General features: G+C 70.6%; 44 protein-coding genes, 1 tRNA gene and 3 pseudogenes (2 of these 48 running past the window's edge). 19 read left to right on the top strand and 29 right to left on the bottom strand.

The genetic code is table 11. The annotated features are described in order from the left end of the window. A protein-coding gene (locus tag AN216_RS28620; RefSeq protein ID WP_139140880.1) for a hypothetical protein crosses the window boundary here: on the top strand, positions 1-42 show its 3' end. Its footprint begins 537 nt before the window's first position; the window shows 42 of its 579 coding nt (coding positions 538-579); its start codon lies off the left edge, out of view; the stop codon is at positions 40-42. Positions 43-136: 94 nt separating this feature from the next. On the opposite strand, the gene AN216_RS09695 is transcribed toward AN216_RS28620, so the two are convergent. Both AN216_RS09695 and AN216_RS09690 read right to left on the bottom strand, forming a co-directional pair. Next, positions 137-382 (bottom strand): DUF397 domain-containing protein, encoded by a 246-nt coding sequence (locus tag AN216_RS09695; RefSeq protein WP_070196231.1) that lies wholly within the window; start codon positions 380-382, stop codon positions 137-139. After that, entirely contained in the window at positions 379-1,245 is an 867-nt protein-coding gene (locus AN216_RS09690; RefSeq protein WP_070196230.1) for a helix-turn-helix domain-containing protein, read from the bottom strand. Before AN216_RS09690 ends, AN216_RS09695 begins: the two co-directional genes overlap by 4 nt. 174 nt (positions 1,246-1,419) lie before the next feature. Here AN216_RS09690 and AN216_RS09685 point away from each other — a divergent pair, with 174 nt between their 5' ends. Then, entirely contained in the window at positions 1,420-1,872 is a 453-nt protein-coding gene (locus AN216_RS09685; protein ID WP_070196229.1) for an ATP-binding protein, read from the top strand. Between the two features lie 40 nt (positions 1,873-1,912). Here the strand turns inward: AN216_RS09685 and AN216_RS09680 are convergent, their stop codons facing one another. Further along, positions 1,913-2,815 carry a serine hydrolase gene (locus tag AN216_RS09680; RefSeq protein ID WP_070196305.1) on the bottom strand — a complete coding sequence of 301 codons (903 nt, stop codon included), beginning with the start codon at positions 2,813-2,815 and terminating at the stop codon, positions 1,913-1,915. A gap of 50 nt (positions 2,816-2,865) precedes the next feature. Further along, positions 2,866-3,783, bottom strand: a complete 918-nt coding sequence (locus AN216_RS09675; protein ID WP_070196228.1) for a LysR family transcriptional regulator — start codon at positions 3,781-3,783, stop codon at positions 2,866-2,868. A gap of 163 nt (positions 3,784-3,946) precedes the next feature. On the opposite strand from AN216_RS09675, the gene bla reads away from it, so the two are divergent. Next, on the top strand, positions 3,947-4,873 hold the full coding sequence (bla, locus tag AN216_RS09670; RefSeq protein ID WP_070196227.1) for a class A beta-lactamase: 927 nt from the start codon (positions 3,947-3,949) through the stop codon (positions 4,871-4,873). Positions 4,874-5,017: 144 nt separating this feature from the next. On the opposite strand, the gene AN216_RS09665 is transcribed toward bla, so the two are convergent. The 3 genes from AN216_RS09665 to AN216_RS09655 all read right to left on the bottom strand — a co-directional run bounded on the left by AN216_RS09665 (position 5,018) and on the right by AN216_RS09655 (position 7,889). Beyond that, entirely contained in the window at positions 5,018-5,644 is a 627-nt protein-coding gene (locus tag AN216_RS09665; protein WP_212732691.1) for a DcrB/PsbP domain-containing protein, read from the bottom strand. A 162-nt stretch (positions 5,645-5,806) separates the two neighbouring features. Then, positions 5,807-6,166, bottom strand: coding sequence for a hypothetical protein (locus tag AN216_RS09660; protein ID WP_070196225.1), 360 nt, complete (start codon positions 6,164-6,166; stop codon positions 5,807-5,809). Next, a complete protein-coding gene (locus tag AN216_RS09655; protein WP_070196224.1) occupies positions 6,156-7,889 on the bottom strand; it encodes a hypothetical protein in 1,734 nt (577 codons plus the stop codon). The genes AN216_RS09660 and AN216_RS09655 overlap by 11 nt, the downstream gene beginning before the upstream one ends. A 373-nt stretch (positions 7,890-8,262) precedes the next feature. On the opposite strand from AN216_RS09655, the gene AN216_RS09650 reads away from it, so the two are divergent. After that, positions 8,263-8,670 carry an AAA family ATPase gene (locus AN216_RS09650; protein WP_079166422.1) on the top strand — a complete coding sequence of 136 codons (408 nt, stop codon included), beginning with the start codon at positions 8,263-8,265 and terminating at the stop codon, positions 8,668-8,670. A gap of 257 nt (positions 8,671-8,927) precedes the next feature. On the opposite strand, the gene AN216_RS09645 is transcribed toward AN216_RS09650, so the two are convergent. The 9 genes and pseudogenes from AN216_RS09645 to AN216_RS29130 all read right to left on the bottom strand — a co-directional run bounded on the left by AN216_RS09645 (position 8,928) and on the right by AN216_RS29130 (position 20,328). Further along, positions 8,928-9,434 (bottom strand): hypothetical protein, encoded by a 507-nt coding sequence (locus tag AN216_RS09645; RefSeq protein WP_070196223.1) that lies wholly within the window; start codon positions 9,432-9,434, stop codon positions 8,928-8,930. After that, on the bottom strand, positions 9,434-12,694 hold the full coding sequence (locus AN216_RS09640; RefSeq protein WP_070196222.1) for a LamG domain-containing protein: 3,261 nt from the start codon (positions 12,692-12,694) through the stop codon (positions 9,434-9,436). The genes AN216_RS09645 and AN216_RS09640 overlap by 1 nt, the downstream gene beginning before the upstream one ends. Next, on the bottom strand, positions 12,691-13,692 hold the full coding sequence (locus AN216_RS09635; RefSeq protein WP_070196221.1) for a hypothetical protein: 1,002 nt from the start codon (positions 13,690-13,692) through the stop codon (positions 12,691-12,693). The genes AN216_RS09640 and AN216_RS09635 overlap by 4 nt, the downstream gene beginning before the upstream one ends. Before the next feature lie 298 nt (positions 13,693-13,990). Further along, positions 13,991-14,938: a peptidoglycan-binding protein gene (locus tag AN216_RS09630; protein WP_070196220.1), complete on the bottom strand. Its 948-nt coding sequence runs from the start codon at positions 14,936-14,938 to the stop codon at positions 13,991-13,993. Positions 14,939-15,278: 340 nt separating this feature from the next. Beyond that, a complete protein-coding gene (locus tag AN216_RS09625) occupies positions 15,279-16,721 on the bottom strand; it encodes a lanthionine synthetase C family protein (RefSeq protein WP_070196219.1) in 1,443 nt (480 codons plus the stop codon). Beyond that, positions 16,718-17,662 carry a thiopeptide-type bacteriocin biosynthesis protein gene (locus AN216_RS31010; RefSeq protein WP_244502396.1) on the bottom strand — a complete coding sequence of 315 codons (945 nt, stop codon included), beginning with the start codon at positions 17,660-17,662 and terminating at the stop codon, positions 16,718-16,720. Before AN216_RS31010 ends, AN216_RS09625 begins: the two co-directional genes overlap by 4 nt. Before the next feature lie 147 nt (positions 17,663-17,809). After that, positions 17,810-18,622: pseudogene (locus tag AN216_RS31005) on the bottom strand (lantibiotic dehydratase); the annotation flags it as partial. A gap of 94 nt (positions 18,623-18,716) precedes the next feature. Then, a pseudogene (locus tag AN216_RS31000) lies at positions 18,717-19,994 on the bottom strand (lantibiotic dehydratase family protein); the annotation flags it as partial. Between the two features lie 169 nt (positions 19,995-20,163). Further along, on the bottom strand, positions 20,164-20,328 hold the full coding sequence (locus AN216_RS29130; protein ID WP_170843073.1) for a hypothetical protein: 165 nt from the start codon (positions 20,326-20,328) through the stop codon (positions 20,164-20,166). Between the two features lie 493 nt (positions 20,329-20,821). On the opposite strand from AN216_RS29130, the gene AN216_RS09605 reads away from it, so the two are divergent. Together AN216_RS09605 and AN216_RS28085 are read left to right on the top strand one after the other, a co-directional pair. Next, positions 20,822-22,621 (top strand): thiamine pyrophosphate-requiring protein, encoded by a 1,800-nt coding sequence (locus AN216_RS09605; protein WP_070196215.1) that lies wholly within the window; start codon positions 20,822-20,824, stop codon positions 22,619-22,621. Next, positions 22,618-22,773: a hypothetical protein gene (locus tag AN216_RS28085; protein ID WP_420855702.1), complete on the top strand. Its 156-nt coding sequence runs from the start codon at positions 22,618-22,620 to the stop codon at positions 22,771-22,773. The genes AN216_RS09605 and AN216_RS28085 overlap by 4 nt, the downstream gene beginning before the upstream one ends. Positions 22,774-23,010: 237 nt before the next feature. Here AN216_RS28085 and AN216_RS09600 read toward each other — a convergent pair whose 3' ends face one another. Both AN216_RS09600 and AN216_RS09595 read right to left on the bottom strand, forming a co-directional pair. Further along, the gene (locus tag AN216_RS09600; RefSeq protein ID WP_070196214.1) at positions 23,011-24,525 is read right to left on the bottom strand and encodes a serine/threonine-protein kinase; all 1,515 of its coding nucleotides are present in this window, start codon (positions 24,523-24,525) and stop codon (positions 23,011-23,013) included. Positions 24,526-24,772: 247 nt separating this feature from the next. After that, entirely contained in the window at positions 24,773-25,555 is a 783-nt protein-coding gene (locus AN216_RS09595; RefSeq protein WP_070196213.1) for an aminoglycoside adenylyltransferase family protein, read from the bottom strand. A gap of 145 nt (positions 25,556-25,700) precedes the next feature. Between AN216_RS09595 and AN216_RS30630 the strand changes: the two genes are divergently transcribed. Continuing rightward, positions 25,701-28,682, top strand: a complete 2,982-nt coding sequence (locus AN216_RS30630) for an ATP-binding protein (RefSeq protein WP_070196212.1) — start codon at positions 25,701-25,703, stop codon at positions 28,680-28,682. A 15-nt stretch (positions 28,683-28,697) separates the two neighbouring features. Here AN216_RS30630 and AN216_RS30065 read toward each other — a convergent pair whose 3' ends face one another. After that, entirely contained in the window at positions 28,698-29,330 is a 633-nt protein-coding gene (locus tag AN216_RS30065; protein WP_070196211.1) for a YHS domain protein, read from the bottom strand. A gap of 181 nt (positions 29,331-29,511) precedes the next feature. On the opposite strand from AN216_RS30065, the gene AN216_RS09580 reads away from it, so the two are divergent. The 3 genes from AN216_RS09580 (at position 29,512) to AN216_RS09570 (ending at position 33,244) form a co-directional block, all read left to right on the top strand. Next, the gene (locus AN216_RS09580) at positions 29,512-32,124 is read left to right on the top strand and encodes a polysaccharide lyase family 8 super-sandwich domain-containing protein (protein ID WP_070196210.1); all 2,613 of its coding nucleotides are present in this window, start codon (positions 29,512-29,514) and stop codon (positions 32,122-32,124) included. Positions 32,125-32,360: 236 nt separating this feature from the next. Then, on the top strand, positions 32,361-33,008 hold the full coding sequence (locus tag AN216_RS09575; protein ID WP_070196304.1) for a TNT domain-containing protein: 648 nt from the start codon (positions 32,361-32,363) through the stop codon (positions 33,006-33,008). After that, positions 33,005-33,244 (top strand): hypothetical protein, encoded by a 240-nt coding sequence (locus AN216_RS09570; RefSeq protein WP_070196209.1) that lies wholly within the window; start codon positions 33,005-33,007, stop codon positions 33,242-33,244. The genes AN216_RS09575 and AN216_RS09570 overlap by 4 nt, the downstream gene beginning before the upstream one ends. 101 nt (positions 33,245-33,345) lie before the next feature. Here AN216_RS09570 and AN216_RS29615 read toward each other — a convergent pair whose 3' ends face one another. Then, on the bottom strand, positions 33,346-33,477 hold the full coding sequence (locus AN216_RS29615; protein WP_212732690.1) for a putative transporter small subunit: 132 nt from the start codon (positions 33,475-33,477) through the stop codon (positions 33,346-33,348). Positions 33,478-33,491: 14 nt separating this feature from the next. After that, complete coding sequence (locus AN216_RS09565; protein WP_107401944.1) at positions 33,492-35,243, bottom strand: sodium:solute symporter family protein; 1,752 nt, start codon at positions 35,241-35,243, stop codon at positions 33,492-33,494. Positions 35,244-36,573: 1,330 nt separating this feature from the next. Here AN216_RS09565 and AN216_RS09560 point away from each other — a divergent pair. Next, entirely contained in the window at positions 36,574-37,314 is a 741-nt protein-coding gene (locus AN216_RS09560; RefSeq protein WP_070196207.1) for an HAD family hydrolase, read from the top strand. 114 nt (positions 37,315-37,428) lie between these two features. After that, a complete protein-coding gene (locus tag AN216_RS09555; protein ID WP_244502384.1) occupies positions 37,429-38,082 on the top strand; it encodes a M23 family metallopeptidase in 654 nt (217 codons plus the stop codon). 42 nt (positions 38,083-38,124) lie between these two features. On the opposite strand, the gene AN216_RS09550 is transcribed toward AN216_RS09555, so the two are convergent. Both AN216_RS09550 and AN216_RS09545 read right to left on the bottom strand, forming a co-directional pair. Beyond that, positions 38,125-41,013: an AfsR/SARP family transcriptional regulator gene (locus AN216_RS09550; protein WP_070196206.1), complete on the bottom strand. Its 2,889-nt coding sequence runs from the start codon at positions 41,011-41,013 to the stop codon at positions 38,125-38,127. A 192-nt stretch (positions 41,014-41,205) separates the two neighbouring features. Further along, the gene (locus AN216_RS09545) at positions 41,206-42,732 is read right to left on the bottom strand and encodes an integrin alpha (RefSeq protein ID WP_070196205.1); all 1,527 of its coding nucleotides are present in this window, start codon (positions 42,730-42,732) and stop codon (positions 41,206-41,208) included. A 176-nt stretch (positions 42,733-42,908) separates the two neighbouring features. Here AN216_RS09545 and AN216_RS09540 point away from each other — a divergent pair, with 176 nt between their 5' ends. Further along, a complete protein-coding gene (locus tag AN216_RS09540; protein ID WP_070196204.1) occupies positions 42,909-43,118 on the top strand; it encodes a hypervirulence associated TUDOR domain-containing protein in 210 nt (69 codons plus the stop codon). An 11-nt stretch (positions 43,119-43,129) separates the two neighbouring features. Further along, positions 43,130-43,657: a DUF488 domain-containing protein gene (locus AN216_RS09535; protein ID WP_070196203.1), complete on the top strand. Its 528-nt coding sequence runs from the start codon at positions 43,130-43,132 to the stop codon at positions 43,655-43,657. Between the two features lie 153 nt (positions 43,658-43,810). On the opposite strand, the gene AN216_RS09530 is transcribed toward AN216_RS09535, so the two are convergent. Genes AN216_RS09530 through AN216_RS09520 form a run of 3 tightly spaced genes read right to left on the bottom strand, consistent with a single transcriptional unit; the run spans position 43,811 to position 46,681 of the window. Then, on the bottom strand, positions 43,811-45,304 hold the full coding sequence (locus AN216_RS09530; protein ID WP_079166420.1) for a hypothetical protein: 1,494 nt from the start codon (positions 45,302-45,304) through the stop codon (positions 43,811-43,813). Positions 45,305-45,310: 6 nt separating this feature from the next. Next, positions 45,311-45,823: a hypothetical protein gene (locus tag AN216_RS09525; protein ID WP_070196202.1), complete on the bottom strand. Its 513-nt coding sequence runs from the start codon at positions 45,821-45,823 to the stop codon at positions 45,311-45,313. A 6-nt stretch (positions 45,824-45,829) separates the two neighbouring features. Further along, entirely contained in the window at positions 45,830-46,681 is an 852-nt protein-coding gene (locus tag AN216_RS09520; RefSeq protein ID WP_070196201.1) for a glycoside hydrolase family 16 protein, read from the bottom strand. A gap of 444 nt (positions 46,682-47,125) precedes the next feature. Between AN216_RS09520 and AN216_RS31205 the strand changes: the two are divergent. Continuing rightward, a pseudogene (locus tag AN216_RS31205) lies at positions 47,126-51,129 on the top strand (nSTAND1 domain-containing NTPase). A gap of 36 nt (positions 51,130-51,165) precedes the next feature. Here the strand turns inward: AN216_RS31205 and AN216_RS09505 are convergent. Further along, a complete protein-coding gene (locus tag AN216_RS09505) occupies positions 51,166-52,059 on the bottom strand; it encodes a hypothetical protein (protein WP_070196200.1) in 894 nt (297 codons plus the stop codon). 130 nt (positions 52,060-52,189) lie between these two features. Between AN216_RS09505 and AN216_RS09500 the strand changes: the two genes are divergently transcribed. The 3 genes from AN216_RS09500 (at position 52,190) to AN216_RS09490 (ending at position 55,326) form a co-directional block, all read left to right on the top strand. Continuing rightward, a complete protein-coding gene (locus AN216_RS09500; RefSeq protein ID WP_338059239.1) occupies positions 52,190-53,251 on the top strand; it encodes a polysaccharide deacetylase family protein in 1,062 nt (353 codons plus the stop codon). Positions 53,252-53,520: 269 nt separating this feature from the next. Next, positions 53,521-54,105, top strand: coding sequence for a TetR/AcrR family transcriptional regulator (locus tag AN216_RS09495; protein ID WP_070196199.1), 585 nt, complete (start codon positions 53,521-53,523; stop codon positions 54,103-54,105). 15 nt (positions 54,106-54,120) lie between these two features. Next, the gene (locus tag AN216_RS09490) at positions 54,121-55,326 is read left to right on the top strand and encodes an MFS transporter (RefSeq protein ID WP_070196198.1); all 1,206 of its coding nucleotides are present in this window, start codon (positions 54,121-54,123) and stop codon (positions 55,324-55,326) included. A gap of 392 nt (positions 55,327-55,718) precedes the next feature. Here the strand turns inward: AN216_RS09490 and AN216_RS09485 are convergent. Beyond that, a tRNA-Pro gene (locus AN216_RS09485) sits at positions 55,719-55,792 on the bottom strand. Positions 55,793-55,912: 120 nt separating this feature from the next. Beyond that, positions 55,913-57,136 carry a thiolase family protein gene (locus AN216_RS09480; protein ID WP_070196197.1) on the bottom strand — a complete coding sequence of 408 codons (1,224 nt, stop codon included), beginning with the start codon at positions 57,134-57,136 and terminating at the stop codon, positions 55,913-55,915. 106 nt (positions 57,137-57,242) lie between these two features. On the opposite strand from AN216_RS09480, the gene AN216_RS09475 reads away from it, so the two are divergent. Beyond that, positions 57,243-57,671, top strand: partial view of an NAD-dependent epimerase/dehydratase family protein gene (locus AN216_RS09475; protein ID WP_070196196.1) — the start only. 621 nt of this gene lie beyond the right edge of the window; 429 of the gene's 1,050 nt are visible here — the first part of the coding sequence; it begins with the start codon at positions 57,243-57,245; its stop codon lies off the right edge, out of view.

The following is a 57,671-nucleotide window of genomic DNA, read 5'->3' as shown; positions in this document are numbered from 1 at the left end:
CCGTTGCCGAGTCTGCCTGTATCAGGGCCAATTGAGTCGTAAGCGCGAGTGCAGAACGGGCGCCGGGAGAGGCGTGGTTGGGCGTGTGGGCGCCCCGCACCGGGTGGTCAGGTGCGGGGCGGGTGTCCTCTGCGGGTCAGCCCTGGGTCGCGTACGTGACGAAGTGCGCCCAGGCGGTGGGGGAGAGGGCCATCTGCGGGCCGTCCTTGTCCTTGGAGTCTCGGACGTGAACCGTGCCGGGGCAGGAGGCGACCTCTACGCAACTGTCACCAGAGCTGCCGCTGTAGCTGGACTTGTACCAGGAGAGAGTCACCTCCACGCAGTCGTCGCCAGAGCTGCCGCTGTAGCTGCTCTTGAACCAGGCCAGTTGTGTGCTGCTCATGCTTCTCCTCGCATCCGCTGCAGCAGGCTCAGGGAGTCTTCCAGGGAGAGAGCCTGTGACCGCATCCTGGCATAGCGCATCTGGAGCATGCTCACCACTTTCGGCTCGTGGATGAACTGGCCGCTCTCCTGCCCTTCGCAGTACCCGAACCACTTGTTGTCCGGAGTCTCCAGTAGCTGCATCGGGCCGTCCAGTCCCGCATGGCTTCCCCGGGCTTGCGGCATGACCTGGACTTCGATGTTTCGCTTCTCTGCCAGGTCGAGGATGTTGTCGATCAACGTGCGCGTCGCAGCCACGCCACCGGTTCGCCGCAGGAGCACATGCTCCTCCATGATGAAGCTGTACGCGGTGTTTGGACGCTCCCGCAACAGATGCTGACGTTCGGTTCGGGCACTGAGCCTGGCCTCAAGCTCCTCGTCCCCCAGTGGGGGAAGTCGGTCGGCGAACAGGGTTCGCGCGTACGCCTCCGTCTGCAACAACCCCGGCACGAGCCGGCATTCGTACGTGTTGAGGCTGATCGCCTCCGCCTCCAGCTTCGCCCACTGGCGGAACCAACTGGCCAGTCCCGGTTGCCGCGAGAGGTGCCGGGCAGCGCCCCGTAGCGCACCGAAGCCGTCCAGCGCCGCCTCCGCCCGCTCCACGAAGTCGTGTGGCGGGAAACGTCGGCCCTGCTCGATGGAGGCGACCGTCGGCACCGAGTACCGCACCTGGGGCGCGAAGGACTCCTGCGTCAGTCCGGCCCGTTTCCGGAACGCCTTGACGACCTCGCCGAAGGCCCGGAGGCTGTCGGAGGTTTCCGGTTCGCCTCCGCCGGCTCCGTCCTCGCTGCCCGCGCAGCCCAACTCGCCCACGTGTTCCGTCATCCCGGCCGCCTCTCCCGTACGTGCTCACGTGTCCGGACTCGTACACAAACCCCTCGCACCGCTCCATGGTCACGGATGGTGAGCGGTACGGTCCACGTTCCGTGCCAGTACGCTGACTCCGCGTACGACGCGCTGAGCTGGTGAGGCGCCCGTATACAGCGCCACGGTGCGGGGATGACACGACCGACCCTCCCTCAACGACCCGTCACCGTACGTGTGTTCACCCAGCGCTTCAGCGCCACACCACTCGGCGCACGCCTCGCTCGACACCTGGCGCTGCACCAACTGCACGTCTGGGGCGTCCCGTACGGCAGCGGCCCCTCGGACACCGCCGCGCTGCTCGTCGCCGAGCTGGCCACCAACGCCGCCACGCACGGGCGCGTCCCCGGCCGGGACTTCGAGCTGCGGCTCGTCCTCGGCGGTACGCCCCGCGTGCTGCGGATCGAGGTATCCGACAGCCGCGCGGAACGTAGACCACCTCAGCCCGGTGAGGTCACACCGCCGTCGCCGGGCTCCGACACAGGTCGTGGCCTGCTGTTGGTGGAGGCTCTTGCGGACCGGTGGCAGGTGCTGGACCGGGAGCCGGTCGGCAAGACCGTGCGCGCCGAAATGGGCCTGTCACGCTGACCGCGCAGGAGGAACCCCAACCCCCTGGCCCGGGCGCGCCTCAAGGGTGCCGCAGCTGGTCCCGTAGCGTACGGGCGACCTGGGCCATCAGGGCGTCCGCGCCCGGCTGGTTGCTCGCCCGGACCTGCGACTCGGTGAGGACGGCAACGGCGAAGGACTGGCCGTCTGCGTGTTCCACCACCCCCACCTCGTGGCGCAGGTTCAGCAGCGTGCCGGTCTTCGAGGACCAGTGTGAGGCGTCCGAGCTGAAGTCCGGGGTGAGCCGCTGCCGGATGAGGTTGCTGCCCATCATCTCGCGTATCCGCGCCGCCACCTCGGAGTCCACGACGGACGGCTTCCACAACGCCTGGAGCAGCTCCACGAAGGCGCGCGCCGTCCCCGAGTTCGCCCGGGTGATGTCCAGTTGGGACACCGGGTGGCCATGACCGTCCGTACGCGCGTCGATCGCGAGGGAGTGCGCGAGATGGACGTCCACGGTGCGCAGCTGCTCCGCAGCGGTGTTCTCCAGATCGCGCACCGGGTGTCGTACGGACAGTCCCCGCAGCCCCAACTCCCGCAGGACCTCCGCCACCTGGGCAGGTGGGGTGAGCCCGAACAGCGCGTCGGCCGCCGTGCTGTCGCTGATCGAGGTGCTGAGGTACAGCAGGTCGTCGAGGGCGATGCGGGCCGGATGCCGGAAGCGGCTCAGCCCGGTCGGCCCCGGGGAGGTGACCTGCCCGGGCCGCACGTCCAGCGGCTGCGCCCCGTCCAGCTCCCCACGCCGGACGCGTTCCAGCGTGGCCAGCGCCAGCGGGATCTTGACGAGGGAGGCGACGGGAAGCTCGATGTCCGGGTCGATGCCGAGTTCCTCGCCGGTGCGCAGGTCCCGTACGAGGAACGAGCCGCGCAGGCCGCCGTCCCGAAGCGTGTCACGCAGCTCCTGCAGGAGTCGCTCGTCACTCACGGGGTCTCGCTCCTCGGGCACGTCGCTCTCCACTGCTGTGCTCGACCTTGTCACCCGGCTCGGCTCCCGTCGCCACCGGGTCCGACCACCACCGGGTCCGGCCCGGTGCCGAGGCAGCGCGCCAGTACGTCGTCCAGCCGCTCCAGGACCCGGGCCCGCTCGCCCTCGGTGACCGCGGACAGCGCGAAGCCACGGGCGAGCGCCAGCTCGCCGACCGGTCGCCAGTGCAGCCCGAGTTCCTCGGCCTGCGCGGCGGAGCACAGCAGCAGGTCGGAGGAGTACAGCACCTCAGCGACCGCCGCCGTGAGGCCGCCCGCCACCACCAACTGGGCGGGCCGCAAGCCGACCGCGTCCCGCAGCCGCGTGATCGGGTCCCGGACGTGCGGTACGTCGTCCTCCGGCTGTATCCAGATGCGCCGGGGCGGGGAGGCGTCGGCCCGCCCCACCCGTAGTGTCTCCAGGTAGACCCGCCGCCTGCCGGGGTCGCGGGTGCCGGCGAGTCCGAGCGGCACGGTCCAGATGGCCTCGTCCGGCGGCACCGCCAGCACGGCCGCCCGTACCTCCTGCGCGCGTACCAGCTCCGCGCGCTCCATCGGAGTGCCGACCTGGGGCTCCAGCGCGACGCCCTGGCTGCGCGCGTCGGCGACCAGGTAGGCCAGCTCGCCGGTCGAGCAGGTGCCCGGTACGGCCAGCCGCAGCGGCCGGCGCCTGGCCCGCTCCGCCTCGTGCTCCAGGGACTCGGCGAGCCGCACCAGCCGCCGCGCGAACGGCAGCATGTCCTGGCCGAACGGGGTCAGCGTCGGGCGTCGCGAGGTCCGCTCGAACAGCTGCTCACCGAGGTGCCGTTCCAGCGCCGCGACTCGACGGCTCGCCACTGACTGGGACGTGCGCGCGGCAGCCGCCCCCACCGTGAAGCTACCGCGGTCGCTGACGCTGACGAAGGCGCGGCAGGCGCTCACCACATCCATCCGGTTAGCGTATGCGAATCGTGCATGGAATCGCGCTTTCCGGTCTTGGACCACATACGTGTACGGCGGTCAGGGTGGCTCTATGGACCCGGCCACGCACGGTGTGTGGCCGTACGACGTGCCCTGCGCGCTTCCCGCGCGGGCATTCCCGGAGGTATGCCGCATGCGTTCCACTCTCACCCGACGCGTCGCCGTGAGCGTGCTGACCCCCCTGACCCTGCTGCCGCTCGCCGCCTGCGGGCAGGACGCCTCGGCGGGCGAACCCGGCTCGTCCGCCGAGTCCCGGCAGCGGTCCGCCGCCGAAGCGGGCTCGTACGCGAAGGAGTTCAAGAAGCTCGAGCGGAAGTACGACGCTCGGCTCGGGGTCTACGTCCGCGACACCGGCACCGGAGAGGAGCTGACGTACCACGCCGACCAGCGCTTCGCGTACGCCTCCACCTTCAAGGCGCTCGCGGCCGGCGCGGTGCTGGACGAGTACTCGCCGAAGGAGATGGAGAAGGTGGTCCACTACTCCGAGGATGACCTGATCGAGCACTCGCCCATCACCGAGAAGCATGTCGACACCGGCATGAGTCTGCGCGCCCTGAGCGCCGCCGCCGTTCGGTACAGCGACAACACCGCCGCCAACTTGCTCTTCGACGCCCTCGGCGGCCCTAAGGGCCTTGACGCCAAGCTCGCCGCCCTCGGTGACGACGTCACGCAGATGAACCGGTACGAGCCCGAGTTGAACGAGGCGACCCCCGGCGATCCCCGGGACACCACCACTCCCCGCGCCTTCGCCAAGGACCTCAGGGAGTACGTGCTCGGCGACGTCCTGCCCAAGGACGACCGCGCCCTGCTCCGCAAGTGGATGCGCACCAACGTGACGGGGGACGCGCTGATCCGCGCCGGTGTCCCGGACGACTGGACCGTCGCCGACAAGAGCGGCGGCGGCGGCTACGGCACGCGCAACAACATCGCGATCGTACGGCCCGACGAGGGCGCCCCGCTCGCCGTGTCGATCCTCTCCAGCCGGGACACGAAGGACGCGGAGTACGACGACGCGCTGATCGCGGAGGCGGCGTCCGTCGTCGCCGACCAGTTCTCCTGAGACCGGCGGGGTTCCCCGGAGATCGCCGTCGGCGCCGTCGACGCGTCTCCTGGGACCCGCGGCCCGCCGTACGACGGGTGCCTGGCGAGTGGAAGGTCGGTCCATGGCCGGGTGGACATCCCGTCGTCGTCGCGCGAGGGTCCGTCACATCCCGCACACCACATCCGGGGGGCAGAAGTTCCACAGGGCCACCTCGACGATTTCGTCAGCCCGCTTCTCCTCGACCACGCCGGAGCGGGTGTGGAGGGCCACGCTGTAGACCTTGCCATCGATGGCCTCGAAGCGGCTGTCGATGACACGCCAGCCTTCCTCGACGGGCCCGATCCAGTATTCCATCCGCTGCCCGGAGAGGAGCCTTGCCTCGAAATCCTCAGGCCGGCCGAGTTTGTGGATGTCCTCCCTGCCGCCGAGGTCCGCGAAGAGCTGTTCGGGGGAAGCCCCGGACACCTCGAAAACGCGGATCAGGGCCTGATGGTCGCGATTGGCGTAGTTGACGTCGAAGGCCCCGGAGGACGGGCCGTTTTGGGAACCTGCCCGGGTCCACCCTCCGGGGACGGCGATGCTGAAGCCCGCTTCGTCATCGACCGAGCGGTAGCCGTCCGGGAGAGCCTGTCCCGTCGGGGCAGAGGAGGGGGGAGAGGTTGCGCTCTCCGACTCGGACGGCGCCGGGGTGGCTGGTGAGGTGGTGCGGTCGGAGGCCTCGTCGCCGGAGGACTGGAGAATCGCCGCGAGGATGGTGGCGGCGAGTATCACGACTGTGGCGATCACCACCCACAGGACGGGTCGTCGTCCCGACGACCCGGGTGTCGACGGGGCCTGGCCGAGCGGGGAAGGGTGAGTGACCGTACGTGTCGTCCCACGGTCAAAGCCGTCCTCCCAGCTCTGGGAGTCCTCGTCCCAGTAGCGCCTGCTCTCGGTCATCGCGCCCCCTTGTCACATTCCCAGCAGTCCGGCGACGGTTCCCGCCGAGGCCAGCACGGCGGTCAGCGACTCGGCGTCGCCGAGCAGTTCACGCAGACGCCGCAGGCGGCTCCCGTCCGTGTTCCCGGTGCGGGTGATCTCGTCGTCCGCGTCGGCCAGGGCCTCGTCGAGGTCCTCGGTCTGCTCGGTCCTCCGCGTCCTGGACAGGTCGGCTCGCAGTTCCCGGAGAGCGGCGAGCAGCCGTTCGGTGTCGTCGTCGCCTGTCGGAGCGTTGCCGTGGTAGCTCCTGGCCTCCGCGCGGTTGCCGACGGCGAACGTGCTCCCGGTCACGTCGCCGATGTTGACCTGGGGCTGCGGCTCTTCACTGGCCATCTCGGGCGGTTCCCCTCCGCGGCGGTGTCTGTCCGCCACTTGTCGTGTGGGCTTGTACGGTCGTGGTGGCCCGGGCCTGGTCTCCGACAGCGAACGTGCTGCCCCGCACCGACTCGATGTTCACGCCCCCGTTGCTGATGTTGACGATCTTCTGGACGAACTCGTCCGTCTGGTAGCCGGCTGCCGCGAGCGACGTCTTCACGCCGTACGCGATGCGGTCCTGCACGCTCTTGAGATAGCGGTCGACGTCCATGGACTGGAAGAGTGACCCGTCCGGCTCCGCACCGAGTTCACGTACGGACAACGCCGGGCCCTCGGGCAGCCCGCCCGCGAACTCGCCGGTGAGCCGACGCCACCCGCGCACGGCCGGACGCCCGAGCGCGACCAGGGCCTGCCCCGGCGCACTGGCCATGCGGGCGAGGACATGGACGGTTTTGCCGAGGACGTTCCGGTCGGCGAAGGCGTAGGCCTCGTGATCGGCGTCCTTGAAGTCCGCACGCACGGGGTACAGCACATGCGGTGCCACCTCCAGCATCAGCATCCGGCCCTGGGTGTGGACCCGCACGAAGACCGTGACGGCCAGTTCCTCCTCCCAGCCACCCACCCTGACGCGCAGGAAGTGCCGGCGCTTCTCGCCGCCCTCCTCGACCGCACGCGTGCGGTGCCACTCGAAAGTCTGCTGGTCGTACGGCGCGTCCTCCCGGTGGGGCAGGCCCTCCATCGGGAGGAAGACGCACTCGTCGATCCGCAGCCGGCGCAGCCGGTCCCGTACGACCCGCCCCTCCCGCTCGGAGGACTCCGCCACCTCGCGCAACTGCTCGATGAGCGGACGTACGGCGGCGAGGATCGTGGCGTTGCCGATCGCCTGCCGCGCCTTCTCCGGGTCTGGCCGCAACTCGACCGCGAGAACCCAGGTGTCCTGCGCCGCGCCGGCACCACAGAACGGGCGGGCCTCGTGGTACATGATCAGTGGGGCGTGCTGCTCGACCCGAATACGGTGCTTACGCGACTGGAACCGGCGTCCGCCGACCTCCTCGGCCGGGTCCTGGGCCGCGTCCGGGAACTGCCGCGGGGACAACTCGCCCCGCAACACCCGGGTGAAATGCAGCTGCTGCCCGGCCACGCACCCCGCCATGGCGAGCAGAGTGGCCAGCGCGAGCCACGCCTCCAGTTTGCTGACCTGGTCGAACTGCAGAATCCCCTGGGCAACCGATATGAAGAGAGAGCGGGATCCGTCGGACTCTCCGGCGACTTCGTACAGGCCCAGGCCGATGGCCAGACTCATGACGAAGAGGTAGGCGAGGAGGACGCGTCCGCCCCAGCGGAGCCAGAAGGCGGGCAGACGACGACGGGTCGGTGGGTCGGAGGAGGCGCCTCGAACCCAGCGTCCGAGGGTGAGCAGCAGTCCGGGAATGACCAGCAGTAGCAGCCACCACCCGGACGCCACGACGCCGACCGTCAGCAACCCCAGCACGCCACCGGACCAGGCCAGTTCCACCTGTCGGGCGCGCAGGGCGTGGGCCAGAACCCGGGCGGCGTCGTATCCCAGGGAAGGCGCCACGACCCGGTGTTCCATGAGGTAGAGCTCGTCGATGACCCTGTCCCGGTACTCCGCGTCCAGATACGTCCCCGCGCAGAGAAGTCGGGTGGCCTCACTCGCGTGCGGAGGGTCGACCTGGGGCGGTGGCGCGACCGGCGGCGTCTGCGCGGGGACGGTGTTCATGGCGCTTCTCCCGTCTTCAGGCCTCTTCGACAGAGGGGAGCCGGCGTGACGAGGCTCTTGGCGACGAACGACTTCGGCTGAAAGACGAGACGGTACCCGCAATCGGTTTCTCACGTACCAACTCTTCTTACACCTGAGGCGGTTGGGGGCATTTGCCGAACGTGCGTCTGGATTCCTGCTGCGATTTCGCGGTGTCACCTGCGACGATCGCGTGTTCGGCTGGCATCCGATTGGCATATGCCAACGTGGAGTTCGATGCGTTCCTTCGAGCCATTCCCGGCCGTTGCGGCTCGATCTTCTCGCTCGAGCGTGGACGGACCGAAAGCCGGTCCACGCTCGTGGGGGATTCGCACGCTCGACGTACGATGCCGAGATGCACGCGGAGAGCCGTCGTGGCGCTCGGTCCCTCCTGATCAACGGCACCGTCGGTGTGGGCAAGACCACCGCTGCCGAGGCGGTGGGCGGTCTCCTGGCGAAGGACGGCGTTCCCCATGCGGTGCTCGACCTCGACTGGCTGAGACAGTCGTGGCCCGCTCCTCCCGGCGACCGCTTCAACTTCACCATGCTGCTGCGGAACGTGCGGAGCGTCGCCGGCAACTATCTCGACGCAGGAGCGACGCGCCTCGTACTCGCCGGCGTGATCGAGCATCAATACGAGCGGAAGCAACTGGCCGATGCCGTAGGCGCTGATCTCACGGTGTGCTGGCTGCGGGCCGAACCGTCAGTCCTTCGTCAGCGCCTGGCCCGCCGCCACGACGATGAGCCAGAAGCACCGCGGTAGCATCTGAAGCGGTCAACTGAGCTGGACGGGATCCTCAGCCGGGCCGCGGTGGAGGACGTCACCATCGACGCCACCGCTGACTCCGTCCTCGGCGTCGCCGCATCCGTGATCAGGGCGGTCGCCTGGTAGCGACCACCGGTCTGCCGGGACCCTGCACTGACGACGCGGCAGGCTTCGCGCTCGCGCGAACCGGCTCCGGCACCAGGACGTGGGGTCCACCTCCTCGACGTTCTGCCGAATCGCACGGGCCGCGCGCCTCATGTCGACAGGGTGATCTGACGGTCGAGTTCGGTCGCGACCTCGGTGACAGCGGCATGGGTGTCACCGAGGTCCTCGACGGTGACGAGTACGTTTGCCCGGACGAAGAGGACGCTCGCCACCGGGTCGGCGAGGCCGCAGAAGCACACGTCGCCGATCGCCTCGAGACCCCGCTCCGTGCACCGTGGCAGACGCGGCGCCATGGAGGTCAGCAGCTGATCGACCAGCGCCTCGTGCGCGTCGCCAGCGGTCGGATACTGGTGCACCCACACGGAGACGTACTGCCCGCTGGGCCCGACGAGCTGATCGAGGAAGGCGCGGGTGTCCGGCAGCGGATGACGGCGATCGAAGGTCAGACCCGGCAGCTCCCGATGCTCGGGCAGGAAGAGGCCGCTCAGCGGCGCACCATCCCGCCCAGGCCACTCCGCGAAGCCGTATGTCCGCTTGGTCGTGTCGCGCCGCGGGTCGGCCGCGGGGGCGGAATCGCGCCCGGGCGGGGTGCTCATCAGATGATCCTCCGGCGTCCGTTCTGGGTGTAGGGCCTGGGACCCTGTGGAATGCAGGCGTGGATACCGGCCTCGTCGTTGGTGGCCAGACGCTCGCGGTAAGACTCGGCGTCGAACGGCGTGGCGATCGGCAGCCGGGGCGTCATTCTCAGCGTGGTGAACGGCATCGTGAGGGGCAGCATCGGGGTGTGTGTGATCGTGGAGTCCGTCCAGTTCCACGGGTCATGGCCGGAGTCAACCTTGAGACACGCGTCGAAGAGCGGGTTTGGGTAGGAGAGGCTCCCGGCCCAGGCGACCTCGTGGTAGCTGAACCTGCCGCCGCCGTCCTCCTCGAAGGGGAACGCCCAGTCGTCGAAACCGATCGCCTGGATCTTGTTGCAGGCGAAGCCGCGACCACCGATTGGGTACATCGTAGAAGCGGTCAGGTCACAGCCCAGCACGTTCGCGAAGGCCGTCACGATCGAGGCGCAGTCCGTGCAGTTGACCGTCCTGCCGTTGCCACGGCCACCCCGTAGGTACTCGAGGAAGAGGGACCCCTGAAACACGGATTCGTGACCCTTGCCCGTGGTGTACCTGGACGCACCGCGGTCCGTGTCGTATCGCAGCCCGACCTCGCCGTTGACCTTCCGGGTGATCGCCGCGGCGGCGGCGGTCGTGTCGGTCGTACCCTCCGCCCACTGGCAGGCGAAGTCGAGCAGATCCGTCCACGGCTGCTGCGACTGCTCGGAGCCGGTCCCCAACTGCCAGGGCAGCGTGGGGAGGGCGAGCAGTACGTAGACACGGTGCAGCGTGGTACCCATCGGCAGCCAACTGTCCTCGACCCGGTAGGACCAGTCCCACCGGATGTCCTCGCGTCGCACGCCACCCTCGGCGAGTGTGTGGTGCGGGAGTGGGATGGTGACGAACTCGGGATCGGACTTCCCGTCCTTGAGCGTCACCCGGAAGGGGTCGATCCGGCCGAGCAGTCCGCCGCCCTCGGCCTTGACCTCCATGCTGGACACCTGACCGGTTCCCACGAACCTGGCCTGGAGCGTCACCTCGCTCCTGTCGTTCCCGTCCTCCCCGGTCACCCGTGTGAGGGCGTAGGCGGCCGGTGACTGCGTGGCCGTCGTCAGGCCCTTCGTCCACTGGACCGTTGGGACCCGGGTACGGAAGTTGTGGCGGATGCTGAGCGCGTCCCTGGCGGTCGCCGTGGGATCGTAGTCGAACTTGATCCCGGACAGCTCGACGGTCGACAACGCCTCGCAGGATTCCGGCTTCTTGCTGTACTCCACGATGAACGCCGCCACCGTCGCCGCCAGTGAGGCGATCACATCGGCCGCGCCCACGCCCATCACCTTGAGCGCGAGCTTGACTCCGACCCGGAGCAGCGCCCAGAAGCCCAGGTCGACGATCAGTGTGACGAGTTCCTTGAGCACGCCGAACTCGTAGAGCGCCTTGGCGAGCGAGAGGATGCCCACCCCGGTCATCAGCTTCCCTTGACTCAGCAGCACCCCGATGCGTGGCCGACGTAGGAAGTTCGCGATGTACTGGATGGCGCGGTCGCTGAGCCGGGTGGTCAGGCCGAAGAAGGCGTCGAGAACGCCGGCCACGACGATGAAGACGAGCCGGATCTCCCACAGGGTGCACTCGTCGACGGAGCCCACGGGCACCCGGAAGGCGACGTGCGTGTGCCCCCGCCGGTGACACAGCACGACATGGTGGTCGTCGAGCACATGTGAGGTGACGAAGAACGTCCGGGACACGGGATGCTGATCCATCCCGTCGAGCACCTCCTGCCAGGCCGTACGCACCCGCTCCCGGTCGTCCTCGGTGGTGAAGCCCGCGATGTCGGACGCCATGGCGTGCCGCAGGTCGACCTTGAGTTCGGGGAGGTCCGGCTCAGGTTCGATCGACGCGCACAGGGCCCGTACGGCGGAGTCCGAGAGGTCGAAGACCGGCGGTGGGCTGGAGGCGCGTCCCTGTGGCGCCGGTGTGCCCGTTCCCGCCGCCTGCCGTTGTACCGTCAGGTTCGCGCCGTCGGCGAGCCCGACCGGGTGGGCGTCCACGCTGTTGCGCGCACGCTGGCCGGTGAAGTCGTAGTCGGCGGCCAGACCGGTGGTGGCCGGCTCGGGCGAGCGCCCCATGTAGGTGTGAATCTCCGTCGCGGTCAGGGCCCGGCGCCACACCTCCAACCGGGAGACGAAGCCCTGAAGCGTCATCGCCCCGAACGGTTGGCCGGCGGTCAGCGCGGCACCGATCAGCAGCCGCCCCCGCGCGCTGGACAGCGGGATCGGGCCGAACTGTCGGGAGCCCGCCGGCTGCCCGTCGACGTAGATCGTGAGTGTGATGCCGTCGAAGGTGGTCGCGATATTGGTCCACCGGCCGGCGGGAAAGACCGACGTAGCGGCCAGAGGGTCCTCGTCCCAGATCGACCCGCGTTGGGACAGCACGCGGAAGCCGGCCACGGAGGCGTCGTAGTCGAGGGAGAGTGCCATCCCGGTCTTGCTCTCGAGGTCACTGTTGACGAAGACGGCCTGACGCGCCTGGGTGGCGGACGCGACGAACACCCACGCCTGGACCGTGTACGGGTCGACGTGCTCCCCGCCCGGATTGATGTGCTGGTCGCTGAGCGGTTCGGCGAAGGCCGTGCCGCTCAGCGCGAGCGCCGGGGTACTTCGCTTCATCCGGGCGCCCTTCTCCAGTACGAGGGGCAGGTGCCTCGGCCCAGCGTCCACTGGAGGGGTCACCGAGAAGTCGAAGTCGGCGACGACCGACGCGGCGTCGGCGGGCCCGAACATCAGACCCTTGATCCCGTCCGGGGTCAGCGCGGTGTTGAACACCCGCAGCGACCAGAGATCAGCCTGCAGGTCCTCGCCGACGAGGAAGGGCTCGCCGTTGTGCGTACCTCTCCCGGCGACCGCCTGCATGGTGTTGAACTCTCCGTCGATGTACAGACGGAACGTGTTGCTGGCGTAGGTGACGGCCACGTGGTGCCAGTCCGTGCTCGTCAGTGCCGACACCTCGGGATTCGACCGTACCGGGGGCAGACCGGTGATCGAGAGGACGAGTGACCGGCCGGCGATGCCGAACGAGAAGACCCCTTCCTGGGAGAGGAGGGACGCGCTCGCGCAGAGCCCCTCCAGCTTCATCCAGCCGTCGATGGAGTACGGGACACTACCGTCGAGGGCGATACCGAGATCCACCGCTGTTCGCGCGTACGACGAGGCACGCAATTCCAGCACGTCGTAGCTCGCGTGGTGCTCCGCCGTCGGGCTCATCGCGGACTCGCGGAGGACTCGAAAAGCGTCTCGCAGTTGCCAAGGCGTACCAATCTGCCGCTCTCCGGCAGCCCCACGACCTCCTCGCGGGTGACTCCCAACTCCTCGAGCGGGGTGGCGAAGGCGGCGGCCGGGTCATCCGCTTCCATCCCGACCCAGACGGACGTGTCCACGCTCGCTCCAGGAGGCCACGTGGTGCCGGCGGGCAACCGTACCCAGGTGGTGACGGTGCCGTTGAAGCCCGCCGGGGTGATCCCGGACGCCGTCCTCTTCCGGGCGTCGCCGACCCGCCAGTTCGTGCTGACACCGAGCGGGACGCACTGCAGGCCGAAGGTGGCACCGTCGGGGAGTTCGGTACTGACCTCCACCTGGAACAGGGTGGGCACCTCGTCCGTGGTGGAGGGATTCGAGAACGTGTCGATTCGTTCGAACGACCGGTTGGCGTAGTCGCGGACCAGATTGAGGTTACGGCCACAGACGTTCTGGTTGTTCCTCGCCCACAGGATGTACGCGCTGTAGGTGGCGAAATCCGTCGGGATCGTGGGGTGCTGGGTGGGACTGACCATGGCCACACAGCAGAACAGGTCACTGTCGATGGCGTTGATACGGAAGTGGTCCCGCCCCACCCCGACCTCCCCGGGCGCGACAGCGGGGGGCAGCGCGACCGAGGTCGCGCCGGAGTCCGTACGCAGCGGATTGCCGCTCCATTCGCTGGGCCGAAGGAACAGTGAGGGCTTCGCTCGGAAGACGGAGATGAAGTATCCGCTCAGGGTGTTCTCGCTGAGGTTCCTCGCGCGGACGTACACGGGATTCAGACGGCTGCCGAGCTGCACCGGCTGGTTCGGGTCGGATGCGTAGTTCTCCGAGAAGAAGGTACCGGGAGAATCCACCTGCGAGTGCGCGATGATGTCCGGCGAGTAGTACGGATATCCGGGAGAGGGAACCGTCCCGTCGTCGTTCAGGGAATTCCGCATGAGGAAGCCGTCGTACAGTGTCACGTGAGACTCCACTGTGCTGCTCAGGTATCCGCGGGTGAGTCCCGCCCAGGGCCAAGACGCCTGTACCGTTCTCGGCGGTGGGGAACGCGCGGCAGAGTGAGAAGCACCCGGTTGGTGGAACCGTCAGCCTGACTCTGAGTGGGCTCGTGACCAGCACTTTCATGACAGGGCGCGGTCCGGGGACGGACGGCGGACCCAGGCCGTCCTGCCGCCTGGGTCGCGTCGTGGGCGGGAAGCGGCGGCACTGTGCGGAGCCGCCGCTCCCCGCTGCGCCCGGCGTGAGCCGTTCGGGCGCGCGTCAGCCGACCAGCGCCTCCCAGGTCTTGGGCCCGGCCTCACCGTCGACCACCAGGCGGTTGACGCCCTGGTACGCCCGCACGGCCTCCTCCGTGACGGAACCGAAGTCCCCGTCGACCCTGAGCCCGGCACTGTGCTTGTTCAGCGCCACCTGGAGACCCTTGACGTGGTTGCCGTCGCCGCCCGTCAGCGTGTACACGAGCACGGGCCAGGTCTTGGGTCCGACCTGTGCGTCGTCGACCAGGCCCTTCTCCTTCTGGAACTTCTTCACGGCAGCTTGCGAAGTCGACCCGTAGTCGCCGTCCGCGACCAGCTCGTAGCCGCGCTGAGTCATCAGGTACTGAATGGTCTTGACGGTCTCGCCCCCCGCCCCCGGGTCGATGGCCGGCCAGCCGCCGCTGAGCGCCACCCCGCGGGCACTCAGGAAGTCGACCGGGTCGGAGGTGTCGCCCAGCCCGCCGCTGTGGGTCTCGAAGTGCAGGTGCGGGCCGGTGACATTGCCGGTGGCGCCCATGTCCCCGATCCGCTGGCCGGCGCTCACCGTGGCGTTGAGCTTCACCCGGAACGCGTTGAGGTGCCCGTAGTAGGTGTACACCCCGCCACCGTGGGAGATGACCAGGCCGTTGCCGGTCCGGCCGGTGAGCACCCCCTCACCCAGCCGGATGACCTTGCCGGCGGCGGCCGCGTAGAGCGCGGTGCCGACGCTGTTGGTGACGTCCTGTCCGGCGTGCCCCACTCCGCCCCGAGGAGCGCCGTAGTGGCCGCCGTCCGGGAAGTACCCCTGCGCCGGGTTGCACCAGCTCCCGTCCTTCGCGCTCGCGGCGGAGGCTGAGCTGGTCAGGAACGGTACGCCGGCCAGGGTGACACCGAGGCCCGCACCGGCCCCGAGAAGCAACTTTCGGCGAGACACGCTGTTTCGGTCGGGTCTCTCCTTCGACTGCTGCGACATCGTCGGGTCGCCTCCTTCACACTCACACACGGTGCGTCCTCCTGTAGCGCGGGCGTGCCGGGCGGCTCGAGCGGTCTCGGCTCGAAGGAGTCGGTGACCGGCTGTCTACGCGCGTCGTCCGGTGGGGCTGCCCCTGTGACGAGGGGCAGTGATGACGTGAGCATCCTGTCGTGTTGATCGTGAACATGCCAGGGTTCGGACCGACCCGTGTCTGCGTGCCCCGCCTGCCCCACGGAGCGTCACGCTCACGCGCCCAGCGGTGTCCGGCCCCAGGCGTTTGTTGCCGAGCGCGTGGGCCCTTCTCCGGGCCCGTGCGGCTGAACGCGCACTCACTCACCGGTCAGTTGAGCAGCAGCAGGGTGTCCCAGCCGCTGACTGCGGGGCGTTGGCCGGCGTACGCGTGCAGGGCGAGCGCGATGCCGGACGCACCGTCCAGGAAGCCCGGCATGTCGAGTTCCAGGTCGGCCGCCGGCTGGTAGTAGCGGTAGCCGAAGGGCGCCGCCGGGTCGAAGCCACTCAGCAGCCGTCGCGCCACCTCGTCGGTGACGGCGGAGAGTTCGGCCTCGGGATGGTCCAGCTCGAACAGCAGCAGCAGGTACAGCACGCTGGACCAGCCGTGGCACATCGCGTGATCGTGGATGCCCCACCCGTCGAGCGGTCGCCGGACCATCGCGCGTACGGCCGCCACCCCCGCCTCGGTCCAGTCCGGGCGGTCGAGCGCGCGGCCCGCCATACCGAGCGCCCGCGCGGTGCCGGCCGCGCCGTAGCACCAGGAGGGGCGGGCGGGCTGCGGCGTGACGTGGCCGTGCCGGTCGGCGTAGTAGCGCAGCGGCAGGTACGGCGTCCAGTACGCCCCCGCCTCGTCCTGCTCCCGCCACGTCAGCAGCCACTCCGCCAGCTCCTCGATGGCCTCGGCCTGGCCGGGCCGTCGTACGCCCGCGCTCCAGGCCAGGGACAGTAGTCCCAGCGGTCCGGGCACGCCGTGTCCCAGCCCGAAGTTGACCTGCCCGTCGGCGAACTCCTCGGCGACCAGGGTGCGTTTCGTCGGCCCGTACCACCAGCCAGGCACCTCGGTATCGCGTACGCGCAGTGGGGTGCGTAGCGACACCAGGGAGGCGATCGCCTCGCCCAGCGCCACATCGCACACCGTCCGGCTCTCGGTATCCGGGTCGCCCTCGGCACCGGCGGCTGAGGTGCGTCGGTGCAGCAGGTAGCGTCCGACGCCGCTGAGTCCGCTGAGCACGTCGAGCACCGCCGGGTAGGTCGGCAGGCCGGCGTCCCGGGTGGAGGCGTGGAGCGTCGTGAGCCGGTGGGCGTAATCGGCCATGCGGGCGTCCGTACGGCGCAGCAGCGAGGCGTACTCGCCCTGGTGCGCGGCGGCGACCCGTGTGGCGCTGGCGAGTGCCCCGACGCCGGCGAAGGCGCCCTGTACGGGGAGTTGGCTGGTCGACGCGGCCGAGAGCTCCAGGTAGCGGTGTGCGGTCGTCCGGTGTGCGCCGAGGTCACGTCCGGGCGTGGGGTCGCCGGCGCTGGTCGGCACGTCCCGTCCCAACTCGGCGTGCAGCAGGGCCAGCGCCGGGTAGCCCCGGTTCAGCGAACCGGGCTCCCACACCGGGGAGCTGGTGTCCGCCACCTCGGCGTGTGTGCCGCTCGCGGTGGTGGCGGCCACCACCGCGTCCGGGTCCCGCAGCCGTTCGGCGATCCGGGAGACGACACCGGCCGCCCGCGCGCGCAGTTCCGGGCGGCTGGACGGCGCCGTCTCCGCAGCGGTTTCCGTGCTCATCCGCGCCGCCCCCGGGCGTGCTCCGTACGGCCGACCTGGGTGCGTACGGCCGCCCGCAGCAGGCCGTACGAGCGCTGCTCGGCCGCCCGGTCGGTGCCCAGTAGCCGGTTGGCGTGCATGTGCAGGACGCTGGCGACGGCCGAGCCGCGGGCGGTGGACGGGTCACCGGAGCCAAGGCGCAGCGCGCGTCCGTACGCCCGTGCCGCGCGGGTCAGTTCGGCACGGGCGGTGACGACCTCGGGCGGTTCCTCGGACAGCGGTTCCTCGGAATCCGGCCTCTCCGAGGGGTCAGCGGGCGCACGCAGCGCCGGCTCCACGACGTGGGCCGCCGCACGCCGCTGTCGCGCCGGTATCCGGTTCTGTAGCTCCATCGGGTAGGTGGCCAACACCCAGTGCCACCAGTCCCAGTCGCCGAGTGCTCCCAGCAGCAGGGCGTGGTTCGTCGCCGCGAGCGTCTCGACGGGGGCGGACAGCTGTCCGCGGGTTCGTGCGGTGAGCTGGGCGGTCACCAGGCGGCTGTCCGCGTGGAAGAGCCGTTCGGCGGCGGTCAGCGCGTCCGGGCCGCCGTATCGCTCGGCCTCCGGCTCGTAGGTGTCGAGCACCAGCTTGCGGAGGGTCCCCTGACTGGTGGCGGTTTCGACCCAGTCGTGCAGCACGGGCAGTACCCGCTCCCGTAGCGCGGCGGGTTCACCGTGCAGCCGCAGCCGCAGGTGGGCGCCTGGGTCGGCGTACCGCAGGAAGAACCAACGGTCCACGTCGCCCGCCGAGTCGACCCGTGCCAGCAGCGGTGCCAACTCCCGTACGAGCAGGGGCTCCAGCCGGTCCCGGGCGGCGTACAGCTTCGCGTAGAGCCACTCGCCGCCGGGCGCGTGCAGTGGCGTGCCGGAGCCGGACGGACCCTCGGGGCCGGTAGGACGCGAGCCGGCCCGTACTCGTGGCACGGCCGGTCGGGGGCGCGCGGGTAGCAGCGGTACCACCACCTCCGTGGCGTGCCCGCCGGACCAGCCGAGCTGAGCCGGATCGGCCAGCGGCGACTCCTGTACGAGGGGCACGCCGCGACCGGTGAGCTGACCGCGCAGGACGTGTCGGTGCACCGGCGCCGTCAGGTCCAGATCGAGATGCTGGTCCAGCACGCTGACCCGAAGCCGGTCCGGGACCGCGCAACTCTCCCGCCACCGGTCCAGCTCCCGCAGCCAGTCCCGCTCGTCCAGCCCCGCGTCGCGCAGCGCGGGCGTGGGGCGCCAACGGGCGGGGGAGAGGATCGTACGGCCCCGCCGCACCCGGGGCAGGTACGGCAGCACGTCGAGTCGGCTCCACTGCCACGGTGCCCAGGGGCGTAGCCCGCTCATGCCCAGGCCGGCGAGGAACCGGGCCAGGTTTGGCGCCTCCGTCGCGATGTTCAGCATGTTGGGGCGCCGGATGTCGACCTCCCGCCCCGTGGGGGCGTGCACCAGGAACAGCCGGTCCGCAGTCGCTCCCACGGCCAGCTCGTCCAGGCCGATGTCCGCACCGATCTCCCGGCCGGCCGTCCGGTCGCCGCCCTCGCCTCGCCCGCCTCCCCCTCCGGGGGAGAAGCAGCCGACCGGTGCGGCGTGCGGAAGCAGTCGGGGCGTACGGGCGACGTTGTTCGACCTGGGGCTGCGGGGCTGAAAGAACAACTGCACGGGAAGCGGCGCCTCCTCGCCACCGTCGGGCCCGCCCCGGTGCTGGCCGTCCGGGGCTTCGGCCTCGTACAGCGCGGCCAGCTCGCGTTCCGTGCCGAGGACGTGCGCGAAGCGCCCGGCCATCGCGCCCGCGGTGTACGAGCCGTTCGACACCAGCAGCCGGTAGTCCCCCGCGGCCAGCGCCGCCACGGAACGGGCCAGCGGCTGTACGCACAGGTCCAGCGAGCCGGGTGGCGCGGCNCGAGCCGGGTTGCGCGGCGGGGCTCTGCGCCGGGGGCGCGAGCCGGTCGAGCAGCTCGTCGTCCAGCACCAGTTCGGCGCCCGGGCCGCCGGCCAGCACCTCGTGAAGGGCGGCTCCCAGCGCCTCGTCGCGTTCCGCCGGGTAGGGCACGGGTGGTGTCGGCGCGGAACCGCGGTCGCTCGCGGGCACCCGGTAGCCGGCCGGAGCGCCGAGCCCACGGTGGGGATCCAGCAGTTCCCGTACGGACACGCGGCGGTCGGTGCCGTAGCGGTCCAGGAACGCCTTGTGGTAGTCGGTCAGGTGTGGAGAGTGTCCCTCGGTGGGGCCGAGCCGCCAGAGCGTGTCGGCGGCGGCGGTCACCTCGGTGAGCACCGTGTCGGGCAGCCGGATGTCGCAGTCCGCCCGCAGGTCGACGTGTACGGGCGGCCGGTCCTCGTGCGTGTCCCGGCCGTCGCCGCAGGCCTCGGCGCGTACCTCGCGTAGCGCGGTGACCGCGGACCGCCAGGCGTGCCCGCCCTCGCCGGGCGGGCTGTCCGTGTAGTCGGCCAGCAGCCGCTCCACCCGCCGCAGTCCGGCGGCGGTGGGGGAGTCGGCAGCGGACAGCCGGGCGTTGACGTAGCTGAGTTGGTCGGGCTGGTCCTGGCGCGCGGCCACGTCGGTGAGCAGCACCTCACGGTCCAACAGGCCGGTGAGCAGCCGGGTGACGTCGTGTTCCCCGGCGTCCGGATACGCCTCCCGTACGGCCGCACGCAGTTCGGCGAAGGTCAGCGGGTGACGCGCCGCCCGCACCGCGGTGCGGACGACGGGCGTGTAGCCGATCGTCATCTCGTGCGGCACGCTCTCCGGGGAAGCGTCCGCGCCTCCGCGTACGTAGGGCAGTACGAGGCGTTCGCCGCGAGGGGAGCACAGGTTGTTGACGACGACGAGCAGACCGTCCCGGCAGCGTGGGTCGTGGTGCAGCCGGCTGGCGACCTGGTGCAGCCAACCGGCGTCCGGGCGAGCCTGCTTGTGGTGCGCGGTGCCGGTCCGTACGGCCGGTTCGGGGCCGCCGAGCCGGGCGGCGCGCACCCCGGCGAGCAGTCCGAAGGGGGTGGGGCGGCCGGTCATCCGCAGGACGTAGCGGGTGGCGGCGAGGGCGGCCCGGCGAAGCTTCGCCTCGGCGACCGGGGCGCCCTCCTCGACTTTGGTGAGGGTGGCGGCGAGCGAGGCGCTGGACACCTCGATGGCTTCCCGTACGACCGGGTCCTTGACCAACTCCAGCAAATAGCCGGCGAGTTGGTCCGGGCCCTGCGGGAGGTCCTGGGAGCGGCCCGCGCCGTCCCGGCGGGTGCGTACGGCGCCGGGGTGGGTGAGCGGAAGAGCCGCCATGCGTGTCACGCCGGAGGACGCGGCGCGGAACACGGGCCGTTCGCGGTCGTCCATCAGGTCGTCGGCTCGCTTGCTTTCCGGCACTGGCCCCCGTCCGTCGCTAAGGACACCCCTCCGCGCCGTCGGGCACGGAGGGGCGGTTGATCAACGGCGCGTTTTCAGCGCCGGCTCAGCAGCACGGGACGCACATGGCGACGCCGACGGCGTAGGTGTTGACGGTGGTGGGGGTCAGAGCGGCGTTCTCGTCCAGCTCGCGGGCCGCGTCGGGGTGAGTCGCCTGGCTCTCGGTCGACTCCACGAGTTCCACATCGAGATCGAAGGTTGCGGTGGGCATTCTCGTACCTCCCGTGAAGAGTTGGGCTGGGTCAGCCCATCGAGTTTCGGCCGGAGGGGCCGAAACCATGGTTACGATAAGAGGTCCGCCAGATGAGATCAACGGTTGACAAAGCGTCTCGTGTGTACAAGGCGGGCTGCCGGAGGTACGGCGAAGCGCCCGGGAACTCCGCTACGTCGTCCGAGATTTCGTGGGTCCAAGCGCGCGATCCGCCGGCCTCGCCAGGCACGCCGTACTCCCGTCCGGTGGTCGGTTACGGGCGGCAGCGCGCGATACCGGGAGGGCGGAACGGTGGGCGGAGCAACTTGTCCGCCTCGTCCGGTCACGAGCGTCCTCCCTACGGGCGCCAGCCCCCGGTGCCGCCGTGCCCACGGGACGCTCCGTGCTCCGGCAAGCGTCCGCGGGGCACCGGTTTAGGGGGGTACGCGCAAGGAACCCGCCCCGGGTCAAGTGTGACGTGACTCGCCACCGACCGCGAGTGAGGAGAGGCGCTATGCCACTGGTAGCCGATTTCGTCCTGGAACGTCTGCGGGAGTGGGGCGCGCACCGCGTCTACGGCTATCCCGGTGACGGCATCAACGGCCTGCTGGGCGCCTTCGACCGTGCTCAGGGTGACCCGGCCCTGATCCAGGCCCGGCACGAGGAGATGGCCGCTTTCATGGCCTGCGGCCACGCGAAGTTCACCGGACAGGTCGGCTGCTGCGTCGCCACCTCCGGGCCGGGCGCCGTACACCTGCTCAACGGTCTCTACGACGCCAAGCTGGACCACCAGCCGGTCGTCGCTCTCGTGGGGCAGCAGAAGACACTCTGCCTCGGCTCGCACTACCAGCAGGAGATCGCCCTGGAGAGCCTGTTCTCCGACGTCTCGGAGTTCTGCCAGATGATCTACCAGCCGGCCCAGGCCCGGCACGTCATCGACCGGGCGTTCAAGACCGCGCTGACCATGCGCGGCGTCGCCACGATCATCCTGCCGGAGGACGTCGCGGAATCCGAGGCGGTGCCCTCGCCGCCGAAGTCGCACGGAGCGGTGTACTCCAGCGTGGGCTGGAGCCGGCCCCGGGTGCTACCGGCCGAGGACGAGCTGCGGCAGGCGGCCGAGATCCTCAACTCCGGCGACAAGGTCGCGATGCTCATCGGGCAGGGCGCGGCGCACGCCGAGGAGGAGGTCGTGCAGACCGCGGAGCTGCTGGGCGCGGGTGTGGCCAAGGCGCTGCTCGGGCGTGAGGTGGTGCCGGACGACCTGCCGTTCGTCACCGGACCGATCGGGCTGCTCGGGAGCAAGGCCAGCGACGACATGATCCGGGGTTGCGACACCCTGTTCATGGTGGGCAGCAGCTTCCCGTACGCCGAGTGGCTGCCGGACGAGGGCTCCGTACGCGGAGTGGAGATCAACATCGACGGCAGGATGATCGGCATCCGCTATCCGATGGACGCGCACGTGGTGGGCGACACCCGCGAGACCCTGCGGCAGCTCATCCCGCTGCTGCACCGCAAGACGGAGCGCGGCTGGCGGGAGCACATCGAGTCCAGCGTCCGCGAGTGGGACGACGTGCTGGACAAACGCGCCAGCCAGCACTTCGACGGCAAGATCAACCCGCAGTCCGTCGCGCACGTGCTGTCCCCGAAGCTGCCGGACGACGTGCTCGTCACCGCCGACTCCGGCTCCGGCACCAACTGGTGGGCCCGGCACCTCAAGCTGCGCCGTGGGATGCGGGCCTCGCTGTCCGGCACCCTGGCCACGATGGGCCCGGGCGTGCCGTACGCGATCGCCGCACGCTTCGCCTACCCCGACCGGCCGGTGATCGCCTTCCTCGGGGACGGCGCCTTCCAGATGAACGGCATGAACGAGATGATCACCGTCAAGCGCTACGGCGAACACCTCTCCGGCGGCCCGCCGTTCGTCTTCTGCGTCTTCAACAACCAGGACCTCAACCAGGTCACCTGGGAACAGCGCGCCATGGCCGGTGATCCGAAGTTCCCCGGCTCGCAGAGTCTGCCGGACGTGCCGTACGCGCGGTACGCCGAACTGCTCGGCCTCAAGGGCGTCTACTGCGACGACCCCGAACAGGTCGGCGCCGCCTGGGACACCGCGCTGGCCAGCCAGCAGCCGGTGGTGCTGGAGTTCAAGACCGACGCGGAGATCGCCCCCATCCCGCCGCACATCACGATGGAACAGGGGAAGAAGGCCGCCCAGGCCATGGTCAACGACCCGGAGAATCTCGGCATCGCCAAGCGCGGGGTGCGCCAGAAGCTCAGCGAGTACGCCGAGCAACTGCCAGGGCGTGGCCGTTGACCGAGCACGCCGTGACGGCGCTGCGCGCGCACGCCTTCACCGTGCCCACCGACAGCCCGGACGGCAGCGAGCAGGACGGCACCCTGGAGTGGGACTCGACCATGCTGGTACTGGTGGAGGCGGGCGGTGGCTGCGGCCGGTTCCGCGCGTAAGTACCGGCCAGGCCGGACCTGTTGAGGGCGGGCGGCGGAACGTGCTGGGTCCGTGTCGCATCAAGGAGAGGCGAGCCGCGCACAGGCACGTCAAGCAGCGACTTCGGGACGCTGTCGACCGGGGCGAGCGGTGGCCATCCACAGGAACGTGTCCGTCGTCCCGGAGATGAACCGTGCGGGGCAGGAGGCGACCTCCACGTGGTCGTCCTCAGAGCTGCCGCTGTCGCTGGCCGGAGATCACCATCGGAGCCGCCGGCTACGGCTGAGGAATCTGGCGTGGTCGTGGTGGGAGCGCCAGGTGTCGGGGTGGTCGGGTCCGAGAACGCGTGCCTGGTCGGCGGCGACCCCGGCCATGAGCCGTGCGGCCTTGAGGAATCTCCCGCCCTGGCCCAGGTAGAGGGCACGGTTGCGGCGGGAGCACAGTGTGTCCGGGTGGTCGGGTCCGAGAACGCGTGCCTGGTCGGCGGCGACCCCGGCCATGAGCCGTGCGGCCTTGAGGTTTTTCGTGCCCCCGCTCAGGTAGAGGGCATGGTGGTGGCGGGAGCACAGTGTGTCGGGGTGGTCGGGTCCGAGAACGCGTGCGCGGTCGGCGGCGACCCCGGCGAAGAGCTCTGCCGCCTCGGCGCGGACCCCCACAAGGCCGAGGTTCTGCGCCTCTTCGTGGCGACGGAGCAGGGTGGCAGGGTGATCGGGGCCGAGGACGTGCGCGTGGTTGGCAACGGCCTGCTCGAAAAGCTCCACCGCATCGGCGGGGCGGCTGGCGCCGTGCAGAGCGTCCTCGAACCGCCTGCTCAGCTCCTTCTCCGTGGTGTCCGCTGTCGCGGTCGGCGCGTCATGCGTGGAGTCGGAGGCCTGGGTGTAGGACGCGGTAGGGGCGTCGACTCGGTGCTCGATGAGGGTGGTCACGCCGACAGGCCAGGGCGAGGTGCCCGAAGCGCCGTCCGGCGGGTCCCAGTGCACGGTGATCCGGTCCAGCAGCTGAGGGAGAGTGGGCCGCTCGTCCGGGCTCTTGGCCAGACAGGCGGCGACCAGGTCACGGAGCGGGCCGTCGAGGGCGTCCAGGCGCGGATCGTCGTTGACCACGCGGTGGAGGATCGCCAAGGGTTGTCCCTGACCGAACGGCTCGCTGCCGCTGGCGGCGAAGGCGAGGACCACCCCGAGGGAGAAGACGTCGGCAGCCGGCCCGACCTGACCGCCTTGCGCCTGTTCGGGCGGCATGAAGCCGGCCGTGCCGACGACCATCCCAGTCCTCGTCACCGAGGTGACCTCCAAGGTGCGCGCGATCCCGAAGTCGATGACCCGCGGCCCGTCCGCTGCCAACATCACGTTCGCCGGCTTCAGATCGCGATGCAGCAGCCCTCTGGCGTGGATGGCCTGCAACGCCTCCACCAGGCCGGCCGCCAAGCCCCATACCGACCGCTCCGGCAGCGGGCCGGCCTCGGCCACGGCTTCGGCCAGGTTCGGGCCGGGTATGTAGGCGGTCGCGATCCACGGCGGGTCATCCTCCGGCCCGGACGCCACCACGGGGGCGGTGAACGCCCCGCCGACCGCCTCGGCCGCCGCCACCTCCGCGGCGAAACGGGCTCGGAACTCACGCTGACCGGCAAGGTGCGGGTACACCACCTTCACCGCTACCGAGCGGCCCCCCGGTGACCGGCCCAGGAACACCTCACCCATCCCGCCGGCGCCCAGCCGCCCCCGCAACACGAAGCCACCCACCCGCTCCGAATCTCCCGCCCTCAGCGGCTCCATCCTGAACCCTCTCTCCTGTGGCCGGACGCGCGGTTTCTCGGACGTGCTCGGAAGCCATAATCCCCCGAGAACGCCGCCCGTCGTCAGGTCGTGGTCGCCGCGGGACCGGCACCTCTGGCACGCACTGCTCCGGACCGGCGCCGTATCGTGGTACCGGCCGCTACCGACTCCGATGAGATCGGGTAGGACAGACTTCCCGGGGCGCTGAAGTGCCGCTGACACGTGGGATGTTGTGACCATCCGCAGGTCAGTACGGACCCGCCTCCGGCGGGGCGTCCGTGGCCAGCCGCTCGATCTCCCGTACGACGCACGCCGCGTGCCCGCGCAGGCGCGGCAACAGGCCGTCCCACGCCTCCTCCTCGGCCCCCAGGTACACGGCGCGCGCGTGCGCGAGCGGCCCGCGCTCATCCGCGGCGAGCCGCTCCAGCGCCCAGTCGGCGGCGGCGTCCTTGGAGGTGATCGTCCCGGTGGCGAGGGTCATCCAGACCCGGGCCAGCGTCAGCAGGACGTTACGGGTGTCCGTCTCCAACTCGTCGAGCAGCTCCGGCACCCCGGCGACCAGCGCGCGGCGCAGGTCCTCGGGCGGCACCGGCGGCAGTACGTCGGCCGGCGGCGGCCCGAGCAGCGGCGCGTCGGCGCCCCGCACCATGGTGATCAACGGTGCGAGGTCGGGGCTCGGAGTGGGGGAGGGGGTCGCCCCGCGTTCGTAGTCGTCCCGCAGCCACTCGCCGTACTGGAACTCGCAGTTGGGTGGATACCGCCAGGGACTGACCTCCGACTGGACGACGAGGGTCAACTCCACCGGACGCGCCGGCCCGTGCCGCGCCCGCTCACCGGAGAACCCCATCAGCTCCTCGACCAGCGTCCGTCGCTCCCGGGCCGTGGTGGAGCGTCGCAGGACGGCGAAGACGTCGATGTCGCTGTGCGGTCGCAGGCCCCCGAGCACGGCCGAGCCGTGTTGGTACGCGCCGACGACGTCGGCGCCGAACGCCTCGCGCAGTACCTCCAGCACGTCCCGGGTCTGCGTCAACTGGCCCTCCGATCTCGCTGATCCTGGTGACGGCCGACCGACCGCCGACCGCCTGATCGTAGCCGGCACGCTGGACCGGCGACATCGGCTTTCCCGGTAGGGCGGGTTGTGGCGTCGGTGTGCCCGGGCGCCGCAGAATACGGGGATGCACATCGGTGTCCTGGGTCCGCTGCGGGTGGTCGTCGACGGCCGAAACGTGCCGGTGGGCGGCGTCCGGCTGCGCGCACTGCTGGTCACGCTGGCACTGAACGCCGGGGAGACCGTCACCTCGCGTGCCCTGATCGACGCGCTGTGGCCGGACGACATGCCGGACCATCCGAACTCCGCGCTCCATTCGCTGATCTCCCGGTTACGACGGACGCTGCGTCCGTATGACGTGTTGGGGTCGGAACCAGCCGGGTACCGCCTCCGTCTGCCCGCCGACGCGGTGGACGCCGTGCGCTTCGAGCGGCTGACCACGGAAGGCCGCCGGGCTCTGCGGGACGGCGCGCGCGGCCTGGCGGCCGACCGGCTCAGCGAGGCGTTGCGACTCTGGCGAGGCGAACCCCTGGCCGAGGTCGCCGAGTTGGCCTGCGGCACCGCGGCGAGCGTGCGGCTACGGGAGCGGTGGCTCGACGCGACGGAGGATCTGTTCGAGGCGCAGCTGGACGACGCCGGCGTGGACCGGTCCGCGACCATCGCCGAGCTGGAACGGCTCATCGCCGCGCACCCGTTGCGGGAGCGGTTGCGCCTGCTGCTCCTGACGGCCCTGGAGGCGGACGGCCGGCAGGTCGAGGCGCTCGCCGCGTACCAGGACTACCGTACGGTCGCCGCCGAGGAGTTGGGCGTCGAACCGGGGGCGGAACTGCGCGGGTTGCATCTGCGTATCCTGCGCGACGGCGCGGGCTCCGAGAGCACACGCAGCGCACGCAGCAACCTGCGGGCGCCGTTGACGAGTTACGTCGGCCGCGAGTCGGAACAGCGACATCTCCGCGAGCGGTTCGGAGCCAGCCGACTGGTGACCCTGGTGGGTCCGGGCGGCGTCGGGAAGACCAGACTGGCGACGACCTTCGCGGCCGACCTCCCGGACGCCGTGTGCCTGGTCGAACTGGCGCCGGTGCACAGCCCGGAGGACGTGCCGCACGCGGTCGCGAGCGCGCTCGGCCTGCGGAGCCCGGGAGACGTGCTGTCCCGGGTGGCGGAGACGCTGTCCGCTCGGGACACCCTGCTGGTCCTGGACGGGTGCGAGCACCTGGCGGAGGCGGTCGCCCGGCTGGCAGAGGAGTTGCTGGGCCGCTGCCCGGCACTGCGCGTGCTGGCCACCGGCCGGGAGTCGCTCGGCATCACCGCGGAGGCGCTGTGCCCGGTGCCGCCGCTCGAACCAGGCCCGGCGGTACAGCTGTTCGTCGACCGCGCGCGGGCCGTACGACCCGACTTCGCCCGCACCGAGGCGGTGGCTCGGATCTGCGAGCGGCTCGACGGCCTGCCGCTGGCGATCGAGCTGGCCGCCGCCCGCCTTCGGTCGATGCCGATCGAGACGCTCACGGAGGCTCTGGACGATCGCTTCCGGCTGTTGTCCGGCGGCAGCCGTACGGCCCCGCCCCGGCACCGGACACTGCGCTCCGTGGTGGCGTGGAGCTGGGAGCTGCTGTCGGAGAGCGAACGTGTCGCGGCGGAACTGACCGCGGTGTTCCAGTCGGGCTGCACCGTGGACTCGGCCGAACGGGTCGGTGTCACCAGGGAGGCGCTGTACGCCCTCGTCGACAAGTCCCTGGTGATCGTGGACGGGTGCCGCTACCGGATGTTGGACACCATCCTCGAGTACGGACGGGAACGCCTGTCCGAGACGGGCCGACTGCACTCGGCACGCGTCGCGCACGCCGCCTGCTTCCTGGAGCTCGCGGAGCGGGCGGAGCCCGAGTTACGCGGTGCGGGGCAACTCCCCTGGATCGCCCGGCTCACGGCCGAACACGACAACCTCTTGGCCGCGTTGAGGTTCGCGGGCGACACGGGTGACGCCGACACCGCCGTACGGCTCGGCGCCGCGCTCGGCATGTTCTGGACCGTCCGCGGCGAGCACGCTGGCTCCGTCAGGCACCTCGCGACGGTATGGGGGCTGGCCGAGGGAGCCGCTGAGCGGGACCGGCTGCGGGCGACCGCCGGCTATCTGCTCAACGCCGTGTTCGCCGGTGAACTCGCCGACGTACGGACCGTCGTCGGTCCTCCGCCGCACACCCACGACCCCACCGCCGCGTTCGTCCGGGCGTTGCTGGCGCTGGGCACGGAGGAGGCGGAGGTCGGCCTGTCGGCGCTGGAGCCGCACCTGGGACACCCGGACGCGTGGACGCGGGGGATGCTCTGGTTCGCCTGTTCGCTGCTGCACGGCGCGGCCGGTGCCACGCGGGAGGGGCGGCGAAGTATCGCCCAGGCCGTGACGGCGTTCCGCGAGGCCGGAGAGCGCTGGGCGCTTTCGATCGCCCTGATGTCGCTGGCGTCCGCCCGAATCACGGCGGGCGACGCCGCCGAGGCATGCCGGATGCTGACGGAGGCGGAGCGGCTGGCCGAGGATCTGGGCGCCCATGACGGACAGCGCGTCTGGTTGGCGATGGTCCGGGTCCACGCTGGAGACATCACCGTGGCCCATGCCGAACTGCGGGAGGTGGTGCGCCAGGCGCACTCCACCCACCAGGTGGCACTGGCCAGGGTCGTGCTGGCGGACCTGGCGCGGCAGGACGATGACCTGGCGGAGGCTGAACGCCAGCTCGCCCTCGCCGACCGCGGCTCCTTGATCGATACTCCGGAACGTCTCCTGTATCTGGGCTGCGCGGGACACCTCGCCACCGCCACCGGAGAACTCGACGTGGCGGCACGCCATCTCGACACGGCCCGGCACCTCGCCGCCACCATGCCGGACATGCCGATGCTCGCCCACCTCGCCGTCGCCCTCGCGGATCTCCGCCACCGGCAGGGCGACGCGTACGCGGCGGCGGAGCTCCTCGGCGCCGCGCACGCGCTCCGTGGCGGACCCAACCCGCACCACCCGGACGTCGCGCGGCTGCTGGGTGAGCTGCACGCCCACACGGCCGCCTACGAGCGGGGCCGCGCGCTGAAGCCCGGGCGGGCGCTCGCCCGGGTGCAGCTCGGGTGACCTCGGCGGCGGGACTTAGGCCGGACGCTGCCCGCGCTTTTCCAGGAACTCCTCCCGACACCCCCGACAACAGAACGCGTACAGCTCGCCGTCCAACCTCACGGTGGCCGTGCTCTCGTCCAGTGGGACGAGCACCCCGCACTTCGGATCCCGGAGCGCCTTGCCCTCGGCCGCGTCCGCCTCGTACGGCTCGCTCAGCATCTCGACGAGGTCGTTCGACGTGTGGGCTTTCCCCAGGAGGCCGATGCTCCCCTCGGTGAGCCCGACGACATGGACCTGCACGGTGGGTTCCTGGTAGGGCCGATCGCCGTCGTCCAGCTCTTCGGAGACGATCCGCGTCGCGTACGCGATCAGGGTCTCGCTCATGTCCTTGCGCCACGGGCCGGGAACATGCACGCGTACGAGACAGCGCGGTGGGTCCTGCGTCGTGAGGACCCGCTCGGAGGCCACCCAGATCTCCGGCTCGTGCACCACCACCTGGAACATGGCGGCGGCGACCGCGGCCGACCGGGGAGCCATGACCTCTCCCTCTCCCTCCTCGGGAGTACCAGCGGTCATCTCCTGGAGCACCCCGAGACGCCGCGCCACACGGCGGCGCCCTTCGGGGGTGAGAGCCGCTTCGGACACGAACAGTTCGATGAACATCATCGTCGAACACCTCCGTGCCGGAGCATCCCGGGGTGGTCTGTCATCTCGCTGCCAGTCGGCTGTCACCGGTGACCGCGCCCAAATCCGCGGCCGCGCCCTTCCGCTTCTCGAACGCTTCTCAAACGTGCCGATCGGTCGCAGACTTCCCCTGCGGGGCACGGGGCCCCGGACGGAGGTCACGATGGAGTTCACCCGGAGACACGTGCTGTCTCTCCTGTCCGCCACCGGCCTGTCGGCGGTGATCCCCGCCCACGCGGCGGTGACCCCCGCCCACGCGGCGGACGACGACGCTCCGGGCGCCGCCACCGGACTCGACCGGGTGCTGACCAACACCGTGGCGATGTTCGCCGGCACGTCCGCCTCCAACTCCCGTCCCGCCACGGCCGGCAAGCTGAAGGCGATCGCCGAGGCCGCAGGTACCCACCTGGCGGCCATGGAGAAGGCCGGGAAAGGCGAGCTGTTCGCCGGGCTGCCGCTCGGCACCAGCGAAGCGAACCTGGACAGCAGCTTCTCCCAGCTGTACGAGATCGCCCTCGCCACCCGCACGCCCGGCCTCGACCCGCTTCCCGGTCACCCGGACACCGGCGCCGTGCGGCGCCGCGTCATCGACGGCCTCAGCTGGCTCCACGAGCGCTACTACGGGGACCAGTCAAAGGGCTACTACGGCAACTGGTTCATCTGGGAGATCGGTATCTCCACCAGCGCCACCGCGACGTTGGCGCTGCTCGCCGACGAAGTCGCGCGGCAGCGGCCGGAGCTGACCCGTACGTACGTCGCCTCCATGGACGCCTACCTGCGCAACGGCAAGGACGGCGACGTCGACCTGGACTCCCGCTTCCACACCGGCGCCAACCTCGCCGACATCACCACCAACCGCGTCCTCCAGGGCGCCCTGCTCGGCGGATCCGCTGGCGAGGACCGGGTCCGCAAGGCCCTGGAGGACCAGCTCACCGTCTACGCCACCGTCGACCCGTACGACCTCCAACACGGCGTCACGGATGGCTACTACGCCGACGGCTCCTTCATCCAGCACCATTCCGTCGCCTACACCGGCTCGTACGGCACCGGCCTGCTGACCCGCGTCGTGCAGACCCTCAAGGTCCTCGACGGCTCCGGCTACCTCGACCGCTCCGCCCTGGTCCCGGTCGTCGACCGCTGGGTGACCGACGGCTTCGCCCCGGTGATCTTCGAGGGTTGGATGATGGAGATCGTCAAGGGCCGCGCGGTCTCCCGCACGGGCAGTGGCTACGAGGACACCGCCGAGGTGGCCGAGGCCGTCACCGACCTGGCGGCCTACGCGGCCGAGGATCGCGCCACCGCCCTGCTCAGCTACGTCAAGCACCTGCACACCACCTCGCACGACGCGCCCGACTCGTCCCGCTTCGTCTCCCCGCTGACGGTCGCGCGCTATGCAGACCTGCTCGCCGACGACTCCGTCCCGCCCGCCGACCTGAACCCGGCGGCCCGCAGCACCGCGTTCAACGCCATGGACCGTACGGTGCACCGGCGCCCCGGATACGCCTTCGCGCTCGCCCGCAGCTCGGACCGGATCAGCAAGTACGAGTACATGAGCGGCGAGAACCTGCTGCCCTGGTTCCAGGGCGACGGCAGCCACCACCTCTACCTCGCCGGGCAGGACCAGACCGGGGCGTACGGCGTCGACTACTACACGACCGTCTCGCCGTACGGTCTCGCCGGGGTCACCGCCCCGGTCGAGAAGCGTCGGTCGATCCCGGACCTGTACGGCAAGCCGTACTACGACAATCCGGACCACCCCCTGCACTTCACCGCCTCCTCCGAGGCGCAGAACACCTACGTCTACTTCCCGCGCGGCACCAACAGGCACTCCGGCGGCGCCGTGCTCGACACCTACGGCGTGGCGGCGATGGTGCAGTCCGACGACGTCGCGTACGCCCGCCGGGACCGCCTCCCGGAGGACTTCGCCGTCTACCGCAACGCCACCGCCACCAAGTCGTGGTTCCTGCTGGACGACGAGATCGTCGTGCTCGCGGCCGGTGTCGGTGACGGCGCCGAGCGCGCCGTCACCACCACCGTCGACGCCCGCGTCGCCACGCCCGAGGACCGCCTCACCCTGACCGGCGAGCGCACCGACGGCGGCGCGTGGAACGGGACCGGTACCGGCCGGCTCCGCTGGCTGCGCTACGCCAACCACAGCCAGGAGACCGCGGTGGGCTATGTCTTCCTCGACACGCCCCCGGTCACGGTCGCGCTGGGGTCCGTGACCCGCAGCCGCCGGGCGGTCCGTACGGCGAACCCGGACACCTCCGTGACCCGCCGGGTCTTCGACGCCTCGTTCCGCCAGGAGCCGGGGGCCCGACCGCTTGCCCTGGCCTACGCGCTCGTCCCGCACGCCACCGAGCGCACGTTGCGGGCGTACGGCGGGCGCGACCCGGTCGCGGTGCTCGCCAACTCCCCGAAGCTGCAGGCCGTACGGCACGCCCGGCTCGGCCTCACCGCGGCCAACTCCTTCACCCCCGGTCAGCACCAGCTCCCCGGGCTCCGGATCGACGGACCCGCCTCGGTCCTCGTACGCCACGCGGACGGACAGGACGCGGGCCGGCGTGGCGTACGAGGTGACCGCATCACCGTGGCCGTCTCCGATCCCACGATGGAGCGTGACCGGCTGACCGTTCTGCTCCGTGGCCGGCGGCTGCGTGCCGAGTCGGCCGGCTTGGGGGTGACGGCGCGGCCCGCGGCGGGCGGCACCCTGTTGAGTTTCCCGACGCACCAGGCGTACGGCCGTACCCTCACCGTCACTCTGCGGGACAGCTGAGGCACCTCCAACCGAGGAGGCACCGGGAGGGTGCCGCGGAGGGTGGCCCGACGCCCCTCGCGTCGCGGCTCGACAGAGCGGACGCGACACACGGACGGCTGAATCACCCACGGAATCGTGTCACTCCACATATGCCAGTCGTTACGGTGTGCAGCCACTGATGCGCAGTCGCACCGAAGGAGACCCGCGTGGAGCGAAGTCGTACCGATCTGAAGATCCGTGGCGTCCTCGCCACGATGGGCGTCACGATCGCCCTCGCGGCTGCCCCGACCGCCCAGGCGGCCCCAACTGGACCTGTCGTGCCATCGGCGGGCGCGGCGCCTCCGGCCGTTTGCACGGGAGCGTTCGAAGGTGACGAGCGGCTTGGCCCGGAGCACCTGCCGCCGAAGTCGCGGCGGCCCGTCGGCCCGCTGCTCGTCGACTATCAGCGTACGGGCGAACTCTCCTCGGCTGAGTTCCTGCGGAAGTACTGGGAGGGGCCGGCCGACACCGGCAGTTGGAAGTACCCGCCCCACGACGGCTTCGCCGAGGTCAACGGCATCGTGGACAAGGCCCCCGAGCGGTTGGACGAAGGCGAACTCCTGGACCGCTTCGGCTCCGAGTACGGCTCGTACCTCGCCCCGGCAGGAGATCCGTACGCCAAGCGTGCGCTCCCGCCGCAGAACCTCAACACCCGGGACGCGACCTTCCCGTGCGACTACCACGTGTACGAGGTGACCGAACCGTTCGTCGTCTGGCAGGGTTCCGTCGCCCCCTGGTTCGAACAGCCGGGCGGTGGTCAGCAGATCAAGCTGGAACCAGATTTCCTCGACCCCGGCCAGAGCCAGCGGCTGAACGTCAAGTGGCTGCTGGAGCACGGCTATCTGGCTCGCGTCACCACGTGAAGCACCGACGGATACTCGAACGGGCGCTCCGGGATGCCGGAGTGCCCGACGAGCACTACTGGATCGAGGGCGTCCACGAACCAGTGCCCACACCACCCGACTTCCTCTACCTGCGTAGTCTGCCGGGCGGCGGCTGGGTGACGGGGGTGTTCGAGCGGGGGTCGTACGAACCGGTGGAGGAACACTCCACGGAGGCGGCGGCATGCGCGCATCTTCGTACCCTGCTGGGCGTGTGATGTCGGGCTCGGCGCTCGCGCCCTCACTGGCCGGGAGGCGTGGAGCCACAACCGGGCCGGCCCGGTGTGGGCCGGCCCGCAGAGCCGGCCCACGGGGCGGCTCAGATCATGCCCTCGCCGTTCCGGCGGGCCTCGGCCCACTCGCGGAAGAAGGCGCGGCTGATGACGAACAGGACGATGGCCACGATGACGGGCCACATAAGGATGTACGCGCTGAGAGCGAAGCTGCTCATGGTCTCTCCTCCACTCACTTGCTGCCTGTGGGTTGGGGATCGCCGTCCGGATCCTCGGCGTCTCCCGATCGCCGCCGGGGGGTGCCGGCTCCGGCCGCGGCGGGTGCGGCGTCCTCCGAGAGGGCCGTGGCCGCGGCGGACCCGTCGTCGAAGTCACCGGTGCGCTCGGCGATGACGGCGAAGTCGAAGCGTTCGTTGTTGCCCACCGACATCGCCCAGCAGACGACCGTGCTCACCGAGTACGCGACGAGGGAGCCGGACAGGGTGGCGTACTCGTGCAGCGAGCCGATGGCGAACGGCGCGGTGAGCACCACGGCCAGCGCGCCGACGATCCTCGCCGGCTTGGCGCCCAGGAAGCCGAAGACCATCAGGCCGAGCACGACACCGACGCCGATGATCGACAGCACGTCCACGACGAGGCCGAAGAATCCGTCCACGGAGATCCAGCTGAAACGCACCGGCAGGAACACCGCCAGGGCGCTGAGCACGGAGAGGGTGAACGCCCTGCTGGTGACCTTCTCCCAGTAGAAGCTCGCCAGCACCGGGAAGACGAGGGCGCCCCACAGCGCGCCGACGAACACCAACAGGTCCAGGATGCTCAGTTGGAGGCTGGCGAAGGCCACTGCGGCCGCGGTCGCCAGCACCATCGTGAGGCGGCCGATCAGCAGCATGGTCCTGGGGTTGGCCTTCTCCTTGCCGGTGACGTTCTGCCCGTACACGTCGGCCATCATGATCGAGGACAGGGCGGAGAGGTCGGAGTCGGCGGTGGAGGACAGCGCTCCGATGATCATGATGAAGAACACCGCGAGCAGCGCCGGCGGCAGATAGGTGGCGGCCATCTCCGGGATGAGGTTGTTGAGGTCACCACCGCTGGGCTCGAAGCCGAGGTAGAGGGCGAGCACGCCGAGCATGCCGACGCCGATCACCATCGCGCCGTAGCCGATGGTCGCGGTGACGAAGGTCGGCTTGATCAGGCTCTGCTTCACGGCGAAGAGGCGTTGCGCGATGGTCTGGTTGCCGATGGCGTACGCGAGGACCGCGGCGATGTAGGGGGCGCCCTGCTCCATGAAGGCTTCGCTGGAGAAGAAGTCGCCCTGCTGCGGGGTCAGGTTGTCCGCGCCGGTCTCGAACGCGGCCGGGAAGTCCGCCGCGACGAAGATGAACGGCACGATCACTGCGACCGCGCCGAGCATGGCGACGACCTGCACGAAGTCGGTCAGTACGGAGGCGCGGAAGCCGGACCACAGGGTGTAGAGCAGCACGCCCGCGGCGACGGCGAAGACCCCCTGGGTGAAGTTGAACGGCGACAGCAGCGAGATCAGCACGCCGCCGGCGATGAAGTTGGACATCAGGCTGATCAGCGAGCCGACGATGTTGGAGCCGGCGAGCATCAGTTGGCTGGAGCGGCCGTGCCGGGCGTACATGACCTCGGCGAGCGTGTGGGCCTTGGGGGCGACGGAGCGGATGCGCTTGCCGAAGGGGTAGATGAACAGGATCATCAGGGCGCCCCAGAGCCCGTAGTGGATGGGCCCCGATATGCCGTAGGTGTAGCCGGATGTCGCGGAGGCGTACATCGAGGAGGCCCAGATCCACGTCGCGGTCATGCTGGCGGCGGAGATGCCGAAGCCGATGTTGTTGCCGGCGGTCATGTAGCCGTCGGCGTTCTCGGTTTTCTTGCCGATGCGGGTCGAGAGCAGGAAGGTCCCACCGTAGAAGAAGACCAACAGACCGAGCACGACCACGGCGCTGAACTGAGCTGTTTCCATGCCATCCACACGCACCACTCCTTCGACTCGTGGAGTCCGGACGACAGCCGTGGCCCCCGGTGCGTCGACCGGGGCGCTCGGGCTGTGTCCCGCGCGGGCCGCGGACCGCGGCAGGACGGGCGCAGCGGGCAGGAGGGACTCCAGCTACGGCCCCGGGAAGCGTCGTTGCTGGAGCCGGGGGCGTTCACAAACAGAGCGGGTTCTTTGAGCCCGCAAATCTTAGGCACGGTAACAGCTTTTGTGGATCACGATGTCTCCGCGGTCGCGGCGAGATCGTGAGGCCGTGACCTCCTGATTTGGTGCTTATGGCGAATACGTGCGTTCTTGATGGGTGCTTTGTTCGGATTCGTCATGTCCGTACCGTCCGTTTGCAGCTACTTCTTTACAAGTCGCAGCTGCGATGTCAAGCCTTCGGGTGCGTAGCGGATATCACCGTCGGCGCTCTCCGGGCGCGGTCGACACGGGCCAGTGGGTCGCGTACGCGGTGCCGCTCGGGGTGGGTGGCGGTGATCCGCTCGGGCTCTCCGGGCGCTCGGACGGACGCGACCCGAAGCGACGGCCGGGGGAGTGGGAGACGTCCGGCCAGTCGGAATGCGGCTTCACTCGTACCGTGGGTAAGTCAGCAGATTAGACAAATTGCGGAAGTGACGTCAGTAAAGGTGGTTTCGACTTGTTCTTTCCCTCGTCCGAGTCAAATTCAGAGGGATGGCTTCACTCTCGAGTTGTCCGACCGCCTATCTTTCGAGTGAGTACGGATCTCCCGGTAGCCGGTTCGTGCAAAAGAAATCACCGTACGGGACGCCGCACTGCGCGAATTGACACAACTCGCGGATTTGCGTACGCCCCGCGCGTGCCGAGCCCGTACGGGCGCCGCGCGCGCGGGGGCGTAAAACGGCCATACCGCACGGTCGGGCGGAGCGAAGGACGGGCGCGACCGGCGTGGCCGCCACGGCGTGACGCATGGGCCGCGTCCCCCGGCGTGCGGGGACTGAGCTGCCGCTTGTTCGCAGGCGGGCGGACAGCGCGCGGGTGCGGGCGCGGGTCGTGCGCCCGGCTCCCCCTTGCGGTCGCTGGGTCGATGCGCCAGCGGGTTCGGCGGCCACCGCCGCCAAAAAGCACACAATAACCCAGAACAGGGTTCCCTTGACGCATTAATGGCACCTCTGCGACGTTAATCGGGCTATCGCCTCGAGTGAGTACAGGAAAGCGTCCGGCATATCTCAGATTGACGCCAATATCTCCTCGAGCGGCTCTTTACGCCCCTGGTGGTGCACCGAGTTGCCCACATCTTCGAACGGGCGTCACTGGTTTTTTCGGAACGGAGAGTTGAATGGCAGTACGCAGCATTCTGTCCTGGGTGCCGGCGGCAGTGGTTTTCGACTGCGATGGCACATTGATGGACACTGAACGCCACTGGCAGGACGCCCGCGCCCGTGTTCTGCAGGAGTTCGGCCTCACCGCGGGCCCGGGCTTCGCGGAACGGGCGAAAGGCATGCACTACACCGAGTGCGCGGAACTCATGGCCGAGGAGGCCGGACGGCGGTCGCTCGCGGCCGGGATGGCCGAACGGCTGCTCGCCCACTTCACGGAACTGGTGTCGGAGAATCCCGTGACCATGCCCGGCGCCGTCGAACTGGTCCACGTCCTGGGACGGTTCGCGCCGCTCGCCGTCGCGAGCAACTGCCCGTACGAGATCGTGGAGTCCTGTCTGCACACGGCGGACCTGCTGGACCACTTCGCGCACATCGTGGTCCCCGGGGACGGCGTCCGGCCAAAGCCGTACCCGGACCCGTACAGCGCTGCCACGCAACTGTGCGGGGTGGCGCCCTCCGGAGCGCTGGCCATCGAGGACTCGGAGGCCGGGATCAGGTCCGCTGTAGGCGCCGGCCTGCGGGTGCTCGGAGTCGGTCCCACCCCCGGTGCCGAGGCCGCCTCGTTGGTGGATCTCTGGGTCACCGCGCTGGACGAGCCGAGCCTCCGTGGCTGGGCGGGGGACTGGCTGCCCCGTCAACGGGCCGCCGACACCGACCGCGACTCCGGAAACAACCGCTCCCCACACTCCGGGGAGTGACGGCCGGAGCCACACCCCCGCGCTTGCGTGGAGCAGCCGTAGCCGAGCCGGAAGTCTCGTGGGAGTCGCCACCCGTGTCGCGCGGTGGCGACCCCGTGGTTGTATCCGCTTTGTATGTCCGACCCCTTGAATCACGTGGTCACCTACCACAAGGGGAAGAGCATGCAGAGACACTCCCGTCGTCTGTTGGCGAGCGCGGGCGCCGTGGCCGCCGTCGTGGTCACGGCACCGGTCGTCGTCGCGGCTCCACAGGACACCTCCTCCGAAGCCGCGGCGAACGCGCACTCCGAAGCCGCGATGAACGCGAGCCGCCCGAACTTCAAGATGCCTTTCCAGTGCGGGCAGAGTTGGCGCGGCGCGAACTGGAAGGGACACAGCCCGGCGCACTCCGTCGACTGGAACCACTACGACGCGAACGGCAACCGGGACGACTACGGCCGGCGGGTCTTCTCCAGCGCCGGCGGTAAGGTCCTCGCCTCCTACTACTCCAAGAACACCGGCTACGGCAACACCATCGTGATCGGTCACGGCGACGGCTGGCAGACGCGCTACGCGCACCTGAAGACCCGCGCCGTCCAGAAGGGCGACAAGGTCCGGGTGGGTCAGAAGATCGGCCGGGTCGGCAAGTCCTCCGCGAAGTACGACATCTCCGCGCATCTACACTACGAACAGATCCACCGTGGGTCGGTCGTCGTCGCGGTCGTACAGGGCGTCAGGTGGAGCGACTACAAGACCCGCTACCAGACCAGCAGGAATCGGTGCGGCTGACCCACGGCACACGACCAGGTGATCCGGCGGCGTGCCCGGCCGTCAGGTCAGTGACCGCAGCTTCGCGTCCACGAGTTCGGCCTGGTCCCCGGCCTCCAGCCGGCGCCAGGCCGACAGCGAGTGGTGGAAGTAGTGCCGTGCGCTCTGCTCCCGCCCCCGCGAGTGGTGCAACTCGCCCAGTAGGCACGCCACCCGGGCCTCGGCCCGGCGGTCACCGAGTTGCCGCTGTACGGCCAGCGCGTCGACCAGGAGCGCCGACGCCTGACCCGCGTCCCCCTGCCGCAGGCACAACTCCCCGACGCTCTGCTGCACGTACGCCGCGCAGTGCGCGTCAGCCAACTCGTCGAAGATGCCCAGTGCCCGCTCCAACTCGGCACGCGCGGCACGAGGTTCACCGCGCAACTCGTACGACACCGCCAGCCGCCGGCGGACCTGCGCCTCCCGGTGCAGATCACCGACCTCCCGGGACAGTGCCAGGGCGCCGTCCAGCCACGGCGCTGCCGCGGCGGAGTCGCCCCGCTCCAGCCATACCGAGGCGACCGCGTTGTACGCGACCGCCTCGCCGTGCCGGTCGCCTACCGAGCCGAAGCCGTGCAGCGCGGCCTCGAACGTGCCCAGCGCGGCTTCCAGGTCGCCCAACTGCCGGTGCACGGACCCCGCCCCGACCGCGGCGAGCGCCGCGCCCAGGGGGTGCCCGAGCTGGACGAAGACCGTGTGCGCGGTGTCGAAGGCCGCCAGCGCCTCGGCGTACCGGTCCTGGTAAAGATGCAGCTGACCGAGGTTGCGGAGCAGGGTCGCCGCTCGTACGTCCGGGGTGTCGGGCATCGCCTCGTACACCAGCTGATGGGTCCGCAGCCAGTCACCGTAGTAGCCGCGCATGTCGAAGAAGCTCGCCAGCTCGATCGCCAGCTCGGCGGCCCGGGTGACATGGCCGTCCCGCAGGGCCGACTCGACCGAGGCGACGAGAGTGCGGCGCTCCGTCTCGAACCACTCCACCGGCTGGGCACGGACCGCGGTCTCGAGCGCGGCCGCCGGCCCGCTCGGCGTGCCCGGCTCCCCGAGCAGTCCGAGGAAGCGCGTGGGCATGGCCGCGTTCGCCGCGCGGGCGAGCGTGACCAGGCTGTCGACGACCCGCAGTCGGTGCTGTCGGCCCACGTCGGACCGGTCCGTGTCGGCGAGTTCCCGGGCGTAGCAGCGCAGCAGGTCGTGCATGCGGAAGCGCGGAGTGCCGAGCCGATCGGTGCCCACCACCTCCACCAGGTGTTCGTCGACGAGGGTCTCCAACTCCTCGGCGGCCTCCGTCGTACTGCCCGTCGCCACCGCGATCAGCCACCCCGCGACCGCTTCGTCGGGCAACTGCCCGAAGGCGCGGAAGGCGGTGGCGGCACCCTCGGACAGGTGTCGGTAGCTCAACTCGGCGCTGGCCCGCACCTCCATCTCGCCCGTCTGGAGCTGGTCCAGCCGGCCCCGCTCGCTCTGTAGGAAGTCCGCCAGGGTGCCGACGGTCCAGCCTGGCCGGTTCGTCAACCGGGCGCCGGCGATCCGTACGGCCAACGGCAGCGAGCCGCACCCGGCGAGCACCCGGTCCGCGTCCGCCTCCTCCACCCGCAGCCGGGCCGGCCCGATGATCGTGCCCAGCAGCGCGCGGGCCTCGTCACGTCGCATCACCCCGATACGCAGATGGTGCGCGGGCAGGGCCGGCATCCGGCGGCGGGAACTGACGAGCACGGCCGAGCCGCCGGTGCCCGGCAGCAGGGAGCGCACCTGGGCGCTGCCGGCGGCGTCGTCCAGCAGCACGAGGAAGCGCCGCTGAGCCAGCCGGGAGCGGAACAGCGCGGCCTGCTCGGACAGTTCGGCGGGGATAGCGCTGTCGATGACGCCGAGGTCGCGCAGTAACTCGCTGAGCACGTCGCTCGGCTCGCGTGGCTGGTCGCTCATCCCGCCCAGGTGGACGTAGAGCTGGCCGTCCGGGAAGGAGTCGCTCATCCGGTGCGCCACGTGCAGCGCGAGCGTGGACTTCCCCGATCCCGGCGGGCCGGAGAGCACCGCGACGACCGGTTGTTGCCCGGCTGTGGACAACAGCCGCCGCAGCGCGTCGACCTCGTCCGCACGGCCGGTGAAGTCCGGCACGTCCATCGGCAGTTGACACACCGGGGCCGGGGTCGTCGCGCGGCGACGCCGGACGTAGCCGTTGACCTCCTCGCCGGTGCCGCGCAACGAGGGGCCCGGTTCGATGCCCAGTTCGGCGGCGAGGACGCGTTCCGCCTCGGCGTACGCCGACCGAGCCTCCCGCGTGCGCCCCGAGCTGTGCAGCGCGCGCACCAGCATCTGCCACAGGTCCTCACGCAGCGGGTCCTCGGTGAGTCGGGCGCGCAACTCCGCCACCAACTGCGGATAGTCCCCGGTACGCAGTCGTACCTCCAGGCACTCATCGACCGCGGCCGACCGTGCCTGCTCCAGCCTGGTGACGGTCGGCTGCCACAGCACGCTGGCCGGCACGTCCGCCAGCACACCGCCACGCCACAGGCCCAGCGCGGACTCGTAGCCCCGCAACGCGGCGGTGTCGTCCCCGCGGTCCCGCGCCAGGCGTGCCGCGTCCAGGCGTTGTTCGAAGAGGAGCAGGTCGATGTCCCCGGGTGCCACGTCGAAGGCGTAACCGGACGACTGGGTGCGCAGCCCCTCGGTGTCAGCGCCCGCTGTGGACAGCGCCTGACGGAGCGCGCGGACGTACGTACGTACGTTGGCGACCGCGGACCTGGGCGCGGCGCCCGGCCACAGCACCTCGGTCAGCTGGTCGAGGGAGACGAAGGCACCCGGCTGAAGCAGCAGAGTCGCGAGGACGGCGCGCGGCTTCGGTCCGCCGATGTGCACGGGCGCGCCCCCGGCCTGCACCTGAAGCGGCCCCAGCACTCCGAACGTCGGTTCCCCCATCGGCGTGTGCCTCCGCGACTGTCAGTGGCTCCGGCACAGCGTACTGGTGTGCCAGGGTGCCGAACAGGGATCGTCCGGGGACGCGTACGGGCCCCGCACCCGTGAGTGACGAGTGCGGGGCCCGGTCACCGCTGGTCACCGCCGGCCGCTGTCGCGGCGCCTGATATGTGCCCCTTGGCCGGCTGGCCTGGCTCAGCTCAGGTGGTGGCCGAACCGCGCCGCACGCTCGGGTGCATCGAGGTCGCCGGGCCCGAAGGCGGAGGCGCCCTCCGTGGTCAGGCCGTCTGCGCTGCCACGCAGCGACCACACGGCTCCGGCGTCGGAGTTCTCCGACTCCGCGGCGACCGCCAGGTCACCGGGGCCGTCCCCGTCGGTGTCCAGGAGGGCACAGGCCGAGCCGAACTCGTCGCCCTTCTCGGCGACTCCGGGCACACCCTTGGTGTTCTGGTTCAGCACCTGGCTGCCCTCGCCGGTGACACCGTTGTCGGTGCCGTGCAGGAGCGCGACCGTGCCGGCGTTGGTCAGGTCGCTGAAGTCCTCGCCGCTGATGCCGAGCGCCACCTCCGCACGGCCGTCCCCGGTGACGTCGGCCACCGCGACGCAGGAACCGACCCGGTCGCCCTTCTCCTGGGCGCCGTAGAAGCCCGGCAGTGTCTGGTCGAAGCTCTGCACGCGCTCCTGCGAGGGGCCTTCGGACGTGCCGAAGGCGACGGTGACCTTGCTGGTGTCCTCGCTGCTGCCGACCACCACGTCGTCGAAGCCGTCGCCGTCCACGTCGCCGACGTCCGTGGCGGCGTCGCCTCCCGAGGTCCCGAAGTCGCCGACCGAGCCGCCCTTGGTGAAGCCCGTGGCGCCGCCGAGCATGGCGTGGGTGCCCCACACTCCGTCACCCTCGTAGAGCCACAGCACCAGGTCCTCGACGTCATCGCCGTTCAGATCGCCGACGGCCTTGGCGGCGACGGGCCCGCTGGTTGAGTCCGGCCCGTCGATGCAGCTGTCGTCCGTGGCGCACTCGGCGTTGTCGTGGTCGTAGCCCCACCACTCGGACTTGTCCCAGAAGTCCAGGCGCTCCGCCGGTTCGCCCGCGCGGGAGATCGGACCCTTCCACAGGTTCGTGTCCTGCTTCACCGGGTCGTCGCCCGCCACCTCGGCGTCCGCGAACAGCGCGAGGTCGTCCTTACCGTCCCCGTCGAAGTCGCCGACCTGCGGCGTACGTCCGTAGTCGTCGATGGCGGTGCCGTCCCGCAGACCATCCGGCGAACCCCACAGCACGACGCTGCCCGAGGCGGCCTTGTCCGAGCCGATCACGAGGTCGCCGTAGCCGTCGCCGTCCAGGTCGCCCTTGCTGAAGGTCTTCCCGAACCGCTGCTTGGCCTCGGCCGCTCCGGGCACCTCGCTCGTCGCTCGGCTCACGACCTTCTTCTGGGCGGGGTCGACACCGTCGCCGGAGCCGTACGTCACCGCCACGTAGCCCGCCTGCTCCTTGCCGGCCACGCTCGCGCCCGGAGCACCCGAGACGAGATCGGCGTAACCGTCGCCGTTGAAGTCGTCCCCCGCGGCCACCGGTTCCTGCGCCGCGTCGGCTTTCTCCGGCGTGAGCGACCAGGCGGTCAGCCCGCCGGCGACCAAGAGCGCGGCGGCCATGGCCGACAGTTGCATGCCCGGCCTTCTGTGCTTTCGGCGCGGGGCGCGCTCGTCGCGGCGTTTCATCAATGACATCGAGACTTCCTCCGATGGGTTGGCCATGTTCATTCGTGTGACACGGCAGGCACGCGAATGGTTGTACGACCTTCCCGGTGACGCGGTGACGCGGTGACGTACGTGTACGGGGCGGCGTCCGGGGGACCCGCTCGGGGCAGGCCGCACGACAACACTTCACGGGTGGGTGACGGAAGATGGCCGAGAAGTTCGCCGTGGGCGACCACGTCCGGTGGAACTCCGAAGCCGGTCATGTGGCGGGCGTCATCATCGAGAAGCACACGCGGGACGTGGAGTACACGGGCCACATGCGTCGGCGCAGTGCGAGTGATCCACGGTACGAGATCAGGAGTGACCGGACCGGTCATGTCTCGATGCACAAGGGGAGCGCCCTGACGGGGCTGTAGGTGGCGGTGGCATGGCGAAGCACGTGTGGACGCTGGGGCATTCCACCCGGAGCTTCGACGAGGTGCTGACGATGCTGCGGGGCAACTCTCTCTCGTACGTGGTCGACGTGCGCTCGTTCCCGTCCTCCACGAAGTTCCCGCAGTGGAACCAGTCGGCGATCGTCGACGCGCTTCCCGCGGACATCGGATACCGATGGATCTCCGGGCTGGGCGGTCGCCGGCACACGCCCAGCGGCGTGCCGAGCGTGAACGGCGCCTGGCGGGTCAAAGCCTTCCGGGACTACGCCGACCACCTGGCCACGGACGAGTTCCGGTGCGGGCTGGCCGAACTGCTCGAGCTGGCCGAGCACGAACGGCCGGCGATCATGTGCAGTGAGGCGGTGCCGTGGCGCTGCCATCGCCGGCTGATCAGCGACGCGTTGACCGTCGCCGGCGTGGAGGTCACGGACATCATGTCGCCCACGACGACGAAGCCGGCGAGGCTGAGCCCGCACGCGCGGGTCCAAGGCGGCCAACTGACCTATCCACTTCCGCGGTGACGGCCTCCTGTACTGCCCCTCAACGAACGGTCTCGTACCCCTGGCACCCTGAAACCGGACGTCCTCACACCGGCATGGCGCGCCAAGGGCCTTCGGTCGCGGCGGAGAGCCACGACCGAAGGCACGGAGCCCCCGTGGTATACCGGCGGATGGTCACCGCTTCATGATCGGCCGGAAGGCATCCCGCACGTCGGATTTGCCGACGGAGACCAGTTGGTTGGCGTTCGGCCCGTAGTCGTCGAGGCCATAGGTGGTGTAGTGCAGCGTCGGAGGGCAGCTCGTTCCGCCGATCTGCAGCTGACGCTGGGCGACGCGCTTTCCGGTACGCAGCTCGTAGACCTTGACCGGGATTTTCGCCTTGTGGAAGGTCACGTGGTGCGGAGAGTACCGAGACGTGGTCTCGTAGTAGCACGACTCGACGCTGGCGCCATTCGTCGCCGAGCCCGCGCAGACCACGAGCGCGGCCTTGGCCGGATCGTCGGTACGCCAGCTGTCCGGGAGCTTGCCGGTGTACTCGTCGGAGCCGAGGAACAGTGCTCGGCTGTCTCCCTTGTCGTAAGCGGGTGCGCCGCTGTACGGGGCAGGCTCGGCGCAGTAGCCAGAGTCCGCGTCGAGCGTTTCTCGGACCAGACCGCGCACCTTGTCCAACTCGATGGCCTCGGAGGCCTCCCGCACTCCACTCCGTGCCTCGTCGAGGCTTGAATCGTTCGGGTACACGTCGAGCAGACGCTGGTAGCGCGTGCGCGCCTGCTTCCAGGAACTTCTCTCCATCAGCTCGTCCCCGCACGCTACCAACGCGGCCGGCTCCGTACGGGCCGCGGTTCGGGCGGATCGGTCCAGCAAGTCCCCGGAGGGCTCCCGGTCGAGCAGCCAGGCGGCGATGTCGGCGGTGTCGCAGGAATCGCGGGTGGGCAGCTCGGAGAGGAAGGACGCCAGGGCCGTTTCGACGGTCCTGTGATGTCCGGGCTCGTCCAGGACGCCAGCGAGGATTCGGAAGCCCTGCCGCAGGTCATCGATGCTGCCGGTCTGTGCCGCGGCCAGTTCGGCCGCGGCTCGCTCCAACCGGTGGCATGTCTCCACCACCGCCGCACCATGGTCGACGGCCACCGAGCCCGCCACGCGGTGGCCGAACCACACCTCGCCCTGGGCGGCCACGGCTTCCTCGCAGTCGCCGCTCTCGCGGGCCTCGTGCACCCGCGCCTCGATGCCGTACGCGTCGGTTCGCAGTAACCCGGCCGTCAATACCACCACGACCGCGAGGGTGAGTACGCCCGCGCGTTGGCCGCGCGGGGCCATCAGCCGCACGCGACCACGGGCCAGGAACCAGCCGTGTGCGACTCCGATCACCCACCACACGAGCAGCAGGAGCTCGCACCAGGTCGCCGCGACCGAGGCGGTGTACTTGAGAAGTACGATCGTGCCCAGCGCGGCCAGCGCGGCCAGCCGGCGGTGGCCGAGCAGGAGGTAGCCGACGCCGAGCAGCGAGGCGTTGCCCAGCGCCGCCGCTACCGGGTCCGCCGGGGTCAGCGGCGCCGGCGGCTCGTATGGGTCCGGCGGCTCGTGGGGCTCGTGGTGCTCGTGCGAGTCCGGCGGCTCGTGGGGCGCGGGGGACTCGTATGATCCGGAGTCAGGTGCGCTGTCGTTCATGATCGTTCACCTCTCGGGAACCGCGGCGGGCGGGCGGCGTACGGAGAACCAGCGGTGGGCCGTATCGCCGAGCAGCACCCACAGCGCGGCCACGTCGAGGACGAGGATCAGCAGCGTCGGCGGACTGGAGCCGCCCGCGGCCAGCGCGGAGACGTAGGCGAAGGCCGTCGCGGGAGTCACCACGAGCAACGACACGACGAGGACCACCCGTGTCCAGGGCCGGCGTTGACGAGCCCGTACGACACAGAGGAGCAGCAGAGCCGACAGCGCCCAGCAGCCCAGCGCCACGCACCAGGCCGCGCCCGCGGACATCAGGAGGTCCTGCCCGTGCTCCTGCCTGCTGCGGTTCTCCTCCAAAAGCGTCCAGCCGCCGATGGCGGTGCCCAGCGCGTGCACGCTGACGAGCACGAGGACGAGGAAGAGGGCCCGGGGCAGGCGCGCCGCCCCGGGTGGCGGGTCGTACGGTTCCCGGCGCTCCGGTGGTTCGTACGGATCAGGCAGGGAGGTGGAGTTCCCCATCGCGCGTCACCTCGCGCTCTCGTCGTCCGGCAGGGTGTAGACCCTGGCCCAGTCCACTTCGTAGACGGCGCTCTGCAGGTCCTCGCCGTGGAAGTTGTCCAACTGGATGGTCTGGTGCATGGCCGGTGCGCACTGGAGGCAGTCGCGGTCGGCGTTAGCGCCGCCGGAGAAGCGGAACCACTCCTCGCCGTCCAGGAAGCCGCGCAGGTGGTCCGGGGTCCACTCGATGGCGACGTTGTGCCACCGCGACAGGTCCACGCCGCACTTCCGCGCGAACTCCTGCTGCACCGGGACGTCCTCGGCGTGCGGGTAGTGCAGAAACGCCTCGGCGCACTTCTCGCCCGGGGCGCCGTTCTCCAGGTAGTCGTACTCGCCGTCTTGCGGGTGTTGGCCCGAGTCCGGCCAGAGGATCAGGAGTGGGTGGTACTGCCGTCCGTTGTCCGGGGCGGTGGCCCGGGAGCGGACACGCGCCTCCCAGCGGCCGTAGCGCTGACCGTACGGGGAGGCGAGCCAGCCGGTGTCGCCGTTCGCCTCGCCCGTCATGCGCAGGATGCCACCGACGACCCGGGTGTTGACGTCGCAGCGGCGGCCGTTGTCGCCGTGGCCGGGCCAGCACGCGCCGGGGGCGCTGCCGGCCAGCCGCCACTTGTCACGGTCTGGTACGGCGGGTTCGGCCGCGGAGCCGTAATCGAACTCGTCCGACCACTCGGGCAACGGCTCGCCCCAGCCGTACCGTTCGGCGGCGGAGGCGGGAGGCGACGCGGGTGCGGCGTTCACCGTGCACACGGTGAGGACCAGCACCAGCGTCGCCGCGCCGAACACCACGGTGAGGTGTCGGGCGCGCAGCCGTCTATACATGACTCTCCTTCAGCCTGTCGCTCGGTCAGTGAGGCGGACGCGGAGTGCGGGTGGTCGCGGGTGTGGTCCGAGCCCTCCCCTCGCGGGGCTCGGACCGCTGATGGCCGTACTGGCCATGTCCCTGAGGCATTCGACCGCCGTACGCGGTTGTTCAGCAGGCCCCCTCCGAGGACTGAACAACCCGGTGGCGGAAATCCCGCACCGGAGGGCGCCTCCGAACAAGCCACTCGGCGGAGTCGTGAAGGACGCGTGAACACCGGCGCCTGGTCCGCCGATACGCGCCCCGTTCGGTTGCGGCCGGCCCACCGAGTGCCTACCGTGGGCGCCCGATCAGACGCGCTGAGTCGTGCCGTGCGGACGGTCACCGCGTAGACGGTCCGCACGGCACGACCGGGTGCTGCCCTGCGGCGACGGAGCCCGGGGCGAACGAGGTGGGGCGGGCAGGTGTCTTCGAGGCCAAGAGCAGGGCGTGGCGAGGGCGAGTTGGACCCGGAGTCCGGTCCGGTGCCGAGGTTCGCCGCCGGGTTGCGCGCGCTACGCGAGTCCGCGGGCAAGCCCACGTACCGCGTGATGGCCCAGCGGGCCCGGTATGGCGTGACCGCTCTCTCGCAGGCGGCGGCCGGGAAGGACCTGCCCTCGCGTGCGGTGACGCTCGCCTACGTGAAGGCGTGTGGCGGCGATGTGCTGGAGTGGGAGCGACGCTGGCACCTGGCCTCGGCCGCCGTGGAGGAGGAGCCCGACGAGGGGGGTACGCAGCCGCCGTACCGTGGCCTGACCCGCTTCGAACCAGGTGACGCCGAACTGTTCTTCGGTCGCGCGCGACTGGCGGAGCGGCTGACCGAGCTGAACCGCAAGCACCGCCTCACCGCGGTCTTCGGTGCCTCCGGCAGCGGCAAGTCCTCGCTGCTGCGCGCCGGCCTGATCCCCCGACTGCGCTCCACCCCCGAGAACGAGAACCACGGGGAGCGGGCCGCCGCCCAGCCCGCCGCCGTGCGCATTCTCGCCCCCGGCGCGGACCCCCTGCGTACGCACGCCGAACGGCTCCGACCGGTGCCGGGCACCGACGCGGACACCTGGTTGCTCGTCGACCAGTTCGAGGAGCTGTACACGCTCGGCGCCGACCCCACGGACCGGGACGCCTTCATCGACCGCCTCGTCGCCGCCACCGAGGCCGACAGCCGACTACGCGTCGTCCTCGCGGTGCGGGCCGACTTCCTCGGCCGCTGCGCCGAACATCCCGGCCTCACGGCGGCGTTGCAGGACGCCACGCTGCTCGTCGGGCCGATGAGCCGCGCCGAGCTGCGCCAGACCATCGTCGGCCCCGCCCAGGCGGAACGTCTGATCGTCGAACGCACCCTGACCGAGCGCCTGCTGGACGAGGTGGAGGGCGCCCCCGGCGGACTGCCGATGATGTCGCACGCCCTGCTGGAGACCTGGCGCCACCGCAGTGGGCGCGTGCTGACCGAGGCGGCTTACGAGACCGCCGGGGGACTGCATGGCGCCGTGGTCCGTACGGCCGAGCAGGCCTACGCCGAACTCACCCGGCCACAGAGCGAACTGGCCCGCCGTATCCTGCTGCGCCTGGTCACCCCCGGCGACGGCACGCCTGACACACGGCGCCCGACCGAGCACGCGGAACTCGACTTCGGCGACCCCGCCGACACCCGGGTCGTGCTGGAACGTCTCGCCCGTGCCCGGCTCATCACCTTCGACGACGGCACCGTCGACCTCGCCCATGAAGCACTCATCACGGCCTGGCCCCGGCTGCACGGGTGGCTGGACGCCGAACGTGACCGGCTCCGGGTGCACCGCTCGCTCTCCGAGGCGGCCCGTACCTGGCAGCGGCTCGGTCGAGAGAGCGCCGCGCTGTACGCCGGATCCCGGCTGGACGCCGCCGAGGACGCGTTCCCGCGTGCCGCTGCCGACCCGCTCGACACCGCCGGTCCGCCCGACACCGCCGGGCTGGCGGAGGCCGCCGGGTCGCCGGACGCCGTACGGGACAGCGGCGACAGCGCGTCAGACCATGCCGATAGTCGGGGTGAACGGGCCGGCAGCCGCCCCGGTGGGGGCCGGCCCGTCGACGAACTCACCCCGACCGAACGGCAGTTCCTCTCCGCCTCGCTACGGCGTCGACGCCGCGCCGCCCGGCTGCGTCACACGGTGCTGGCCGCGCTCGCCGCGCTGCTGCTGCTCGCCACCGGTACCGCCGTCGTGGCACTGCAGGCGCGCGCGCCACGGCGCAGGCGGAACGGGACGACGCCGTCTTCGGCCGCCTCACCGCCGAGGCCGACGACGTCCGGGACACCCGCTCCGGCCTGGCCGCCCGACTCGACGTCGCCGCACACCGCATGCGAGCCACCCCTCAGGTCCAGGCCCGACTCGCCTCGGACGCCGGTCGGGCGCTGCCCACCCGGCTGTCCGGGCACCGTGGGCTGGTCAGTTCCGTGGCGTACGCGCCCGACGGCCGCACCCTCGCCAGCGCCGGGCACGACGGCACGGTCCGGCTGTGGGACACCACCGCGCGGTCGGGCAGGCCGCTGGGCGAGCCGTTGCGCCCGAGTGCCGGCGAGATCGGTGCGGTGGCCTTCCCTTCCCGGGACAGTGACCTGCTGGCGGCGGCCGGCAGCGGTGGCCGTATCCAGCTGTGGGATGTCTCGGACCGGAAGCAGCCCCGCGCCCTCGGCCGGCCACGAGTGAGCCATGACAAGCAGAACGTCGTCTCCCTGGCCTTCGCGCCCAACGGCCGTACGCTCGCCACCGCCGGGGACGACGGCACCGTACGTCTCTGGGACCTGAGCGACCCGGCCAGTCCCTCGCCACTCGGTGAGCCCGTCGAGGCGGACGGGTCCGACACCGGCAGCGCGCGGGCCGTCGCCTTCGCCCCGGACGGGAAGACGCTGGCCACGGCCGGCTACGACGGCAGCGTACGAATGTGGCGGGTTGACCCGGACCGCGACGCTGACGAGGGTCTCACCTCACTTGGGGAGCCACGCCGGGAACACACCGAACCCGTCTGGACGCTGGCCTTCGCCCCGGACGGGGACACCCTGGCCACCGGTGGCTACGACCGGACCGTGCGGCTCTGGGACGCCTCCGACCCGAGTCGCCTCCGGGCCCTGGGCGAACCGCTGGAGGCGCACGACGCGCCCGTCTTCGCGGTGACCTTCAGCCCCGACGGCCGTACCCTCGCCAGCGCGGGCGAGGACGACTCCCCGATCCTGTGGAACGTCGCCAACCCCGAATACCCCCAGCAGCTCGGCGAACCACTCACCGGACACACCCAGGCCGTGTGGGGCCTCGCCTTCAGCCCCGACGGCCGTACCCTCGCCAGCGCCGGTGCCGACCGTAGCGTCCGGCTCTGGCACCGGCCGCCGACCGTCCTCGACGACTTCACCAACCCGCTGACCGCAGTCGCCCACAGCCCCGACGGCGGCCTGCTCGCCGCCGCCAGCACCGATGACGCGCTGATCCGCCTGTGGCGTACGGACGACCCGCACCGGCCACGCCTGATACCGCGGCCCCTCGCCGGCCACGAGGACGACGTGCTGGCCGTCGCCTTCGCCCCGGACGGCCGTACGCTGGCCAGCGGCTCCCAGGACGGCACCGTACGACTCTGGGACCTGACCACACCCGGGCGTCCCGCCCCGCTCGGTGAACCGCTGGAGGCGCACGAAGGCGGCGCTCTCACCGTCGCGTTCGCCCCGGACGGCCGTACGCTCGCCACGGGCGGGGAGGACGACACCGTACGGCTGTGGGACGTGCGCCAGCGGGAACGCGTACGACCCGTCGGGGAACCGCTGCATGGCCACGGGGACACCGTCACCTCCGTGGCCTTCGCCCCGGACGGCCGTACGCTCGCCAGCGGCAGCGAGGACGACACGGCGCGGCTGTGGCACGTGGGGGACCCGGCGCGGGCCCGGCCGGCGGGTGCGGCACTCACCCGGCACGAACAGGCGGTCAACGCCGTGGCGTTCTCCCCGGACGGGCACACCCTGGCGACCGGCAGCGAGGATCGTACGGTGCGGCTGTGGGACGTACGGCGGGCGGACGACGCCCGGCGGAGCCAGCGCGCCCGGCCGCTGGCGGAGCTGGCCGGGCACAGCGACGCGGTGCGGTCCGTGACCTTCTCCCCAAACGGGCGGACCCTGGCCAGCGGCAGCGGAGACAGCACGGTGCGACTGTGGGACCTGAGTGAGCCCGAGGAGGCCGGGACGACGGCCAGTCAGGAACTCACCGGCCACCTGGAGACCGTCACCTCCGTCGCGTTCAGCCCGGACGGGGACACCCTCACCTCCGGCAGCTACGACCTGACGGCCCGGGTGTGGACCCTGGACGCGGAGCGCGCGAGCGACTACGTCTGCGCCCGCACCGGCGGCGTCCTGGGCCGGGCCGAATGGTCACAGCACCTACCACGCCTCGGCTACCGCGAAGCGTGCGAGACGGGATAGCCGTGCTCCAAAGCGCCTGAGCGCCTGAGCGCCGGCTCAGCCGGGGGTGAACTCCAGCACGGCCCCTTCCTCGTTCTGCGCGACGATGGTGATCTTCAGGTCGTCGCCGAACTCCACCTCACCGCTCTGACCACCCAGTTGCATCACCGAGCCCCCACTGCGGAAGGTGGTGAGCTGTTCCTCGACGGTGATGTCCACGGTCAGCCCGTTCGCCGTGACGTTCGCGTGCGAGGTCACCAGGACCTCGCAACTGCCGTCCGCGCAGGCGTCCGTGTTCTTCCCGTCGGCGGCCTCGGGCAGCGGGCCGGACGGATCGGGCGCGGGTGTCTCCTCGGGTGGCTTCCAGTCCGGGGCGCACTGCTCGGCGTCGTCCTGCGCCGCCTTCAGCCGTGGGTCCTTCCTCGTCAGCTCCGGCAGGTCCGGGTCCGGCGAGGTGAGGGACCGCACCAGCTTGTCGACCTTCTCGGCGCTCCCCTCGGCGTCCTCGAAGGCCGCGGCCGGGGACATCTCCTCCAACTCGGGCATGACCCGGCCCAGCTTCTTCAACCAGGCGTCGCGCAGCCCGTCGGCCGCCGACACCCCGGACGGATCGAGGTCCTTCAGATCCCGCTGCACCTCCTCCACCGCCCACGGCGTCTCGATGAGATATCGGCTGGCGAGGTGTTCGGCGGCGTTCGGACCGGACCGCTCGGGGTTCCGGATCTCCTTCAGGTCCGCCGCGCTGTCCGACCGTACGGTCTTGAGCGCCGCCGTCGACTCGCACAGGTCGCCGACCCAGCGCACCAGTTCCTTCGAGGGGGACCGACTCGACGTCGGTACGGCCGACCCCTTGTCCGAGGCCCCGGACCCCTCGGCCCCGCCTCCGCAACCGGTGACCGTCAGCACCAGGCCGACGGCCAGCACGGCGAGACTTCCCCTCTTACCGCCCATCCCAAGCCCTCTCTCCACCAGGACGTGCCGGGCCCGCTGCCCGGCACGTACGCCCAGTCCAACGGATCCGGGAATTGTTCAGTCACCCCTTCCGCCGCGGTGAACAACTCCCCGTACGGCGGGCGTCCGCGTGGACACGCGTCAGGAGGCCGCCGCGTGGACTCGTACACCCAAGGACCAACAGTGGGTGAAGTGGGGCGGCGGCACGGGGTCACCGGACACGCGCTTCACTCGGCGGGACACTGCGAGGATCGACACGCACCTCTCCCACACGACCACCAGCGGGGCGACGAGACTGTCGAGCGAGCTGCTGGGATTCTCCCTGGAAGCCCGGGTGCTTCTCGTCAACTGCGACGACATGGGCATGCATACGGCGGTCAACACCGCCGTGGTCGACTCCGTCGAGCGGGGGATCGCAAGCTCGTGCAGCCTGATGACGCCGTGCCCCGCCGCTGACCACGCCATGCGGCTGCTCAGCCGGCGACCGGAGGTTCCGTTCGGCGTCCACCTCACGCTGGTACGCGACTCGCGGCGCCATTCCTGGGGGCCGTTGGCCCCGCGGGAGCGGGTGCCCTCGCTTCTCGACGATACGGGCTGGTTCTTCGTGGCGACGCCCGAAGGGCGCGCACGGCTCCTCGCACAGGCGCGTCCCGAGGAGATCGAGCGAGAATTCCGCGCCCAGATCGAGGCCGTGGCGGCAGTGGGCCACGCACCGACCCACCTGGACTTCCACTGCCTGGCCGACGGAGGCCGGGACGACATCCTCGACCTGACGGTCGCCTTGGCCGCCGAGTACGGCCTGGCCGTACGGGTCTGGCTGGAGCCTGGGTGCGGGAAGGCACGGCGGCAGGGCTTGCCGGTCGCCGACAACGCGTTCCTGGACAGTTTCTCCCTGGAGGCCCAGGACATCGAGGGCAAGGCCGCGCGGTACGCCCAACTGCTGAGCGAGCTACCGGCGGGCCTCAGCGAGTGGGCGGTCCATCCGGCGATCGTCGACGAGGAGTGGCGGACGATCGAACCCGCCGGCTGGCGTGTACGGCAGTCCGACCACCACTTCCTGACCTCCGATCAAGCCGCGGAAGTACTCCAGCGGGAGGGTATCGACGTGATCGACTACCGCCCGCTGCAACGCGTGTGGTCCCCGGCCCGCGACTTCGCCAGCCGGCCACCCTCGCCGAACCACCGTTCCTGATCGACGCCCCAGATCTCCTCTATCAGAGGTCAGTTGAGGATCGCGTTGGAACAGCGCCCGCCCTCAGCCACGAGCCGAAGTCGGTGAACGTGGTCAAAGATCACGTTCAGTGGCGGGCGCTGGATGGCGAGAGAGGACGTTCGCCGTCGAGACGCTGAACGGCGAGGTGAAGCAGGGCCTGATCCTCGGTTCCGCGTCCTGGACGGTGCCTACGACGAGACCGCGCCTCACGACGCCAAGGCTTCAATCATACGTGTTAGTTTGTATGTATGAAGCGCTCGGCCGAAGATGCGGCGATGACGCGCCTCACGCTGCTGGAGGCGGCGTTGATGGCGTTCGAGGAAAAGGGGTGGCGGGGGGCGACGTTCGAGCACATCGCCGAACGCGCCGGTGTCACGCGCGGCGCTCTGCACCATCACTTCCGGAGCAAGGCCGTACTGCTGACCGAAGCCCTGGAGTGGGGCTGGTCGGACTACGGGAACCGGATCTTCAGCCGTGAGCACACGCCTTCCGACGTCGAGGGCTGGCTACGGGCTGTGCTGAGCGAGTTCGTGACGTCGCTGCGCCACGATGGGCGGTTCCGGGCGTTGGCCTCCACCACGGTCCTGGTCGCACCGCAAGCGCTCGATGACAGCAGTCGCAAACACGAGGCACTGGACGCATGGCGCGATGAGATCGCCACGTCTCTGCGTGCTGGTACCGACTTGCCGATGCCGGCCGAGACGGCCGCCGGCCTGGTGCTGGTGCTGATTCAAGGGTTCACCGTGACGGCAGTGACTCGACCCCATGATCTTCCGCAACCCGAGCACCTCCACGCCGCGACCGCGGCGCTGGTCAGGGGGTTGCTCTCCTAGAAAGACGACAACTTCATGTCAACTCACCACCTCGCCTCGCCGTGGCGAGGCACCACACCCACGCGTGCGCTGATCGTCGGATCGGCCGCGGTTTTCACCGACATGCTTCTCCACGGCCTCGCCGTGCCCGTCCTGCCGCTGCTGCCCGCGGTGGTCCAGGCGGGACCGGCGGCCACCGGCATTCTGTTCTCCTCGTACGCCGTAGCGATGATCATCGCCACGCTGTTCGCCGGACGCGTCGTCGACCGGTACGGACCCAAGACACCGCTTCTGATCGGCCTCGTCAGCCTCGCCGCGGCGACACTGCTGTTCGCCACCGGCGGTCCCTACTGGCTCCTGCTGTTGGCCCGCCTCGCCCAGGGCGTCGCCGGCGGAATGTCCTGGGTCGCGGCCCTATCGCTGATCGCCGCGACCACAAGCTTCGCCAAGCGCGGCCAAGCGATGGGCATCGCCCTGTCCTCCCTCACCCTTGGCGTGCTCATCGGTCCCCCGCTGGCCGGGTTCCTCGTGGAGCACTTCGGCACCGCGTCGCCGTTCCTGTTCGCCGCCGGTGTCGCCCTCGTCGACGGCATACTGCGCGTCGTCCTGGTCAGGGGCACCCCCCGGGTCACGGATGATGCCGGAGGACCCCTCACAGTTCTCCGCGTGCCCGGATCGTTGTCGGTCGTGCTCGGTGTCGCGGTCGGTGCCGCTGTGCTCTCCGGTGTCGAACCGGTCTTGCCCGTCCACCTCGGAGCCAGCTCACTGACCATCGGGCTTCTCTTCGGCCTCACAGCGCTGGCAGCAGTCATCGCCAACCCGTTCGTGGGCCGCTATGTCACCACCGCATCGCCCAGGACCCTGATCGGCTCCGGCGTCATCGCCGTCACGGTTGCTCTGCTCGTGATCGGGTTCGCGACCACACTGTGGCAGACCAGCATCGGCCTGGTGCTCCTCGGGATCTCGTCAGCCCTGCTACTCGCTCCAACCACCACGCTGATCGGGGAACAGGGCTCCCGCTCCGCACCACCCACTCTCGGCGGGTCCTACTCCCTGTACAACCTCGCTTACGCCGCCGGGCTTGCGGGCGGCCCGCTCTTCACCGGATTCGCCGTCCAGCAGACGGGGTTCACCTCCGCGATGACCATGACCGCGGCCATCCTGGCTGTGCTTGGTGGAGCATCCCTGATCGGGATACCCGCACGAACGTCTGCCGATACGCAGACCGGAGCGCATGCCTAACAGCTGTCCCGCAACTGGCGTCAGGACGTGTCCTGGGCGTGGGCTTGGGCCACGGCGGCGCGGGCGGTGACCGTATGGTCGACAAGGGCGGGTCGTGCCTCCGCTCTCCGACCATGACCACAGCACAGCTCGGAAAGCTGCTGGGAAGGCTGCGGTGGACGTCGTTTGCCGAGGCTGGAAAGGGTCGTTGGGTGCCGGCTGAGCGGGCTGCGGTCTTCAACAGGCTCACGTACGGCGCATTCGCCGCGACATGGACGAACGCTTCCAGCAGACGATGAAGAACTGGCTGCGCGCCCAGCCCCACCAGCCAGCCACCCCACCCACACATAACAAACTCCCGAACCCACAACCGCGAGTCCGGGAGTCTCCGATGTCCTGAGACACCACACACGTCGGGACGGCGGGATTTGAACCCACGACCCCCTGACCCCCAGTCAGGTGCGCTACCAAACTGCGCCACGTCCCGGTGCCCGCCCGGCCCGGTGCTTCCCGGTGCCGATCGCGCATGAAGAACCATATCGTACTCAGGGCGGTGATCGCGCACTCCCTCCTGCGCCGCCGGGCAGGACCGTGGGCCGCCCGCCCCTCAACGCTCCAGGACGAGCGCTTGACCCTGCCCCACCCCGACGCACAGCGCGGCCAGGCCCGTACCCGACCCCGCCGCCGCCAGTTGGTGCGCCACCGCGCCGGCCAGTCGGGCGCCCGACGCCCCGAGAGGGTGGCCGAGCGCGATCGCGCCGCCTCGTGGGTTGACCACCTCGGGGTCCAGCTCTGGCCACTCGGCGAGGCAGCCCAGGGCCTGCGCCGCGAATGCCTCGTTGAGCTCGACCGTACGCAGCTCGTCGAACCCGCGCCCCGCCTTGCCCAGCGCTCGCCCTACGGCCTCCACCGGCCCCAGGCCGAACAGCTGGGGCTCGATCCCGGTCACCGCCGAGGCGGAGATCCGGGCCAGCGGCTCCCCGCCGGTCTCGGCGAGACCAGCCTCGTCGACGAGCAGCAGCGCCGCGGCCCCGTCGTTGAGTGGAGAGGAGTTTCCGGCGGTGACCGTGCCGTCCGTGCCACCGCTGTCGCTGCCGGTCCCGCCCGTGCGGAAGACCGGTTTCAGACGCGCGAGGGCCTCCGGCGTACTGCCGTCCCGGATGGTCTCGTCCCGCGCCAGGGTCACGCCCGGATACGGCACCACCTCGGCGTCGTACCTCCCGGCCTGCCAGGCCGCCACCGCTTTGTGATGACTGGCCGCGGCGAACTCGTCCTGCCGCGTCCGGCTGATCCCGTGCTTGTCCGCGACCAGTTCGGCGCCCTCCCCGAGGGAGACCGTCCACTCCGGGCGCATACGCGCGTTCACCATGCGCCAGCCCAGTGTGGTCGAGTGCATCTGCGGCGCGCCGGCTGGGAAGGCGCGTTCCGGTTTCGGTACGACCCAGGGCGCGCGGCTCATCGACTCCACCCCGCCGGCGATCACCGCCGCCGCGTCCCCGACCGCGATCATACGTGCGGCCTGCACCACCGCTTCCAGCCCGGAGGCGCACAGCCGGTTGACCGTGCTACCCGGCACGCTCAGCGGCAGCCCGGAAAGCAGTACGGCCATCCGCCCGACGTTCCGGTTCTCCTCACCGGCGCCGTTCGCGTTGCCGAGGACGACGTCGTCGACCCGATCCGGCGGGAGGGCCGGCGTACGCTCCAGCAGGGCGCGCACGGCATGCGCGGCCAGGTCGTCGGGTCGTGCGGAGGCCAGCGCGCCGCCGTACTTGCCGATCGGGGTGCGGACGGCGTCGAGGACGTACACATCACGGAGCCGGTCGTCGGTCATGGCACCGATCGTGGCAGCAGCCGGGGGCGGTGACCAGACCTTACGGATCACTGACGGCACGGAGCGGCATCGCCGCCCTGACCACGCCCGCGCCTAGCGTGGTCACATGCGGATACTGGTCACCGGAGGAGCCGGCTTCATCGGCTCGCACATCGTGGAAGCGCTCGAGTCGGCGGGGCACGAGGTCGTGTCGCTGGACATCACGCCTGCCGAGCGACCAGGCAGCGTGGTCACGACCGAGGTGCGCGGCGACGTGCGGGACGCCGAGACCGTCGCGAGGGCGCTGGTGGGCGTGGACGCCGTATGCCACCAGGCGGCCCGAGTGGGACTGGGCAAGGGCTTTGAGGACGCCGCCGGCTACGTGAGCGACAACGACCTGGGCACCGCCGTGCTGCTGAGCCAGATGGCCCGCGGGTCCGTGCCGCCTCCGCTGGTGCTCGCCGGCTCGATGGTCGTCTACGGCGAGGGCCGCTACGTCTGCCCCACGCACGGTGTCGTACGCCCCGGGCCACGCGAGCGGGCGGACCTGGACGGC

The organism is Streptomyces oceani (assembly GCF_001751245.1).
In the GTDB taxonomy this organism is placed as follows: domain Bacteria; phylum Actinomycetota; class Actinomycetes; order Streptomycetales; family Streptomycetaceae; genus Streptomyces; species Streptomyces oceani.
Note: the sequence above shows the minus strand (reverse complement) of the source record. Positions and strands in the feature narration are given on the sequence as shown.

Coding starts and splice junctions, on each gene's coding strand:
- AN216_RS30065 (WP_070196211.1), bottom strand. CDS start 29,330: ATGATGTTCATCGAACTGTTCGTGTCCGAAGCGGCTCTCACCCCCGAA.
- AN216_RS09575 (WP_070196304.1), top strand. CDS start 32,361: ATGGGCGTCACGATCGCCCTCGCGGCTGCCCCGACCGCCCAGGCGGCC.
- AN216_RS09480 (WP_070196197.1), bottom strand. CDS start 57,136: ATGACCGACGACCGGCTCCGTGATGTGTACGTCCTCGACGCCGTCCGC.
- AN216_RS09545 (WP_070196205.1), bottom strand. CDS start 42,732: ATGTCATTGATGAAACGCCGCGACGAGCGCGCCCCGCGCCGAAAGCAC.
- AN216_RS09550 (WP_070196206.1), bottom strand. CDS start 41,013: ATGGGGGAACCGACGTTCGGAGTGCTGGGGCCGCTTCAGGTGCAGGCC.
- AN216_RS09530 (WP_079166420.1), bottom strand. CDS start 45,304: ATGAACGACAGCGCACCTGACTCCGGATCATACGAGTCCCCCGCGCCC.
- AN216_RS09695 (WP_070196231.1), bottom strand. CDS start 382: ATGAGCAGCACACAACTGGCCTGGTTCAAGAGCAGCTACAGCGGCAGC.
- AN216_RS09645 (WP_070196223.1), bottom strand. CDS start 9,434: ATGAGCACCCCGCCCGGGCGCGATTCCGCCCCCGCGGCCGACCCGCGG.
- AN216_RS09685 (WP_070196229.1), top strand. CDS start 1,420: ATGACACGACCGACCCTCCCTCAACGACCCGTCACCGTACGTGTGTTC.
- AN216_RS09520 (WP_070196201.1), bottom strand. CDS start 46,681: ATGTATAGACGGCTGCGCGCCCGACACCTCACCGTGGTGTTCGGCGCG.
- AN216_RS09600 (WP_070196214.1), bottom strand. CDS start 24,525: ATGGAGCCGCTGAGGGCGGGAGATTCGGAGCGGGTGGGTGGCTTCGTG.
- AN216_RS09655 (WP_070196224.1), bottom strand. CDS start 7,889: ATGAACACCGTCCCCGCGCAGACGCCGCCGGTCGCGCCACCGCCCCAG.
- AN216_RS09675 (WP_070196228.1), bottom strand. CDS start 3,783: ATGGATGTGGTGAGCGCCTGCCGCGCCTTCGTCAGCGTCAGCGACCGC.
- AN216_RS09690 (WP_070196230.1), bottom strand. CDS start 1,245: ATGACGGAACACGTGGGCGAGTTGGGCTGCGCGGGCAGCGAGGACGGA.
- AN216_RS29615 (WP_212732690.1), bottom strand. CDS start 33,477: ATGAGCAGCTTCGCTCTCAGCGCGTACATCCTTATGTGGCCCGTCATC.
- AN216_RS09640 (WP_070196222.1), bottom strand. CDS start 12,694: ATGAGCCCGACGGCGGAGCACCACGCGAGCTACGACGTGCTGGAATTG.
- AN216_RS09605 (WP_070196215.1), top strand. CDS start 20,822: ATGCCACTGGTAGCCGATTTCGTCCTGGAACGTCTGCGGGAGTGGGGC.
- AN216_RS09490 (WP_070196198.1), top strand. CDS start 54,121: ATGTCAACTCACCACCTCGCCTCGCCGTGGCGAGGCACCACACCCACG.
- AN216_RS09505 (WP_070196200.1), bottom strand. CDS start 52,059: ATGGGCGGTAAGAGGGGAAGTCTCGCCGTGCTGGCCGTCGGCCTGGTG.
- AN216_RS09560 (WP_070196207.1), top strand. CDS start 36,574: ATGGCAGTACGCAGCATTCTGTCCTGGGTGCCGGCGGCAGTGGTTTTC.
- AN216_RS29130 (WP_170843073.1), bottom strand. CDS start 20,328: ATGCCCACCGCAACCTTCGATCTCGATGTGGAACTCGTGGAGTCGACC.
- AN216_RS30630 (WP_070196212.1), top strand. CDS start 25,701: ATGCACATCGGTGTCCTGGGTCCGCTGCGGGTGGTCGTCGACGGCCGA.
- AN216_RS09650 (WP_079166422.1), top strand. CDS start 8,263: ATGCACGCGGAGAGCCGTCGTGGCGCTCGGTCCCTCCTGATCAACGGC.
- AN216_RS09535 (WP_070196203.1), top strand. CDS start 43,130: ATGGCGAAGCACGTGTGGACGCTGGGGCATTCCACCCGGAGCTTCGAC.
- AN216_RS09580 (WP_070196210.1), top strand. CDS start 29,512: ATGGAGTTCACCCGGAGACACGTGCTGTCTCTCCTGTCCGCCACCGGC.
- AN216_RS09565 (WP_107401944.1), bottom strand. CDS start 35,243: ATGGAAACAGCTCAGTTCAGCGCCGTGGTCGTGCTCGGTCTGTTGGTC.
- AN216_RS09625 (WP_070196219.1), bottom strand. CDS start 16,721: ATGAGCACGGAAACCGCTGCGGAGACGGCGCCGTCCAGCCGCCCGGAA.
- AN216_RS09525 (WP_070196202.1), bottom strand. CDS start 45,823: ATGGGGAACTCCACCTCCCTGCCTGATCCGTACGAACCACCGGAGCGC.
- AN216_RS09555 (WP_244502384.1), top strand. CDS start 37,429: ATGTCCGACCCCTTGAATCACGTGGTCACCTACCACAAGGGGAAGAGC.
- AN216_RS09540 (WP_070196204.1), top strand. CDS start 42,909: ATGGCCGAGAAGTTCGCCGTGGGCGACCACGTCCGGTGGAACTCCGAA.
- AN216_RS09495 (WP_070196199.1), top strand. CDS start 53,521: ATGAAGCGCTCGGCCGAAGATGCGGCGATGACGCGCCTCACGCTGCTG.
- AN216_RS09630 (WP_070196220.1), bottom strand. CDS start 14,938: ATGTCGCAGCAGTCGAAGGAGAGACCCGACCGAAACAGCGTGTCTCGC.
- bla (WP_070196227.1), top strand. CDS start 3,947: ATGCGTTCCACTCTCACCCGACGCGTCGCCGTGAGCGTGCTGACCCCC.
- AN216_RS09660 (WP_070196225.1), bottom strand. CDS start 6,166: ATGGCCAGTGAAGAGCCGCAGCCCCAGGTCAACATCGGCGACGTGACC.